This window comes from Pseudomonas sp. TH49 (genome assembly GCF_016650625.1).
GTDB classification, from domain to species: domain Bacteria; phylum Pseudomonadota; class Gammaproteobacteria; order Pseudomonadales; family Pseudomonadaceae; genus Aquipseudomonas; species Aquipseudomonas fluorescens_H.
Genome location: NZ_JAEKFL010000001.1, coordinates 2,543,930 through 2,600,297 on the forward strand (window position 1 = coordinate 2,543,930; position 56,368 = coordinate 2,600,297).

At 60.8% G+C, this 56,368-nt stretch carries 51 protein-coding genes, 4 tRNA genes and 1 pseudogene (2 of these 56 cut by a window edge); 26 read left to right on the top strand and 30 right to left on the bottom strand.

Annotation, left to right across the window (positions count from 1 at the left end):
* From ileS to ispH, 4 genes are all read left to right on the top strand, one after another.
* A protein-coding gene (ileS, locus tag JFU48_RS11590; RefSeq protein WP_201136553.1) for an isoleucine--tRNA ligase crosses the window boundary here: on the top strand, positions 1-2,574 show its 3' portion. The gene continues 258 nt to the left of window position 1, outside the view; 2,574 of the gene's 2,832 nt are visible here — the last part of the coding sequence; its start codon lies beyond the left edge, outside the window; the stop codon is at positions 2,572-2,574.
* On the top strand, positions 2,567-3,079 hold the full coding sequence (gene lspA, locus JFU48_RS11595) for a signal peptidase II (protein ID WP_003228341.1): 513 nt from the start codon (positions 2,567-2,569) through the stop codon (positions 3,077-3,079). Before ileS ends, lspA begins: the two co-directional genes overlap by 8 nt.
* Positions 3,080-3,086: 7 nt before the next feature.
* Positions 3,087-3,524 (top strand): FKBP-type peptidyl-prolyl cis-trans isomerase, encoded by a 438-nt coding sequence (gene fkpB / locus JFU48_RS11600; protein WP_201137073.1) that lies wholly within the window; start codon positions 3,087-3,089, stop codon positions 3,522-3,524.
* A gap of 187 nt (positions 3,525-3,711) precedes the next feature.
* Positions 3,712-4,656, top strand: a complete 945-nt coding sequence (gene ispH, locus JFU48_RS11605; RefSeq protein ID WP_003228337.1) for a 4-hydroxy-3-methylbut-2-enyl diphosphate reductase — start codon at positions 3,712-3,714, stop codon at positions 4,654-4,656.
* Here ispH and JFU48_RS11610 read toward each other — a convergent pair.
* A complete protein-coding gene (locus JFU48_RS11610; protein ID WP_201136554.1) occupies positions 4,613-5,182 on the bottom strand; it encodes a GspH/FimT family pseudopilin in 570 nt (189 codons plus the stop codon). The two genes, ispH and JFU48_RS11610, sit on opposite strands and share 44 nt — an antisense overlap.
* A gap of 131 nt (positions 5,183-5,313) precedes the next feature.
* Here JFU48_RS11610 and JFU48_RS11615 point away from each other — a divergent pair, with 131 nt between their 5' ends.
* The 7 genes from JFU48_RS11615 to thiO are packed head-to-tail and all read left to right on the top strand — an operon-like array spanning position 5,314 to position 12,085.
* A complete protein-coding gene (locus JFU48_RS11615; protein WP_103485409.1) occupies positions 5,314-5,787 on the top strand; it encodes a GspH/FimT family pseudopilin in 474 nt (157 codons plus the stop codon).
* A complete protein-coding gene (gene pilV, locus JFU48_RS11620; protein WP_003228332.1) occupies positions 5,784-6,233 on the top strand; it encodes a type IV pilus modification protein PilV in 450 nt (149 codons plus the stop codon). The genes JFU48_RS11615 and pilV overlap by 4 nt, the downstream gene beginning before the upstream one ends.
* Entirely contained in the window at positions 6,230-6,943 is a 714-nt protein-coding gene (locus tag JFU48_RS11625) for a PilW family protein (RefSeq protein WP_003228331.1), read from the top strand. Before pilV ends, JFU48_RS11625 begins: the two co-directional genes overlap by 4 nt.
* Positions 6,944-6,953: 10 nt before the next feature.
* Positions 6,954-7,433 (top strand): pilus assembly PilX family protein, encoded by a 480-nt coding sequence (locus JFU48_RS11630; protein WP_045122842.1) that lies wholly within the window; start codon positions 6,954-6,956, stop codon positions 7,431-7,433.
* On the top strand, positions 7,420-10,509 hold the full coding sequence (locus JFU48_RS11635) for a pilus assembly protein (RefSeq protein ID WP_201136555.1): 3,090 nt from the start codon (positions 7,420-7,422) through the stop codon (positions 10,507-10,509). Before JFU48_RS11630 ends, JFU48_RS11635 begins: the two co-directional genes overlap by 14 nt.
* Positions 10,510-10,524: 15 nt before the next feature.
* Entirely contained in the window at positions 10,525-10,926 is a 402-nt protein-coding gene (locus tag JFU48_RS11640) for a type IV pilin protein (protein ID WP_003228325.1), read from the top strand.
* A gap of 58 nt (positions 10,927-10,984) precedes the next feature.
* Entirely contained in the window at positions 10,985-12,085 is a 1,101-nt protein-coding gene (gene thiO, locus JFU48_RS11645; RefSeq protein ID WP_201136556.1) for a glycine oxidase ThiO, read from the top strand.
* A 114-nt stretch (positions 12,086-12,199) separates the two neighbouring features.
* Here the strand turns inward: thiO and JFU48_RS11650 are convergent, their stop codons facing one another.
* The 4 genes from JFU48_RS11650 to JFU48_RS11665 all read right to left on the bottom strand — a co-directional run bounded on the left by JFU48_RS11650 (position 12,200) and on the right by JFU48_RS11665 (position 16,501).
* On the bottom strand, positions 12,200-13,546 hold the full coding sequence (locus JFU48_RS11650) for a sigma-54-dependent transcriptional regulator (RefSeq protein ID WP_201136557.1): 1,347 nt from the start codon (positions 13,544-13,546) through the stop codon (positions 12,200-12,202).
* Positions 13,543-15,132, bottom strand: coding sequence for an ATP-binding protein (locus JFU48_RS11655; protein ID WP_201137074.1), 1,590 nt, complete (start codon positions 15,130-15,132; stop codon positions 13,543-13,545). Before JFU48_RS11655 ends, JFU48_RS11650 begins: the two co-directional genes overlap by 4 nt.
* Positions 15,122-15,355 (bottom strand): PP0621 family protein, encoded by a 234-nt coding sequence (locus tag JFU48_RS11660; protein ID WP_045122641.1) that lies wholly within the window; start codon positions 15,353-15,355, stop codon positions 15,122-15,124. Before JFU48_RS11660 ends, JFU48_RS11655 begins: the two co-directional genes overlap by 11 nt.
* A gap of 126 nt (positions 15,356-15,481) precedes the next feature.
* Entirely contained in the window at positions 15,482-16,501 is a 1,020-nt protein-coding gene (locus tag JFU48_RS11665) for an outer membrane protein assembly factor BamD (protein WP_003228317.1), read from the bottom strand.
* A 151-nt stretch (positions 16,502-16,652) separates the two neighbouring features.
* On the opposite strand from JFU48_RS11665, the gene rluD reads away from it, so the two are divergent.
* From rluD to JFU48_RS29935, 9 genes and pseudogenes are all read left to right on the top strand, one after another.
* A complete protein-coding gene (gene rluD, locus JFU48_RS11670; protein ID WP_003228314.1) occupies positions 16,653-17,615 on the top strand; it encodes a 23S rRNA pseudouridine(1911/1915/1917) synthase RluD in 963 nt (320 codons plus the stop codon).
* The gene (pgeF, locus tag JFU48_RS11675; protein ID WP_103521816.1) at positions 17,612-18,334 is read left to right on the top strand and encodes a peptidoglycan editing factor PgeF; all 723 of its coding nucleotides are present in this window, start codon (positions 17,612-17,614) and stop codon (positions 18,332-18,334) included. Before rluD ends, pgeF begins: the two co-directional genes overlap by 4 nt.
* 130 nt (positions 18,335-18,464) lie before the next feature.
* Positions 18,465-21,029 carry an ATP-dependent chaperone ClpB gene (gene clpB / locus JFU48_RS11680; protein WP_201136558.1) on the top strand — a complete coding sequence of 855 codons (2,565 nt, stop codon included), beginning with the start codon at positions 18,465-18,467 and terminating at the stop codon, positions 21,027-21,029.
* Positions 21,030-21,324: 295 nt separating this feature from the next.
* Positions 21,325-21,400, top strand: a tRNA-Asn gene (locus JFU48_RS11685).
* A gap of 9 nt (positions 21,401-21,409) precedes the next feature.
* Positions 21,410-21,486, top strand: a tRNA-Pro gene (locus JFU48_RS11690).
* Positions 21,487-21,491: 5 nt separating this feature from the next.
* Positions 21,492-21,567 (top strand) — tRNA-Lys (locus JFU48_RS11695).
* Between the two features lie 97 nt (positions 21,568-21,664).
* A tRNA-Pro gene (locus JFU48_RS11700) sits at positions 21,665-21,741 on the top strand.
* 161 nt (positions 21,742-21,902) lie between these two features.
* Positions 21,903-22,673, top strand: a pseudogene (locus tag JFU48_RS29930) (MCP four helix bundle domain-containing protein); the annotation flags it as partial.
* Positions 22,665-23,528 (top strand): methyl-accepting chemotaxis protein, encoded by an 864-nt coding sequence (locus JFU48_RS29935; protein ID WP_446739774.1) that lies wholly within the window; start codon positions 22,665-22,667, stop codon positions 23,526-23,528. The pseudogene JFU48_RS29930 and the gene JFU48_RS29935, both read left to right, overlap by 9 nt.
* Before the next feature lie 151 nt (positions 23,529-23,679).
* Here the strand turns inward: JFU48_RS29935 and JFU48_RS11710 are convergent, their stop codons facing one another.
* The 4 genes from JFU48_RS11710 to JFU48_RS11725 form a co-directional block, all read right to left on the bottom strand.
* Entirely contained in the window at positions 23,680-24,978 is a 1,299-nt protein-coding gene (locus JFU48_RS11710) for an NAD(P)/FAD-dependent oxidoreductase (RefSeq protein WP_003228306.1), read from the bottom strand.
* 63 nt (positions 24,979-25,041) lie between these two features.
* On the bottom strand, positions 25,042-25,215 hold the full coding sequence (locus tag JFU48_RS11715) for a DUF3094 family protein (RefSeq protein ID WP_003228304.1): 174 nt from the start codon (positions 25,213-25,215) through the stop codon (positions 25,042-25,044).
* Positions 25,216-25,266: 51 nt separating this feature from the next.
* On the bottom strand, positions 25,267-25,794 hold the full coding sequence (locus JFU48_RS11720; RefSeq protein WP_003228303.1) for an MOSC domain-containing protein: 528 nt from the start codon (positions 25,792-25,794) through the stop codon (positions 25,267-25,269).
* Complete coding sequence (locus JFU48_RS11725) at positions 25,791-26,417, bottom strand: DUF1780 domain-containing protein (protein WP_003228301.1); 627 nt, start codon at positions 26,415-26,417, stop codon at positions 25,791-25,793. Before JFU48_RS11725 ends, JFU48_RS11720 begins: the two co-directional genes overlap by 4 nt.
* Positions 26,418-26,535: 118 nt before the next feature.
* Here JFU48_RS11725 and JFU48_RS11730 point away from each other — a divergent pair, with 118 nt between their 5' ends.
* Together JFU48_RS11730 and JFU48_RS11735 are read left to right on the top strand one after the other, a co-directional pair.
* The gene (locus tag JFU48_RS11730; protein WP_103484970.1) at positions 26,536-27,225 is read left to right on the top strand and encodes an energy-coupling factor ABC transporter permease; all 690 of its coding nucleotides are present in this window, start codon (positions 26,536-26,538) and stop codon (positions 27,223-27,225) included.
* A 65-nt stretch (positions 27,226-27,290) separates the two neighbouring features.
* The gene (locus JFU48_RS11735; protein ID WP_003228298.1) at positions 27,291-27,506 is read left to right on the top strand and encodes a hypothetical protein; all 216 of its coding nucleotides are present in this window, start codon (positions 27,291-27,293) and stop codon (positions 27,504-27,506) included.
* Between the two features lie 2 nt (positions 27,507-27,508).
* On the opposite strand, the gene yacG is transcribed toward JFU48_RS11735, so the two are convergent.
* From yacG to pilB, 5 genes are read right to left on the bottom strand one after another with little or no spacing between them, the layout of a single operon-like run.
* The gene (gene yacG, locus JFU48_RS11740) at positions 27,509-27,706 is read right to left on the bottom strand and encodes a DNA gyrase inhibitor YacG (protein WP_003228296.1); all 198 of its coding nucleotides are present in this window, start codon (positions 27,704-27,706) and stop codon (positions 27,509-27,511) included.
* Positions 27,703-28,326 (bottom strand): dephospho-CoA kinase, encoded by a 624-nt coding sequence (gene coaE / locus JFU48_RS11745; protein WP_003228293.1) that lies wholly within the window; start codon positions 28,324-28,326, stop codon positions 27,703-27,705. The genes yacG and coaE overlap by 4 nt, the downstream gene beginning before the upstream one ends.
* Positions 28,323-29,195 (bottom strand): prepilin peptidase, encoded by an 873-nt coding sequence (locus tag JFU48_RS11750; protein ID WP_201136560.1) that lies wholly within the window; start codon positions 29,193-29,195, stop codon positions 28,323-28,325. The genes coaE and JFU48_RS11750 overlap by 4 nt, the downstream gene beginning before the upstream one ends.
* Position 29,196: 1 nt before the next feature.
* A complete protein-coding gene (locus JFU48_RS11755; protein ID WP_201136561.1) occupies positions 29,197-30,414 on the bottom strand; it encodes a type II secretion system F family protein in 1,218 nt (405 codons plus the stop codon).
* A 2-nt stretch (positions 30,415-30,416) separates the two neighbouring features.
* Positions 30,417-32,117 carry a type IV-A pilus assembly ATPase PilB gene (pilB, locus tag JFU48_RS11760; RefSeq protein ID WP_103521946.1) on the bottom strand — a complete coding sequence of 567 codons (1,701 nt, stop codon included), beginning with the start codon at positions 32,115-32,117 and terminating at the stop codon, positions 30,417-30,419.
* A 228-nt stretch (positions 32,118-32,345) separates the two neighbouring features.
* Between pilB and JFU48_RS11765 the strand changes: the two genes are divergently transcribed.
* Together JFU48_RS11765 and JFU48_RS11770 are read left to right on the top strand one after the other, a co-directional pair.
* Complete coding sequence (locus tag JFU48_RS11765; protein ID WP_003228285.1) at positions 32,346-32,786, top strand: pilin; 441 nt, start codon at positions 32,346-32,348, stop codon at positions 32,784-32,786.
* A gap of 300 nt (positions 32,787-33,086) precedes the next feature.
* Positions 33,087-33,443 carry a BON domain-containing protein gene (locus JFU48_RS11770; protein ID WP_103484968.1) on the top strand — a complete coding sequence of 119 codons (357 nt, stop codon included), beginning with the start codon at positions 33,087-33,089 and terminating at the stop codon, positions 33,441-33,443.
* Between the two features lie 269 nt (positions 33,444-33,712).
* Here JFU48_RS11770 and JFU48_RS11775 read toward each other — a convergent pair whose 3' ends face one another.
* From JFU48_RS11775 to dksA, 16 genes are all read right to left on the bottom strand, one after another.
* Positions 33,713-34,009 (bottom strand): DUF2845 domain-containing protein, encoded by a 297-nt coding sequence (locus JFU48_RS11775; RefSeq protein WP_201136562.1) that lies wholly within the window; start codon positions 34,007-34,009, stop codon positions 33,713-33,715.
* A complete protein-coding gene (locus tag JFU48_RS11780; protein WP_201136563.1) occupies positions 34,009-36,957 on the bottom strand; it encodes a DUF748 domain-containing protein in 2,949 nt (982 codons plus the stop codon). The genes JFU48_RS11775 and JFU48_RS11780 overlap by 1 nt, the downstream gene beginning before the upstream one ends.
* Positions 36,958-37,176: 219 nt before the next feature.
* Entirely contained in the window at positions 37,177-38,193 is a 1,017-nt protein-coding gene (locus JFU48_RS11785) for a class I SAM-dependent rRNA methyltransferase (RefSeq protein ID WP_103521370.1), read from the bottom strand.
* A 149-nt stretch (positions 38,194-38,342) separates the two neighbouring features.
* Positions 38,343-39,215 (bottom strand): oxygenase MpaB family protein, encoded by an 873-nt coding sequence (locus JFU48_RS11790; protein WP_103521369.1) that lies wholly within the window; start codon positions 39,213-39,215, stop codon positions 38,343-38,345.
* Between the two features lie 50 nt (positions 39,216-39,265).
* Complete coding sequence (gene acs, locus JFU48_RS11795) at positions 39,266-41,203, bottom strand: acetate--CoA ligase (protein ID WP_201136564.1); 1,938 nt, start codon at positions 41,201-41,203, stop codon at positions 39,266-39,268.
* Between the two features lie 213 nt (positions 41,204-41,416).
* Entirely contained in the window at positions 41,417-43,081 is a 1,665-nt protein-coding gene (pgi, locus tag JFU48_RS11800; protein WP_201136565.1) for a glucose-6-phosphate isomerase, read from the bottom strand.
* Positions 43,082-43,311: 230 nt separating this feature from the next.
* Entirely contained in the window at positions 43,312-43,692 is a 381-nt protein-coding gene (gene panD, locus JFU48_RS11805; protein WP_003228271.1) for an aspartate 1-decarboxylase, read from the bottom strand.
* A gap of 199 nt (positions 43,693-43,891) precedes the next feature.
* Positions 43,892-44,752, bottom strand: a complete 861-nt coding sequence (panC, locus tag JFU48_RS11810; protein ID WP_003228265.1) for a pantoate--beta-alanine ligase — start codon at positions 44,750-44,752, stop codon at positions 43,892-43,894.
* Positions 44,749-45,549, bottom strand: coding sequence for a 3-methyl-2-oxobutanoate hydroxymethyltransferase (panB, locus tag JFU48_RS11815; protein ID WP_003228263.1), 801 nt, complete (start codon positions 45,547-45,549; stop codon positions 44,749-44,751). Before panB ends, panC begins: the two co-directional genes overlap by 4 nt.
* A 400-nt stretch (positions 45,550-45,949) precedes the next feature.
* The gene (gene folK / locus JFU48_RS11820) at positions 45,950-46,435 is read right to left on the bottom strand and encodes a 2-amino-4-hydroxy-6-hydroxymethyldihydropteridine diphosphokinase (protein ID WP_201136566.1); all 486 of its coding nucleotides are present in this window, start codon (positions 46,433-46,435) and stop codon (positions 45,950-45,952) included.
* A 3-nt stretch (positions 46,436-46,438) separates the two neighbouring features.
* Positions 46,439-47,839, bottom strand: coding sequence for a polynucleotide adenylyltransferase PcnB (locus tag JFU48_RS11825; RefSeq protein ID WP_003228258.1), 1,401 nt, complete (start codon positions 47,837-47,839; stop codon positions 46,439-46,441).
* Between the two features lie 736 nt (positions 47,840-48,575).
* Positions 48,576-50,012: a sigma-54-dependent transcriptional regulator gene (locus JFU48_RS11830; protein ID WP_103484960.1), complete on the bottom strand. Its 1,437-nt coding sequence runs from the start codon at positions 50,010-50,012 to the stop codon at positions 48,576-48,578.
* A 22-nt stretch (positions 50,013-50,034) separates the two neighbouring features.
* Complete coding sequence (locus JFU48_RS11835; protein ID WP_003228254.1) at positions 50,035-52,989, bottom strand: sensor histidine kinase; 2,955 nt, start codon at positions 52,987-52,989, stop codon at positions 50,035-50,037.
* Positions 52,973-53,149, bottom strand: coding sequence for a hypothetical protein (locus tag JFU48_RS11840; RefSeq protein WP_003176118.1), 177 nt, complete (start codon positions 53,147-53,149; stop codon positions 52,973-52,975). Before JFU48_RS11840 ends, JFU48_RS11835 begins: the two co-directional genes overlap by 17 nt.
* A gap of 77 nt (positions 53,150-53,226) precedes the next feature.
* Positions 53,227-54,123 (bottom strand): tRNA glutamyl-Q(34) synthetase GluQRS, encoded by an 897-nt coding sequence (gene gluQRS / locus JFU48_RS11845; protein ID WP_201136567.1) that lies wholly within the window; start codon positions 54,121-54,123, stop codon positions 53,227-53,229.
* 211 nt (positions 54,124-54,334) lie between these two features.
* Complete coding sequence (gene dksA, locus JFU48_RS11850; RefSeq protein ID WP_003228250.1) at positions 54,335-54,778, bottom strand: RNA polymerase-binding protein DksA; 444 nt, start codon at positions 54,776-54,778, stop codon at positions 54,335-54,337.
* Positions 54,779-55,112: 334 nt separating this feature from the next.
* On the opposite strand from dksA, the gene JFU48_RS11855 reads away from it, so the two are divergent.
* Positions 55,113-56,285, top strand: a complete 1,173-nt coding sequence (locus JFU48_RS11855; protein WP_003228248.1) for a pyridoxal phosphate-dependent aminotransferase — start codon at positions 55,113-55,115, stop codon at positions 56,283-56,285.
* Positions 56,285-56,368, top strand: partial view of a DNA/RNA nuclease SfsA gene (gene sfsA / locus JFU48_RS11860; RefSeq protein ID WP_003228246.1) — the 5' portion only. 630 nt of this gene lie beyond the right edge of the window; the window shows 84 of its 714 coding nt (coding positions 1-84); it begins with the start codon at positions 56,285-56,287; the stop codon falls past the right edge of the window. Before JFU48_RS11855 ends, sfsA begins: the two co-directional genes overlap by 1 nt.

Consider the following 56,368-nt stretch of genomic DNA (forward strand, 5'->3'; position numbering starts at 1 on the left):
TTCGACGCGCCGTATGTTCCGGGTTGGGACTGCCACGGCCTGCCGATCGAGCACAAGGTTGAAGTGACCCACGGCAAGAACCTGGGCGCGGACAAGACCCGCGAGCTGTGCCGTGCCTACGCCACCGAGCAGATCGAAGGGCAGAAGACCGAGTTCATCCGCCTCGGCGTGCTGGGCGACTTCGCCAACCCGTACAAGACCATGAACTTCAAGAACGAGGCCGGTGAAATCCGCGCCCTCGCCGAAATCGTCAAGGGCGGTTTCGTGTTCAAGGGCCTCAAGCCGGTGAACTGGTGCTTCGATTGCGGTTCGGCGCTGGCCGAAGCCGAGGTCGAGTACGAGAACAAGAAGTCCTCGACCATCGACGTGGCCTTCCCGATCGCCGACGAAGCCAAACTGGCTGCCGCGTTCGGTCTGCCGTCGCTGAGCAAGCCTGCCTCGATCGTGATCTGGACCACCACCCCGTGGACCATCCCGGCCAACCAGGCACTGAACGTGCACCCGGAATTCAACTACGCCCTGGTCGATATCGGCGACAAGCTGCTGGTCCTGGCTGAAGAGCTGGTTGAATCCTGCCTGTCGCGTTACGGCGTTGAAGGCACCGTACTGGCCACCGCGCCGGGTTCGGCGCTGGAACTGATCAACTTCCGTCACCCGTTCTACGACCGTCTGTCGCCGGTGTACCTGGCCGACTACGTTGAGCTCGGCGCCGGCACCGGTGTGGTTCACTCCGCCCCGGCCTACGGCGTGGACGACTTCGTGACCTGCAAGAAATACGGCATGGTCAACGATGACATCCTCAATCCGGTACAGAGCAACGGCGTCTACGTGCCGTCGCTGGAGTTCTTTGGCGGCCAGTTCATCTGGAAGGCCAACCCGGCCATCGTCGAAAAACTGACCGAAGTCGGTGCGCTGATGCACACCACCGTCATCGAACACAGCTACATGCACTGCTGGCGCCACAAGACCCCGCTGATCTACCGCGCCACCGCACAGTGGTTCATCGGCATGGACAAGGAGCCGGTCAGCGGCGACACCCTGCGCGTGCGCTCGCTCAAAGCCATCGAAGAGACCAAGTTCGTTCCGGCCTGGGGCCAGGCGCGCCTGCACTCGATGATCGCCAACCGTCCGGACTGGTGCATCTCCCGGCAGCGTAACTGGGGCGTGCCGATCCCGTTCTTCCTCAACAAGGAAAGCGGCGAGTTGCACCCACGCACCGTCGAACTGATGGAAGAAGTCGCCAAGCGCGTTGAAGTCGAAGGCATCGAAGCCTGGTTCAAACTCGACGCCGCCGAACTGCTGGGCGACGAAGCGCCGCTGTACGACAAGATCAGTGACACCCTCGACGTCTGGTTCGACTCGGGCACCACCCACTGGCACGTATTGCGTGGTTCGCACCCGATGGGCCACGAGACCGGCCCACGCGCCGACCTGTACCTGGAAGGTTCCGACCAGCACCGTGGCTGGTTCCACTCGTCGCTGTTGACCGGTTGCGCCATCGACAACCACGCGCCGTACCGCGAACTGCTGACCCACGGCTTCACCGTCGACGAGTCCGGCCGCAAGATGTCCAAGTCGCTGGGCAACGTGATCGCGCCGCAGAAAGTCAACGACACTCTGGGCGCCGACATCATGCGTCTGTGGGTCGCGTCGACCGACTACTCCGGCGAAATGGCCGTGTCCGAGCAGATCCTGCAACGCAGCGCGGACGCCTATCGTCGCATCCGTAACACCGCGCGTTTCCTGCTTTCCAACCTGACCGGTTTCAACCCGGCCACCGACCTGCTGCCGGCTGAAGACATGCTCGCACTGGATCGCTGGGCGGTGGACCGTACTTTGCTGCTGCAACGCGAACTGCAAGAGCACTACGGCGAATACCGTTTCTGGAACGTTTACTCGAAGATCCACAACTTCTGCGTGCAGGAGCTGGGTGGTTTCTACCTCGACATCATCAAGGACCGCCAGTACACCACCGGCGCCGACAGCAAGGCCCGTCGCTCGTGCCAGACCGCGCTGTTCCACATCTCCGAAGCGCTGGTGCGCTGGATCGCACCGATCCTCGCGTTCACCGCCGACGAGCTGTGGCAGTACCTGCCGGGCGAGCGCAACGAATCGGTGATGCTCAACACCTGGTACGAAGGTCTGACCGAGCTGCCGGAAGGCTTCGAGCTGGGTCGCGCCTACTGGGATCGCATCATGGAAGTGAAGGTGGCGGTCAACAAAGAGATGGAAATCCAGCGCGCGGCCAAAGCCGTCGGTGGCAACCTGCAAGCCGAAGTGACGCTGTTCGCCGAAGACGCGCTGAGCGCCGACCTGGCCAAGCTGAGCAACGAGCTGCGCTTTGTCCTGATCACCTCGACCGCCAGCGTGGCGCCTTTCGTTCAGGCACCTGCGGACGCGGTAGCCACCGAAGTCAGCGGCCTGAAACTGAAGATCGTCAAATCGGCCTTCCCGAAGTGCGCCCGTTGCTGGCACTGCCGTGAAGACGTCGGCGTGAACCCGGAGCATCCGGAAATCTGCGGTCGTTGCGTCGACAACATCAGCGGCGCCGGCGAGGTTCGTCACTATGCCTAATGCCGTTGGCCGTTTCGGACGGTTGAGCTGGCTCTGGTTGAGTTTGCTGGTTCTGGTCATCGACCAGGCCAGCAAGTTCTACTTCGAAAACAAGCTCGAAATGTTCCAGCAGATCGTGATCATTCCCGATTACTTCAGCTGGACGCTGGCCTACAACACCGGCGCTGCCTTCAGCTTCCTGGCTGACAGCTCCGGCTGGCAGCGCTGGCTGTTCGCCCTGATCGCGATTGTGGTCAGTGCGGTGCTGGTGGTCTGGCTCAAACGCCTGGGTCGCAACGAAACCTGGCTCGCCGTCGCTTTGGCGCTGGTGCTGGGCGGCGCGCTGGGCAATCTGTATGACCGCATTGCCCTGGGCCATGTGATCGACTTCATTCTGGTGCACTGGCAGAACCGCTGGTACTTCCCGGCGTTCAACTTCGCCGACAGCGCCATCACCGTCGGTGCGGTGATGCTGGCACTGGACATGTTCAAAAGTAAGAAAACCGGAGAAGCCGTTCATGACTGAACAGGTATTGGCTGAGCAACGCATCGGCCAGAACACGGAAGTCACTTTGCACTTTGCATTGCGCCTGGAGAACGGCGATACGGTCGACAGCACGTTCGACAAGGCCCCGGCGACCTTCAAGGTCGGCGACGGCAACCTGCTGCCGGGTTTCGAAGCGGCATTGTTCGGCTTCAAGGCCGGCGACAAGCGTACGCTGACCGTCGAGCCGGAAAACGCTTTCGGCCAGCCGAACCCGCAAAACGTACAGATCATCCCGCGCGCGCAGTTTGCCGACATGGAACTGTCACCGGGTCTGCTGGTGATCTTCAACGATGCGGCCAATACTGAGCTGCCGGGTGTGGTGAAAGAATTCGACGACGCGCAAGTGACCGTCGACTTCAACCACCCGCTGGCGGGCAAAACGCTGACCTTTGACGTAGAGATCATCTCCGTCAAAGCGATCTGAGTTACACCTCAGAACATTGTGGGAGCGGGCTTGCTCGCGAATGCTGACTGACATTCAACATAGAAGTTGTCTGACACACTGCTTTCGCGAGCAAGCCCGCTCCCACATTGGATTTTTGCTGGATTTGAGCAATGTGCTCGATCAGCAGGACGTAAATTTATTTCGCGCGCAAGACACGAGGCACAGCATGCAAATCAAACTCGCCAACCCCCGTGGCTTCTGCGCCGGCGTGGACCGGGCGATCGAAATCGTCAACCGCGCCCTGGAAGTCTTCGGGCCGCCGATCTACGTGCGTCATGAAGTGGTGCACAACAAGTTCGTGGTCGAGGACCTGCGCAGTCGTGGCGCGATCTTCGTCGAGGAACTGGATCAGGTGCCGGACGACGTCATCGTGATCTTCAGTGCCCACGGCGTTTCTCAGGCCGTGCGCAGCGAAGCCGCCGGTCGTGGCCTGAAAGTATTCGACGCCACCTGTCCGCTGGTTACCAAGGTACACATCGAAGTCGCCAAATACAGCCGCGACGGCCGTGAGTGCATCCTGATCGGCCACGCCGGTCACCCTGAAGTCGAAGGCACCATGGGCCAGTACGACGGCAGCAATGGCGGCGCGATCTACCTCGTCGAAGACGAAAAAGACGTGGCCGAACTGCAGGTGCGTAATCCGGAAAAACTGGCGTTCGTGACCCAGACCACCCTGTCGATGGACGATACCAGCCGCGTGATCGATGCCCTGCGCACACGTTTCCCGGCCATCGGTGGCCCGCGCAAGGACGACATCTGCTACGCCACGCAAAACCGTCAGGATGCGGTCAAGCAACTGGCCGACGAGTGCGACGTAGTGTTGGTGGTGGGCAGCCCGAACAGCTCCAACTCCAACCGTCTGCGTGAACTGGCCGAACGCATGGCCACGCCGGCCTACCTGATCGACGGCGCCGAAGACCTGCAGAAGAGCTGGTTCGAGGGTGTCGAGCGCATCGGCATCACCGCTGGTGCCTCCGCACCGGAAGTGCTGGTTCGCGGCGTGATCCAGCAGTTGCAAGCCTGGGGCGCGACCGGTGCCGATGAACTGGCCGGCCGCGAAGAGAACATCACCTTCTCGATGCCGAAAGAGCTGCGCGTCCGTTCGATCTGACGCTCTTCGCCTTCAGGCACAGCGCCTGCTCAGCCTTTGTGCTGGTCAGGCGCACCCGACCGGTCGCCGCCAGCACCACCTGGAGCTGGCTGACCGGCTCCTGTGCCGAGCAGAGATGTAACGTCCCTGCCTGAAATGCCCGCCCGGGCATCAGCGGTTGTCCCAGACTGCTGAAGCGCACATAACGTCTGACCAGCCAATTGCCGACGATCGGTATTCGCCCGTCACTCGCGTGCTCCAGCAGCAGTGGATTGCTGCTGTCCAGCGGCCCCTTGCCGCTGATATCCAGAATGATCCGCCAGCCCTGACTCCAGTCGCCATTGATGCCATGGATCACCACGCTCTGATTGCGGGTGATGGCCTGTGTGCGGGCGTTGCGAATGCCCTCGAGCAGCGACCGGGCCGCCAGGTCGCGATGAGTCGATTCAGTGAAGGCCGCGAAGGCCGGACTGACCAGCGACAGAACAATTGCGCCAATCGCCAGTCCCATAAGCAATTCAATCAGACTGAAACCCTGCTGTGGCATGACGACTCCCTCCGTGGAGCATGAAGCCCGGCGCAATCCTTTTCGCCGGGCAGGGCAAATCAACCGACGCAGACCGGTTGAATGTTCTAGCTTGTAGAAGCAGGTATAGCCGACGGCAACGGAGGGCATCGATGGATCATCGTACAAAAGGTTTCACGCTGCCCGAACTGTTGGCTGCGGTCGCCGTGCTGGTGATCCTCATCACCCTGGCGGTGCCAGGCTTCACTCGCTCGATCCAGAGCAGCAAGGCCGACACCGAAATGGGTGATCTGCAGCGCGCCATCAACTATGCACGGCTGGAGGCGATTGATCGCGGCGTGACCACACGCTTGCGCCCGAGCGCCGGCGGCAGCGTGTGGACCGGCGAATTGTCGGTCTACGACAGTACTGGCACTCCGGCCAATGTATTACGGGTTGTTCCAGCGATGAGCAGCGGCGCGACTCTGACGCTACCCTCAGGAGTGACCGCACTGGATTTCAATAATCTGGGCGGCCTGGCGGCGCCGTCGACGGCGGTGGCCATCAGTTATGTGCTGGGAACACAAAGCAGGACGCTGAACGTGTGTCTGAACGGACGAATTCAACTGGGTGGAAGTTGCGGATGAGGGCAGGGAGCACACAGGCACAGGAGGGCATGTCGCTGATCGAGGTACTGGTCGCGTTGCTGATTCTGACCGTCGGCATATTGGGCGCGGCCGCCGTTCAAGTGAATGCGCTGAAGTACACCGACAGTTCCCGGATGACCAGTCAGGCGAGCTTCATCGCCTACGACATGATGGACCGCATCCGCGCCAATTCCGCTGCCGATTACACGGTCACGCCGCCGACCGCAGGCAACCTCAGCGTCGCCCGTGATCAGGATCTCTACGATTTCACCACCAACATCGTCAATTTCGGCGGGCCGACCGCCACCGGTACGATCACCCTCAATCAGCGGGTGTACACCATCACCATCAACTGGAATGACTCACGGGCCGCGAATGCCACCGGTACCACACGCAGTTTTGTCCTGACCAGCCGTGCCACGGTCGATCCGGTGGCCGGCCCATGAAGCACGCCAACCGGGGTTTCGGCCTGATCGAAATGCTCATCGCCCTGGCGCTCGGGCTGATCATCGTGCTGGGCGTGGTGCAGACGTTTCTCGCGGCCAAGAACACTTACGTCAGCCAGAACACCGCTGCCGCCATGCAGGAGGACGCACGTTTTGTATTGAGCAAGATGATTCAGGAACTGCGCATGGTCGGCATGTTCGGCTGCCTGGGCACGATTACTGACGCGAGCTCGGCGGGGGATTTCAACGCGGCGCAGATCATCCCGATCAGTTGGGACAACAGCAACCTCAAGCTGACCCTGGTCACTGCCGATGTCGGCGGCAATGGTGGTACGCCAACCTGGACGGTGGTCTCCGACTGCCGCAACAGCGCCACGGCCTATACCGGGTTGCGGGCGGCGGCGAGCGGGCAGATCGCCTTTCCGATCCGCCGCTTGATCTACAGCTTCAGCAACAACCAGATTCTCATGGGCACCGGCAGCGGCACTCCGACCCAGCAGGTGCTGGTGAACAATGTCAGTGCGTTCAGCGTCATGTTCGGTCTGGCGACGTCCGCCACCGATGTCGCGGCGTCCTCCTACAGCGCCAACCCCAGTGACCCGGCGCGCATCCGCAGTGTGCGCCTGAGCCTGACCCTCACCGACCCGAACAACCGGGTGGCCAATCAAACCTTCAATGTGGTTGCCGCTTTGCGCAACCGCTTGCAGTGAGGCCGGAATGATGAGGATCACGTTCAACCAGAGGCAAACCCAGCGCGGCATGGTGTTGCTGGTCAGTCTGGTGTTTCTGTTGCTGCTGACCTTGATCGGGCTGTCCTCGATGCAGAGTGCCAACCTGCAGGAGAAAATGGCCGGTAGCGTCAGCCTGCGTAATCAGTCGTTCCAGACCGCCGAGGCGGCGTTGCGCATCGGCGAGAGTGCGGTGCAACTCGACAGTTATTCGCTGGCGGTGTGTGCCAGCGCCACGCAATGTGCGCCGCCAGCGGAGTCCTCGGTGGTCAGCGCGGCGGGGCTCAACTCGACCTCGGGGGTGACGTGGGTCGCCGCAGGTAACGGCTTCTATGGTGTGCAGAACATCGGTACCACGCTGACGGCGGTGAACGTGCCTAGCAACACCTCGGCGACCTTGTACCGAGTGACCGCAGTCGGCATCGCCGGTACTTCGCGCAGTGTGGTGGAGAGCGTCTATGCGAAGTATTGAGCGCTGCCGGACGTTGTTGGCGGGGATGCTGCTGAGCTTTTATCTGGCAGCGCCGGCTTATGCGTTCACGCCTTCCGACTCGCCGCTGCTGAGCGCGGCTGCGGTACCGCCCAACGTGATGTTGCTGATCGACGATTCCGGCAGCATGAACAGCATCATTTATGCGGCGGGATTCGATCCGACCGTCACACGCACCCCGGCCCGGCAATGTAATGCCTTTCTTGGGCTGTGCTCGGCACTGAATGCGCCAGCGATTACCGGTGATCCGGTGTTTTTATCGAGTCTGCCGACCTCTGGCTGTTCCGGCGGCGCCTTTGCCTTCTACAACAACAGCATTGCGCCGCTGTGCCTGAAACTGCCTGACCCGGTGGGCGGTGGTAACACCCGCTACACGGGGGATTACATCGCCTACGTGGTCGGGCTGGCGATCAACAACGGCACGCGCGACTTCACCACCGGGGCGATTCCCAACGACTATCGGATCAACGTCGCGCGCAACGTGTCCACCGCGCTGGTCACCAGCAACCGTACCTTGCGCATGGGGCTGTCGACCTTCAATCCGATCACCAACAACAACCCCGGCAACGGTGGATACATCGCTCGTTCCATCAGTGATCTGTCGCCGGTCTCCGGCAGCGTAACCCAGGCGCAGGCCGACGCCAACTACAATGCGTTGATTTCGGCGATCGGTGGTTTGGGGGCCGTGGCCAACACGCCATTGGCGGAAACCTATTACGAAATCACCCGGTACATGCGCGGCATGACGCCGTACTACAACAGCACACCCACCACTTACACCAGTCCGATCCAGTACCGCTGCCAGAAGAACTATGGCGTAGTGATCACCGACGGCCTTCCGACGTATGACCGCACGTTTCCCACCAATGACCCGTTGGGCGGAAGTCGCTTGCCGAACTGGGACGGCATCAACAATGACGGCAACAACCTCAATGGCGACAATGAAGGCGACACGCTGTATCTGGATGACATCGCCAAGTTCGCCTACGACATCGACATGCGTTCGACCGGCGTCGATGCGGCGGGCAAGAGCTGGAGTTCGGCGGATTTTCCCAAGCAGAACATGAACACCTACACCGTGGGGTTCACCGCGACCAACACGATGCTGTCGGACGCCGCCAGTTACGGGCAGGGCAAGTATTACCTGGCGAACGACAGTACCGGCCTCAACGCCGCACTGTCGTCGGCGTTGAGTGAAATCACGTCCAAGGCCGGCTCCGGCGGCAGCGGTGTCACCAGCGGCACCACGCTGGCCAGTGGCACCAGTTATTTCCAGACCAGTTACGACCCCAAGGACTGGCGCGGCACGATCAAATCCTTTGGCTTCACTTCGGCTGGCGCGGTGAACACCTCGGCAGCGTTGTGGACCACCGATACCACCATCGTGCCGGGCGCGACCGCACCGACCTATCAATCGTGGAACACCAGCAGCAATGCCGCCGTGACTCTGGCCTACGGCAACTTTTCCGCGACCCAACAGACGACGCTCAGCCAGAGCCTGCCCACCGGCATCAGCGGCAGTGATCTGGTGGAGTGGAGCAAGGGCACCAACAAGACCGGGCTCAAGGTGCGCAGCGTGTTGCTTGGCGACATCATCAACTCGCCGCTGGTGCTGGCCTCGCCCAGCGACAAAACCGCCTCCGACCTGTCGGGCGACACCACCTACACCACTTACCTGACCACCAAAGCGGCGAACATGAATGCCAATCTGGTGGTGAACGCCAATGACGGTTTCGTCAACGTGATCAACTCGGCCAACGGCACTCGACGCTATGCCTACATGCCGTCCAGCGTGTTGCCGTCGCTGCGGCTGATTGCCGATCCGGCGTACATCAATGGCGTCAGCCACAAGTTTCTGGTGGACGGCCAGGTCGGGGTCTACGATCTTCAGTTCAACAGTGCCTGGAAAACCGTGGCCATCGGCGGCACCGGTGCCGGCGGCAAGACCTTCTACGCGCTGCAGCTGTTCGACGCGTCCGCGGGCAATGTGCTCAATGCCCTGTGGGAAGTCAGTGCACCTGCCACGGTGAACACTGCCAACGTATTCAATGATCTGGGTTACGCCTATGCCCGGCCGGAAGTGGCACGCTTGGCCGATGGTCGCTGGGCGGCGTTCATTGCCAATGGTTATGGCAGCAACTCCGGAGTGGCGGCTTTGTATGTGCTGGATGTGCGTGACGGTTCGTTGATCAAGAAGATCGTCATCGACAGTACCGAAACCACTAATGGCCTGTCGTCGGTGAAGCTCAAGGTCAATTCGTCGAACGTGGTGCAGGCCGCTTATGGCGGTGATCTGAAAGGGCGTCTGTGGAAATTCGATCTGAGCGCGACGTCGACCGACAGCTGGGGCGTGGCGTTTTCCGGCAAACCACTTTTCACTACGGCGGGCGGGGCGACTCAGCCGATCACCGCGCAGCCGCTGCTGGCGGACAATTCGCTGGGGGGCAAACAGATCTTCGTCGGCACCGGCAAATTCAACGAGACCGCCGACAAGACCAACAAGGATTTGCAGGCGTTCTACTCGGTGTGGGACGCCGATGGTGGTTCCGGTCAGTTGACCGTCAGCAGTTTGCAGGCGCAAGCAGTGACCGGGGTGTTCTCCGGCAGCGCCGGACAGTTCATCACCACCAGCCAGAACGACACGACCTATCCGGCGGAGAAGGGCTGGTATCTGCCGCTGGTGTACAACAACGTGCTGACCGGCGAGCGGGTGATCAATCAGGCCAGTCTGGTACTCGGGCGCATCGTGTTCACCACCGCCAGTGTCGATACCACCGACCCGTGTGCCAGTTTCGGCACCGGCAAACTGGTCGAACTGGATGCGTTCAGCGGTAAGATGCTCAACTACGCGGTGCTCGACACCAACGCCGATGGCGTGGTCGACAGCAACGACACGATTTCCAGCGGCGTGGTGTTCACCGGCGGGATTCCGACCCTGAACGCCATCGTCAATGGCGCGACGCGCAAGATCGTCAACGATTCCAGTGGCACCGTGACCACGCTGGTGGAAAAACCCGGTGGCGGCAGCCGTCGTATCATGTGGCGACAAATACAGTAAGTGAGAGTTTGAGGCATGCGCAGATTCAACCGGGGCTTCACCTTGATCGAAATCATGATCGTGATTGCGATCATCGGGATCATCATCACCATCGCCGCACCGAGCTACACCGAATACCTGAAAAAAGGTCGGCGCGCCGAAGTGGTGTCGCTGCTCTCGGAACAGGCGCAGATCCTCGAGCGCTTCTACACCAAGAACAATGTTTATACCGGCATCACCGGTCTGAGCACGGGCAATGATTTCTACACCATCACCCCGACGATCACTGACCAGACCTTCCTGCTGACGGCCACCCGTAATGCTGGCACGACCATGGCCACCGACAAGTGCGGGGATTTCACCCTGACCAACACTGGCGTCAGAAGTATGAACAACGCAACCACCGGGCTGACCACCAAGGATTGCTGGGGCCGCTGAGGTACCTTCTTAAGGGCGCCTTTTTGCGCCCACTGTCTTTTTTACGGTTGGATCAAACATGACCAGGCAACAGCAAGTGGTGATTGTCGGTGGCGGGGTGATTGGCCTGCTGACCGCCTACAACCTCGCCTCAGAAGTGCGCAGCGTGGTGCTGCTGGATCGTTCGAATGTCGGTCAGGAGTCGTCCTGGGCCGGCGGCGGTATCGTTTCGCCGCTGTACCCGTGGCGCTATAGCCCGGCAGTCACCGCGCTGGCGCATTGGTCGCAGGATTTTTATCCACAGCTCGGCGAGCGGCTGTTTGCCGATACCGGGGTTGATCCCGAAGTGCACACCACAGGCCTGTACTGGCTGGATCTGGATGATGAAGCCGAGGCACTGGCCTGGGCCGAGCGGGAAAACCGTCCGCTGCGGGCTGTGGATATTTCGGCGGCGCACGACGCGGTGCCGGTGCTGGGTGGCGGATTCTCCCGGGCGATCTACATGGCCGATGTGGCCAATGTGCGTAACCCGCGTCTGGTCAAATCGTTGAAAGCCGCTTTGCTGGCGCTGCCGAACGTGACCATCCACGAGCAATGCGAAGTCAGCGGGTTTGTTCGCGAAGGCGGGCGAGTGGTTGGCGTCGAGACGTCCAAAGGCCTGATCCGCGGTGAGCAGATCGTGCTGACGGCCGGGGCATGGAGCGGTGATCTGCTCAAGACATTGGATCTGACGTTGCCGGTCGAGCCGGTCAAGGGCCAGATGATTCTCTACAAATGTGCGGCGGATTTCCTGCCGAGCATGGTGCTGGCCAAGGGGCGTTATGCGATTCCGCGTCGCGACGGGCACATTCTGATCGGCAGTACGCTGGAGCACGAAGGCTACGACAAGACGCCGACCGATGTCGCGCTGGAGAGCCTCAAGGCTTCGGCGGTCGAGCTGCTGCCGGCGTTGGCGGATGCCGAAGTGGTGGGGCATTGGGCCGGTTTGCGTCCGGGCTCGCCTGAGGGGATTCCGTATATTGGCCGGGTGCCGGGGTTTGAGGGTTTGTGGCTGAACTGCGGGCATTACCGCAACGGGCTGGTGCTGGCGCCGGCGTCATGTCAGTTGTTTGCCGATGTGATGCTGGGGCATGCGCCGATTATTGATCCGGCGCCGTATGCGCCTGAAGGTCGCATTTAGTCGGATTTTTCTCTGCTGGCTGGCAGACCGCTTTCGCGGGCAAGCCCGCTCCCACAGTTGATTTTTGTCGTTCACAAAACCCAATGTGGGAGCGGGCTTGCTCGCGAAGGGGCCTCAATCCAGACCGAGTTTCTTCAGCCTGTAGCGCATCGAGCGAAACGACAGACTCAACCGCTGCGCCGCCGCCGTACGATTCCAGCGCGTTTCCTCCAGCGCCTGCAGGATCAGCTTGCGCTCGACGTTCTCCAGATAATCCTCAAGGTTATCGATCTGCGTCAGGTCGGCAATACCGCCCTCGACCGTGCAATTACCTTCGCTGAGACGCAGATCTGCGGCCTCGATCAACTGGTTTTCACACAGCGTGTGCGCCCGTTCAAGGACGTTTTCCAGCTCTCGAACATTTCCCGGAAAGCGGTAACTCTTCAGCGCCTCAAGCGCCTGCGTGTGCAAACGAGCCGCCGCGCGGCCGCTGCCTGCCGCCAGACGCTGGAGCATGTGCGCCGCCAGCACTTCGATGTCATCGCGCCGTTCGCGCAGGGATGGCACACGCAGTTCGATCACGTTCAAGCGGTAATACAGGTCCTGGCGAAAACGCCCGGCGGCGACCTCGGCGTCGAGATCCTTGTGGGTGGCGCAAAGAATGCGCACATCGACCACCGTTTCCTGCTGACCGCCGACGCTGCGCACGGCTTTCTCCTGAATCGCCCGCAGCAATTTCACCTGCATCGACAGCGGCAGGTCCGCCACTTCGTCGAGAAACAGGGTGCCGCCGTGTGCGGCCTGGAACAGCCCAGGTTTGTCCTCCACTGCGCCGGTGAAGCTGCCTTTGCGATGGCCGAAAAATTCGCTTTCCATCAGCTCCGACGGAATCGCCCCGCAATTGACCGGCACGAACGGCTTGCCGGCGCGTGGTCCCTGTTCGTGGATCAGCCGCGCGACCAGTTCTTTGCCGCTGCCCGATTCTCCACTGATGTAGACCGGTGCCTGACTGCGCGCCAGTTTGTCGATCTGTTTGCGCAGATTGCGCATCGGTGGTGAGTCACCGAGCAGGCGCCGGTCGATCGAGGTGACGCTGCCTCCGGCTGCCGGCATGCGCAACGCAGTGCTGACCAGTTCGCGCAGGCGCGTCAGATCAACCGGCTTGGTCAGGAAGTCGAAGGCCCCGGCCTTCAAGGCGTTGATCGCCGTTTCCAGACTGCCGTACGCGGTGATCATCGCCACCGGCAGTTGTGGATAACGTTGCTGGATGTGCTGCACCAAGTCCAGCCCCGTGCCGTCGGGCAGGCGCATGTCGGTCAGGCACAGGTCGAAGGTGTTGTTGTGCAACAGCGCCTGGGCTTCGCCGAGGTTGCGTGCACTTAGAGTGTCGAGTTTCATCCGACCCAGGGTGATTTCCAGGAGTTCGCGGATATCCGGCTCGTCATCGACGATAAGGATTTTTTGCCGTGGGCTCGTGTTCAACTTTGTTTCCGTCCGTGAGCAAAGGTGATGCGAAAGCAGCCGCCGCCTTGGCGTGGTTTGAAGTCTAGGCGCGCCTGGTTGCTTTCGCACAGCTCACGGGACAGATAAAGCCCAAGGCCGGTGCCCTGGCTACTGGTGGTGAAGAATGGCTCGAACAGATCGGCCTGCTGATCGGGTGGTACACCGGGGCCGTTGTCCTGCACTTCGAGCACCGCCAACTGGCTGTCGGGGTCGATGAACAGTGCCAGCCAGACCTCGGCCTGCTCGTGCAGCAGGGCGCTGTGCCGCCAGCCGTTGCGTAACAGATTGTCGAGAATTTGCGTGAGCTGGTCGGGGTCCATCAATGTGATGAAGTCCCCGGAGTTGATCCGTAAATGAATCGACTGGCGCTCAGTCGCCTGTTCGCGGCTCTCGCAGACGAAGCGTTCCAGCCACGGTTTCAGATCCAGGCGTTGCGGAGCGCTCTGCTGGCGGCGCGACAGTTGCAGGACGTTTTCGATGACTCGGTTCATGCGCTGGGAGTGGTCTTGGATGATCTGCGTCAGACGCCGATCCGCGCCATCGAGTTCCTCGGACTCACCCAATAGCTGCGCGGCGTGACTGATGGCGCCCAGCGGGTTACGGATTTCATGGGCAATGCCGGCGGTCAGGCGCCCGAGCGCGGCGAGCTTGAGTTGCTGGGCTTGCTGGGCGACTTGTGCAAGGTCTTCGAGAAACACCAGGGTTTGCTGGTTCGGACTCTGTGCGAGGGCGATGAAGTTCGGTTGCAGTTCCAGGCCGTTGCCGGGAATCTTCAGGCTCTGCGGGCGCAGGGTCGGGTTGCTCAGCCATAGTTGCAGGCGCTCGACCAGTGCCGGCGAGTAGTCATCGATCAAATGCCCCTCAAGGTGCGACTGCGCCAGCAGGCTTTTCGCGCTGTGATTGGCCAGTTGCACCCGGCGCTGGTCATCGAGCACCAGGATGCCGGTGCGCATGCGCTGCAGAATCAGGGCGTTGAGGGCTTCGAGGCCGACCACTTCGCTGGCGCGCTGTTCGGCGAGGTTTTCGCTGACTTCCAGGCGCCTGACCAGCCCCTGTACCAGCAGTGAAGCGGCAAAACACAAGGCGCCCAGGGTTCCGGCTTGCAGGTAATTGTTGGCGCTCAGGGGGTGGTTGAAACTCAGCAGGAAACTTGAACCAATGATACCGAGAGCGCTGATGGCGGCTATCAGCAAGCCGATGCGTCGGCGCAGCAGGGTGTTGGCGATCGCCACTGAGACAATCAGCAAGTTACCGATGGCGCTGGCCACGCCGCCCGCCGCGTAGAACAGGCCGCACAGCAAGAGCACATCGACCAGCGCCAGGGTGAACAGCTGCGCCGGGCGGCGGGTGTTCTCCAGGAACACCACCAGCAAAATGTTCAGCACCAGATACAACCAGCTGCCGCTGCGCAGCAGGTCGTCGTCGGCCGACGTCAGCAGGCGGTTGTCCATGTTGCTGGAGATCAGCAGCACCAGGGTGATGCCGACGCTTAAACGGTAGAGATGATAGAGGCGCAGCAGGCGCTGCGCCTGTTTACTGTCGGCGTTGGCGGCCTCAGCGATCACTGGTGCCTGGGCCTTGCTCAAGGTGAGCCTGGCTGCAATACCACTGTTGCTGAAGGTTCAGCGCGCGATCGCGCGGCAGGTGCACGCCGCAATGAGCGCAACGCACCATCGGCGCGGCGTCTTGCTCGCGGGGCGATTGGGCAGACGCGGAGGGCGCCTTGAATTTTCGCCACAGCCATACCGCAGCGAAAATCAGGACAATCCAGAACAGTAAACGAAGCATGATGGGCGGCTTTTCGGCTAATGATTCGGCAGTTTAGCCAAGGAGTCGCCAGGCGCACAGACTATTAACGCCCGGCAATGAAAAAGGGAGATCCGCAGATCTCCCTTTTTTGTGTACCCGGTGTGATCAGTCGAAGATGCCGAAAGTCATGTAGCTGAACCACGAGCGGTCGTCGTTGTTGCCGGCGGCTTCGTGAGTTTCTTCGATCACTTCGCCGTTTTCGTCTTTTGGCTTGAGCTCGTTCGGGATCGCGTCTTTTGCATCCTGGAACTGCTTCTGCACGTCCTGGTTGGCGCGGGTTTCTCCCGGCGGCAGCGGCGGACGCGACTCGATCAGGCCCAAAGTCGCCTTGCTCAGGAACGAACGGTTGTCGGCTTCGGCGACCGATGGCACGAACTGACCGTCCTTCAGGCTCGGGTGGTTCGGGTAGTTGAGCTTCAGGGTTTCCAGGCTGGTGGCGGCCAGCTCGTCCAGGTGCAGACGCTGGTAAGCCTCGGTCATCACCGCCAGGCCGTCGCCGACCGATGGGGTTTCCTGGAAGTTTTCCACTACATAACGACCACGGTTGGCGGCGGCGACGTAGGCCTGACGGGTCAGGTAGTAGTCGGCTACGTGGATTTCGTAGGCCGCCAGCAGGTTGCGCAGGTAGATCATGCGCTGCTTGGCGTCCGGCGCGTAGCGGCTGTTCGGGTAGCGGCTGGTCAGCTGCGCGAACTCGTTGTACGAGTCGCGGGCAGCGCCCGGGTCACGCTTGGTCATGTCCAGCGGCAGGAAGCGCGCCAGCAGGCCGACGTCCTGGTCGAAAGAGGTCAGACCCTTGAGGTAATACGCGTAATCCACGTTCGGATGCTGCGGATGCAAACGAATGAAACGCTCGGCGGCGGACTTTGCAGCTTCCGGCTCGGCGTTCTTGTAGTTGGCGTAGATCAACTCCAGCTGTGCCTGATCGGCGTAGCGACCGAACGGATAACGCGACTCCAGGGCCTTCAGCTTGGCTGTGGCGCTGGTGTAGCTGTTGTTGTCCAGGTCAGTCTGAGCCTGTTGATACAGCTCGGCTTCGCTGAGGTTTTCGTCTACGACTTCCTTCGATGAGCAAGCAGCGGTCAATGCGAGGATGGCGATCAGCAGCAGGTGTTTCACTTGCATGGCGGCTTGCGTCCCTATGACGGCCGCTGTCTTGGGCGGGGCCGTCCTGTTATGATGAGCGCCCCGTTGAAAAGCCTCGGGGCAAAAGACGCCGTATTTAACCACAAGCGCGCAGCCGAAACCAAAGGCTGTGCCGACGCCCAGTCAGAGCATGTCCGATAAAATTGAACTTCGCGCAGAGGTGCCGTCCGATTTGGGCGGCCAACGCCTCGATCAAGTCGCCGCCCAACTCTTCGCTGAGCACTCACGCTCGCGCCTTTCCGCCTGGATCAAAGAAGGTCGCCTGACTGTGGACGGGGCGGTCATCCGCCCGCGCGACATCGTTCATGGCGGAGCCATCCTTGAGCTGACTGCCGAGCAGGAAGCCCAGGGCGAGTGGATCGCCCAGGACATCGAACTCGACATCGTCTATGAAGACGACGACATCCTGGTGATCAACAAGCCTGCGGGCCTGGTGGTGCACCCGGCTGCCGGCCACGCCGATGGCACCTTGCTCAACGCCTTGCTGCACCACGTGCCGGACATCATCAATGTCCCGCGCGCCGGTATCGTGCATCGCCTGGACAAGGACACCACCGGTCTGATGGTGGTGGCCAAGACCATTCAGGCGCAGACCAAGCTCGTTGCCCAGCTGCAAAGCCGCAGCGTCAGCCGGATCTACGAGTGCATCGTGATCGGTGTCGTGACCGCCGGGGGCAAGATTAACGCCCCGATCGGCCGTCACGGCCAGCAGCGCCAACGCATGGCAGTGATGGAAGGCGGCAAGCCGGCCGTCAGTCACTACCGCGTGCTGGAGCGTTTCCGTTCGCACACGCACGTGCGGGTCAAACTGGAAACCGGCCGGACTCACCAGATCCGTGTGCACATGTCGCACATCAACTTCCCGTTGGTCGGCGACCCGGCGTACGGCGGGCGTTTCCGTATTCCGCCTGCCGCGAACCCGACCATGGTCGAATCGCTCAAGCACTTCCCGCGTCAGGCATTGCACGCGCGCTTCCTTGAACTGGATCATCCGACCAGCGGTGAGCGCATGAGCTGGGAATCGCCGCTGCCGGAAGATTTCGTCTGGCTGCTGACCCTGCTCAAGCAGGATCGCGAGGCATTCGTCGGATGAACTGGCTGACGCCGGACTGGCCAGCGCCGGCCAGCGTCAGGGCCTGTGTCACCACCCGCGAGGGGGGTGTCAGCGAGGCACCGTTCGACAGCCTCAATCTGGGCGATCACGTCGATGATCGCCCGGAAGCAGTAGCCGAGAATCGTCGGCGTCTGACCGAACACTTCTCGATCAAGCCTGCCTGGTTGCAGCAAGTGCACGGAATTGACGTGGCTCATGCTGATCCGGGCGTGGTCGCCACCGCCGACGCCAGTTGGACGGCAACTCCCGGGGTTGCCTGCACGGCGATGACCGCGGATTGCCTGCCGGCATTGTTCTGCAACCGTGCCGGCACTCGCGTTGCGGCGGCTCATGCCGGCTGGCGCGGGTTGGCGGCGGGCGTACTTGAAGCCACCCTCGATCATCTCGACACCGCTGCGGCGGACGTGCTGGTCTGGCTCGGCCCTGCCATCGGGCCGAAAGCCTTCGAAGTCGGCCCGGAAGTACGCGAGGTCTTCGTCAGTCAATTGCCCGAAGCGGCAGCCGCCTTCGTGCCCAGCCACAATGCAGGCAAGTTCATGGCTGACATCTATCTGCTGGCGCGCCTGCGTCTGGCTGAACGCGGTGTCACCGCGGTTTATGGCGGCGGTTTCTGCACCGTGACCGACCCGCGCTTCTTTTCTTACCGCCGTGCGTCGCGCACAGGTCGGTTCGCCTCCTTAATCTGGCTCACCCGCTAGACTGACTGATCTGCATCAACTGTCCGCCGCTTGAATCTCCCAGAATCGACCACATCTACAGTGGTATCTGGCAGGTTTCTTTATTCAGGATGGTTTTTAGGTCCGGCCTGCTCAAAAGGAAGGTGACCCCATGCGTATAGACCGTTTAACCAGCAAACTTCAGTTGGCGTTGTCCGACGCCCAATCCCTGGCTGTCGGCCACGATCATCCGGCCATCGAGCCGGCGCACTTGATGCAAGCCATGCTTGAACAGCAGGGTGGTTCGATCAAACCCCTGTTGATGCAAGTCGGCTTCGACGTCAACAGCTTGCGTAAAGAGCTGACCAAAGAGCTCGACCAATTACCGAAAATCCAGAACCCGACCGGCGACGTGAACATGTCGCAGGACTTGGCGCGTCTGCTCAATCAGGCGGATCGTCTGGCCCAGCAGAAGGGCGACCAGTTCATTTCCAGTGAGCTGGTGCTGCTCGCCGCGATGGACGAGAACAGCAAGCTCGGCAAGTTGCTGCTCGGCCAGGGCGTGAGCAAGAAAGCCCTGGAAAACGCGATCAACAACCTGCGCGGTGGTGAGGCGGTGAATGACGCCAACCACGAAGAGTCGCGTCAGGCGCTGGATAAATACACCGTCGACCTGACCAAGCGTGCCGAAGAAGGCAAGCTCGATCCGGTGATCGGCCGTGACGACGAAATTCGCCGCACCATTCAGGTTCTGCAGCGCCGCACCAAGAACAACCCGGTGCTGATCGGTGAACCTGGTGTGGGTAAAACCGCGATTGCCGAAGGTCTGGCCCAGCGCATCATCAACGGTGAAGTGCCGGACGGCCTCAAGGGCAAACGTCTGCTGTCGCTGGACATGGGCGCGCTGATTGCCGGTGCCAAGTATCGCGGTGAGTTCGAAGAGCGCCTGAAAGCCCTGCTCAACGAGCTGTCGAAGCAGGAAGGGCAGATCATTCTGTTCATCGACGAACTGCACACCATGGTCGGCGCTGGCAAGGGCGAAGGCTCGATGGATGCCGGCAACATGCTCAAACCGGCACTGGCGCGCGGTGAACTGCACTGCGTCGGCGCAACCACGCTCAACGAGTACCGCCAATATATAGAGAAGGATGCGGCGCTTGAGCGGCGTTTCCAGAAAGTGCTGGTGGACGAGCCGAGCGAAGAAGACACCATCGCCATCCTGCGTGGCCTCAAGGAGCGTTATGAGGTTCACCATAAAGTGGCGATCACCGACGGCGCGATTATCGCCGCGGCCAAGCTCAGCCATCGTTACATCACTGACCGGCAACTGCCGGACAAGGCCATCGACCTGATCGACGAGGCCGCCAGCCGTATCCGCATGGAGATCGACTCCAAGCCGGAAGTGCTGGATCGTCTGGAGCGTCGCCTGATTCAGTTGAAGGTGGAGTCCCAGGCATTGAAGAAAGAAAGCGATGAAGCGGCGATGAAACGCCTGGAAAAACTCCAGGAAGAAATCGTCCGTCTCGAGCGTGAGTACTCGGATCTGGAAGAAATCTGGAACTCGGAAAAAGCCGAGGTACAGGGTTCGGCGCAGATTCAGCAAAAGATCGAGCAGTCGCGTCAGGAGCTGGAAGCGGCGCGCCGTAAAGGCGACCTCAACCGCATGGCCGAATTGCAGTACGGGGTGATCCCGGATCTGGAGCGCAGCCTGCAAATGGTCGACCAGCACGGCAAGAGCGAAAACCAGTTGCTGCGCAGCAAGGTGACCGAAGAGGAAATCGCCGAAGTCGTTTCGAAGTGGACCGGTATTCCGGTGTCGAAAATGCTCGAAGGCGAGCGCGACAAGCTGATGAAGATGGAAAGCCTGTTGCACCAGCGCGTGATCGGTCAGGACGAAGCGGTGGTTGCGGTCTCCAACGCGGTGCGCCGTTCGCGTGCCGGGCTGGCGGATCCGAATCGTCCAAGCGGCTCGTTCATGTTCCTCGGCCCGACCGGTGTCGGTAAAACCGAGCTGTGCAAGGCGCTGGCCGAATTCCTCTTTGATACTGAAGAGGCGATGGTGCGGATCGATATGTCCGAGTTCATGGAGAAACATTCCGTGGCACGGCTGATCGGCGCACCACCAGGCTATGTTGGCTACGAGGAGGGTGGTTACCTGACCGAAGCGGTGCGTCGCAAGCCTTACTCGGTGATCCTGCTGGATGAGGTCGAGAAGGCGCACCCGGATGTGTTCAACATCCTGCTGCAAGTGCTGGAGGACGGCCGTCTGACCGACAGTCACGGGCGCACGGTGGATTTCCGCAATACCGTGATCGTCATGACGTCGAACCTCGGTTCGTCGCAGATCCAGGAACTGGTCGGTGACCGTGAGGCCCAGCGTGCAGCGGTGATGGACGCGCTGACGTCGCACTTCCGTCCGGAGTTCATCAACCGGGTCGACGAAGTGGTGATTTTCGAGCCGCTGGCGCGGGATCAGATCGCGGGCATTACCGAGATCCAGCTGGGCCGTCTGCGCAGTCGTCTGGCCGAGCGCGAGCTGAAGCTGGAACTGAGTCCGGAAGCCATGGACAAGTTGATTGCCGTGGGTTACGACCCGGTGTATGGCGCACGTCCGCTCAAACGTGCGATCCAGCGCTGGATCGAAAACCCGTTGGCGCAGTTGATCCTGTCAGGGCATTTCCTGCCGGGCGATACGGCGACCGGCAAGGTCGTGAACGACGAAATCGTTTTCGACTGAGCGGCAAAGCCAATGAAATAAGGAAGGCCTCGCTTTGCGAGGCCTTTTTTTCGTTAGGCTGTTGAACTCTAAGGAAAAGGCTTGTAAAGTGCGCCCCGCAGTCAGTCACCCGCAGCATCTCAGCTCACTGAGCTGAAATCTGAAATAAGTTGCAAATCATTAACTTGAAAGCGATTTAGGGGGTTGACAGAGGTGTTCTAGGTTGTAGAATAGCGCGCCTCAGACACACGAACGCAGCGATGCGAACGACGTCTAAGAGCTGTAAGATTCACCGTTGTAAATTGAAATATGTAGTTCCGTGATAGCTCAGTCGGTAGAGCAAATGACTGTTAATCATTGGGTCCCAGGTTCGAGTCCTGGTCACGGAGCCAATTTCAAACCGGGGTATAGCGCAGTCCGGTAGCGCGCCTGCTTTGGGAGCAGGATGTCAGGAGTTCGAATCCCCTTACCCCGACCATTTTTGGGTCGTTAGCTCAGTTGGTAGAGCAGTTGGCTTTTAACCAATTGGTCGTAGGTTCGAATCCCACACGACCCACCATTTTTGAAACCAGGTAACACTGGGATCGAATCTTAAGATCAGAGGCCAAAAGCGCTGATCGAAGAAGGCGATCTTTGAAAGGTCGCCTTTTTTTTACCGGGGTATAGCGCAGTCCGGTAGCGCGCCTGCTTTGGGAGCAGGATGTCAGGAGTTCGAATCCCCTTACCCCGACCATATTGAAAATCCTCGTATCGAAAGATACGGGGATTTTTTTTGTCCTCGCGAAAGACAATTCCCTTCAAGTCATCGTACAACTTGCCGATAGCCCGCTAACGAGAGGGGACTGCCGCTGTTCGCCCCTTCAATCTGGCCAATACAAGAATAAGGGCGTCCTCATGTTGCTTCGTCAATTGAATATTGCTCCACGTGCCGCGCTGGGTTTTGCCCTGATCGCGGTACTGGTGGCGTTGCTTGGGGTATTTGCCTTGGGGCAGATGTCGAGCATCCGTGACAGTGAGGTCGCGGTAGAGAGCCAGTGGCTGCCGAGCATTCGCGGCGGCGACGAGATTCGTGAGTTGATGCTGCGGATCCGCACGATTTCCCTGCGCATGGCACTTGATCAGGATCCGAAGAACATTGCGACTTACCGCAGCCAGATGGACACTCGCGACAAGGAGCTGAGCGAGAAGATCGCCGCCTACGACAAACTGGTCACCACGCCGGAAGGCCAGCAGCTCTATGACCAGTTCAAAAAAACCTTTGCCGAGTATCGCACCGGTATCGCGCAATCCTTCACCCTGGCCGATCAAGGCCAGCGTGACGCACTGACCAAACTGCTGCTGATTGATATGAAAACCGTGGTCGACGGCTCCGGCAAGCAACTCAATGACCTGGCGGATCTGTTCGCCAGACAGGTGGCCGCTGAAAGCCAGAAATCCGCTGACCACTATCAGACCTCGCGCACCATCGTCAGTCTGTTCATCGCGCTGGCGGCGCTGGCCACGGTGGCCCTGGCCATGTTGCTCACCCGCAGCATCGTCCGTCCGCTGAGCAGCGCTGTCAGCGCTGCCGAAAGCGTGGCCCGGGGCGATCTGACCCGACCGATCGAAACCCACGGCAACGATGAGGTCAGTCGTTTGCTCAAGGCGCTGGCGACCATGCAGCAGAACCTGCGGGAAACGCTGCAAGGCATCAGCGGTTCGGCCACGCAACTGGCCACCGCTGCTGATGAGCTGAATGCGGTGACGCTCGGCAGCACACAAGGTCTGCAGCAGCAGAACAACGAAATCGAACAGGCCGCCACGGCGGTCAATGAAATGACCACGGCCGTTGAAGAAGTCGCGCGCAATGCCGTGTCGACGTCCGATGCCACCCGTCAATCCAGTGAGTCGGCGCAACGGGGACAGGCGCGGGTCAGCGACACCGCATCGGCCATCAATGCGCTGGCCAGCGACGTGCAGCACACCGGCGAGTTGGTGCAATCGCTGGCCAACCAGTCACAGGACATCGGCAAAGTGCTGGATGTGATCCGTGCCATTGCCGAGCAGACCAACCTGCTTGCGCTCAACGCCGCCATCGAGGCGGCCCGCGCAGGGGAGAGCGGACGAGGTTTTGCGGTGGTCGCCGATGAAGTGCGGGCGCTGGCCTATCGCACTCAGCAATCGACGCAGGAGATCGAGCAGATGGTGCAGGGCATGCGCAGTGGCTCAAGCCTGGCGCTGGATTCGATGCAGGCCAGCGCTGCACGGGCCACGACCACGCTGGCGTTGGCCGAGCGCGCCGGGGAGGCGCTGGAAACCATCACCGCGTCAGTGCATGAGATTCATGAGCGCAATCTGGTGATCGCCAGTGCCGCCGAAGAGCAGGCGCAAGTTGCGCGGGAAGTGGATCGTAACCTGGTGAACATTCGCGACCTGTCGGTCCGTTCGGCAGCGGGCGCCGATCAGACCAGCGCGTCGAGTCACGAACTGTCGCAACTGGCCAACGCGCTGCAAGGCATGGTGCGGCGCTTCCAGCTCTGATGAACAGAGATCGATTGTAGGAGTGAGCTGGATTTGTGAGCTGCGCAAAACAATGTGGGAGCGGGCTTGCCCGCGAAAGCGGTGTATCAGTCGACAGGAATGTTGAATGACACGACCTCTTCGCGAGCAAGCCCGCTCCCACCGTTTTAAATCAATGCAGCTTCAAGCGTGGCTCGGTACCGCGACCGATCTTGCTGCCCAGCATCAGCATCGCCGTGCGAAACGGCCCGTACAGCGCCATCTGGTGCATGCGGTACAGCGACACGTAGAACATCCGCGCGAGCCAGCCCTCGAGCATCACACTGCCGGTCAGGTTGCCCATCAAGTTACCCACAGCCGAGAAGCGCGACAGCGAAATCAGCGAGCCGTAGTCGGTGTATTTGTACTCCGGCAGGGTTTTGCCTTCGATGCGCAGCTTGAGCGACTTGGCCAGCAACGAAGCTTGTTGGTGCGCGGCTTGCGCACGCGGTGGCACGTTGCGATCCGAACCCGGTTGCGGGCACGCGGCGCAGTCACCGAAGGCGAAAATGTTTTCGTCGCGGGTGGTCTGCAACGTCGGCAGCACTTGCAGCTGATTGATACGGTTGGTTTCCAGACCGTCGATGTCCTTGAGGAAACCCGGCGCGCGAATCCCGGCAGCCCAGACTTTCAGGCTGGCCTTGATGACGTTGCCATCGGCGGTGATCAGGCTGTCGGCGGTCACTTCGCTGACCGAAGCGTTGGTCATCACATTGACCCCGAGTTTCTCCAGAGTCTTGTGCACCGGGCCGCTGATGCGCTCCGGCAGGGCTGGCAGCACCCGAGGGCCGGCTTCGATCAGGGTGATGTGCATGTTCTCCGGTTTGATCCGGTCCAGGCCGTATGCAGCCAGCTCATGCGCCGCGTTGTGCAGTTCTGCCGCCAGCTCGACGCCCGTGGCGCCGGCTCCGACGATCGCTACGCTGATCTGCTCGATCACATCGGTCTGCCCGGCATGCGCGCGCAGATAGTGGTTGAGCAGTTGCTGGTGAAAACGCTCGGCCTGTTTACGAGTGTCGAGGAACAGACAGTGCTGCGCCGCGCCCTGGGTACCGAAGTCGTTGGTGGTGCTGCCGACACTGATCACCAGCGAGTCGTAGGCCACTTCACGAGCCGGTACCAGTTCCACGCCGTTCTCGTCGTAGGTGGCTGCCAGCTGGATTTTCTTCTGCGCGCGATCAAGCCCGCTCATGCGCCCCAGCTGGAACTCGAAGTGGTTCCATTTCGCCTGAGCAACATAGTTGAGTTCGTCTTCGGAAGAGTTCAGCGATCCGGCGGCCACTTCATGCAGCAGTGGTTTCCAGATGTGCGTGAGGTTCGCGTCGACCAGCATCACACTGGCCGTGCCGCGCTTGCCCAGAGTCTTACCCAGACGGGTAGCCAGCTCCAGACCGCCGGCGCCGCCGCCGACAATAACAATACGATGGGACATAGGGATAACTCGCAAGGTTTTTAAAGGAAATCGGTGCGGTTACCCGAGCGAGCGCGAGGCAGCTCATAGCGTCAGGTAACTGATTAATCGGCTCAGCAAGCCCAGACCAATGGTCACTGCCAGCACCAGCACCAGAAGCATCCACGGCCGGAAAGGCCGGCGCTCGACACGGTGTTGGGACAACTGCAGGTACTCTTCGACATGCTTCTGGTCTTCGGGGTTCAGGCGGCTGGTCATAAAGGCCTCGTCAGGTAGACGTTGCTGAAGGTGGGGAAGCTACAGCGGTTTTTAACCCGGGTTGAATGCAGCATAGCCACTGGCCGGAACCGGTTCGACAGAAACACCGTCGTCGAGGCGAATGATCCCGCTTTGTAACACCCGCGCGGTAATTCCGCCATGCCCGCGCACCGCTTGAAAGGTGCCGGGGCCAAGGTTGTTTTGCAGGCGCGCGCAGGGCTGACACCAGCCGGTGGTCTCGAATATTGCCTGACCGATGCGAAAGCGCCGACCCTTGAGACTAAACAGATTGATACCGCTGATGACCAGATTGCGCCGCAGGTCTTCAGGCCTCACGGGTTGATCTTCAGGCCGGCCCATCAACGCGCTGATGACCGCCAGGTGTTCGAACTGAATCAACGTCACTTGCCGCGCATTGCGCACGCCGGGGCGGGCGTGGTCACCGGTCAATCCGGCTTCGAGCCGTGCCTCGACGGCGTCGAGCTCGATCATCGGGCCGCGAGACTCGGGGCGCACGCCGATCCAGCGTACGCGGCCAGTCTGCGGGACGTCGGCAATCAACTGCTGCAGCGGCGTCACAGGCTGATCCCGACATCGAAGACGATGCTGCGACCGAGGTTGCTGCGCAGAAAGTCCGGCGCATCGGGATGGGCGAACAGCACCCGGGCGAAGGTCGGGCCGACCAGCGACAGCGAGCGCCAACCCTGACGCAGATACTCGGTCGGCGGTGGAAAATGGCTGTTCAGGTCCAGCACCTCGCGCTTGAGGCTGGCGAAGGCAATGATGTCCAGTTCACCCAGATCCATACCGCGTTCTTTGTAGTTGTGCGCTTTTTTGCGCAAGGTCGGCGCCAGTCGCAGCAAGAACTCATTGGCCGGGATCCGCCGTGGCTTGGCTTCACGGCGCACCAGTTGGCTGAGGGAAAACGCACTGCGGCGACGTTGCAGTTCATCGCGCCATTCGTCGTTGAGTCGGCGGCCTTCATCGAGAACGAAGAACACTTCGAAATTGGCATCGCGAAACAGCACGTCCGGCGGCTCGCCGGCGGGGGCGAACTCATCGGCGCGGTAAGGGATGTTCAAGCCTTGCAGCAGGCGCTGGCAGACCCAACGCTCACGCTCCCATTTGCGGGCATTGGACAGGAACGCGTTGGCTTGCTCGGCCGCAATGGTCAGCAGGCGTAAGTAATCTGAGTCATCCATAGGCCCAAGCTTAGCGTTCAAATGCGACAAGCAGAAAGCTTTGCATCGGCTGATGCCCGGAAGAGGGCGGTGTAGACTCCGATGAAGGAATCAAACCCATGGAGAAGGTAAGGGATTCATGATCGGTGCAGAACTGCTGTCGTCGACGAGCCTGACACTTGGCTGGCTGATTTACCTGCCGGTGCTGGTCTGGGCGATCTGTCGTGCGCCGTGGGTCGAGTTGTTCACTGACAGTCGCCGCCAGCATCTGCTGTTCGGCACGGTGTTCGCCTTGTTTCTGCTGTGGATGGTGCGCAGGGATTTCGACACCGGGGTTTCTTATCACTTTATCGGCATGACCGCCGTGACGTTGCTGCTCGACTGGCCGCTGGCGATCATCGGCGGGCTGGTGGCGCAGTTGGGGCTGGTGTTGCTCGGGCGCCAGGATCTGGCGGCGGTCGGGGTCAACGGTACGTTGCTGATCCTGTTGCCGGTGTTGATCACCGAGTGCGTGGCGATCATCGTCGAGCGTGCCCAGCCGCGTAATCCGTTTGTGTACATCTTCTGTTCCGGGTTCTTTGCGGCGGCGTTGTCGGCGTTGCTGTGCCTGACATTGAGCCTGGGCCTGCTGTGGTACGACGGTCTGTTCGCCATGCCGGAATGGCTGGAAGACTTCATCGGCTACCTGTGGCTGCTGATTTTCCCCGAAGCCTTTATCAACGGCATGGTGATCAGTGCGCTGGTGGTGTTCAGCCCCGAGTGGCTGGAAACCTTCAACCGCACCCGCTACCTTTCGGCGCCCTGGAAGGACGACGACCCCAAGTCTTGATCCACATCAAACCCGCCACCCGCACGGCATTTCATGCTCGGCCAAATTCCTTCAGGAGCAGCGGCATGAGTGTTTACGAGTGGGCGAGGCAGGAGACACGGCAGAGTCTGGATATGGCGCTGGAGGTGGGTTTCGATCCGGGCCTGAGTTTGCGCGCCTTGCTCAGCGCGGTGGTGCAACAGAGCAAGACGGTGCGCAACGCCGAAGACCTGGCCGACGAGTTGCGCTTTCTCGCGGAAAACCTCGACGACGATCAGGACTACGGCTTCATGCGGCCCTGATCTCAGTGACGCGGGTCGAAATCGCCGGAGAACATTTCGTCTTCGGCATCCGGGGCGACCGGAATCTTGTGCTCTTCGGACGCCCAGGCGCCGAGGTCGATCAGCTTGCAGCGATCGGAGCAGAACGGACGGAATTTGTTCTCGGGGGTGAATTCCACGGGGGCGCCGCAGGTTGGGCATTCGACGGTTGTAGGGCTCATGACTGGCCTCCGGATAAAGTCAGGTAAAAGTGATGCAGACGCTCGACTTCGCTGTGCAGCCAGGCGAGGTCGCGGTCGTTGACCACGACATCGTCGGCGTGGCTCACGCGATCTTCGCGGCTCGACTGGGCCTTGAGGATCGCCTGGACCTGCTGTTCGCTGGTCTGGTCGCGCTGCAAGGTGCGTTCGATCTGCAGTTGTTGCGGGGCGTCGATCACCAGAATCCGCTGGGTCATCGCGTGTTGCCCGGATTCGATCAACAGCGGCGACACCAGAATCGCGTACGGCGATTTTGCCAGCGCCAGATGATGGGCGATTTCCTCGGCGATCAACGGATGCAGCAGGGCTTCGAGCCAGCGGCGTTCCTCCGGCACTTCAAAGATCAGCTGGCGCAGGGCGGCGCGGTTCAGCGTGCCGTCAGCCTGCAACACATCCGCGCCGAAGTGCTCGGCAATCTTTGCCAGTGCCGGACGTCCCGGCTCGACCACCCAGCGCGCCGCATGGTCGGCGTCGACCACATGGATTCCGAGATCGATGAAGTGCTGGGCCGCGGCGCTTTTACCGCTGCCGATGCCGCCGGTCAGGCCGAGAATCCAGGGTTTTTCCACAGGGGTATTCATTTCAAACCGACAAACTGCCAATAGAAGTCGGTTATTTGACCACCCCAGAGCAAGGCAATCCAGCCGGCAATTGCCAGATACGGGCCGAAGGGGATCGGCGTCGAGGTTTTCTGCTCGCGCAGACGCAACAGAATCACCCCGACAATCGCCCCCACCAGCGATGACAGCAGGATCGTCAGCGGCAGAATCTGCCAGCCACCCCAGGCCCCGAGCAGCGCCAGCAGCTTGAAATCGCCGTGGCCGATGCCGTCCTTGCCGGTCAGCAGTTTGAACAGCCAGAACACCGACCACAGCGCCATGTAACCGGCCACCGCGCCCCATAGCGCCGCGTTTAGCGAGACGAACAGCCCGAAACTGTTGACGATCAGCCCCAGCCACAACAACGGCAACACCAGCACATCGGGCAGCAGTTGATGTTCGGTGTCGATCAGACTCATCGCCAGCAGCCCCCAGGTGAGGACGATCAACAGACCGGCCGGCCAGCCGAACCCCAGATGCCAGGCGACGAATGCCGAGAGCAGGCCGCAGGCCAGTTCGGTCAGGGGATAACGTTTGCTGATGGGGGCGGCACACGCCGAACAGCGTCCGCGCAACAGCAGGTAGCTGAGCAGTGGAATGTTTTCCCACGCCCGAATCCGGTGGCCGCAGTGCGGGCACTGGGAGTGCGGCAGCATCAGGTTGTAGGTCGGCAGCGGCGTTTCGCTCGGCAGGCCAAGGACGTCCTGCGCCTGCTGGCGCCAATCGCGCTCGAGCATTTTCGGCAAACGCCAGACCAGCACGTTGAGAAAACTGCCGACCACCAGCCCCAGCAGCAGGGCGGCGAGTACGAAGGCCAGCGGATACAGACTGAAGAGTTCGTCGATAGGCATGTCAGATCGCTGAGCCAAGCTGGAAGATCGGCAGGTACATGGCCACGACCAGCCCGCCGACGATGACCCCGAGCACCACCATGATGAACGGCTCCATCAGGCTGGTGAGGTTGTCGACCATGTTATCCACTTCGTCCTCATAAAAACCGGCGACCTTGTCGAGCATGTCATCCAGTGCGCCCGACTCCTCACCGATGGCGGTCATCTGCACCGCCATGTTGGGGAAGATCCCGGTGCTGCGCATGGAAAAATTCAGCTGCATGCCGGTGGCGACGTCCTGGCGGATACGCAGCACGGCACGTTTGAACACCACGTTGCCGGTGGCGCCGGCCACCGAATCCAGTGCTTCCACCAGCGGTACGCCAGCGGCGAAGGTGGTCGACAGGGTGCGGGCGAATCGCGCCACCGCCGATTTGTACATCAGCGTGCCCACCAGCGGCAGCTTCAGCAGCCAGGTGTCTTTGCGGTCGCGCAAGGCCTGGGATTTCTTCAGCGCATGACGGATGCCGAACACCGCCGCAATCAGGGCGCCGAGCACTATCCACCACCATTGCTGCATGAACTCCGAAATGCTGATCACCATCAGGGTAAAGGCCGGCAGTTCAGCACCGAAACCGGAGAATACCGCCTGGAATTGCGGCACCACTTTCACCAGCAAAATCCCCGTGACCACCATCGCCACCAGTACCACGGCGGCGGGATAGGTCATGGCTTTCTTGATCTTGGCCTTGAGCGCTTCGCTTTTTTCCTTATAGGTCGCGACCCGTTCGAGCAACGTATCGAGGGCGCCGGATTGCTCGCCGGCATCCACCAGGTTGCAATACAACTCATCGAAATACTGCGGCTTCTTGCGCAGGGCCGCAGCAAAGCTGTTGCCTGCGGCCACTTCCTGCTTAACCTCGTCCACCAGTTTGCGCATCGCCGGGTTGTCGAAGCCTTCGCCAATGATGTCGAACGACTGCAACAGCGGTACGCCGGCCTTCATCATGGTCGCCATCTGCCGCGTGAATAGGGCGATGTCCTGGGCCTTGATGCGTTTGCCGAGGCTGAGCAAGGAGGTGGATTTCTTGCGCACCTTGCCTGGATTGATCCCTTGTTTGCGCAGCTGGGCCTTGATCAGCGCGGGGTTCTGCCCGCTCAACTCGCCCGTGACCTTGCTGCCTTTGCGATCCGTGCCTTCCCAGGCGTAGATGCTGATTTTCGCTGCCTTGACCGCCATGTTCAGTCCTTGGTGACCCGGTTGATTTCTTCCAGGCTGGTGATGCCTTGCATGGCCTTGTGCAGGCCCGAGGTGCGCAGGTCGTCGAAGCCGTCGCGACGCATCTGGCTGTCGATTTCCAGCGAATTGCCTTCGGCCATGATCAGCCGTTGCAGGTCAGGGGTGTTTTTCACCACTTCGTAAATCCCCACGCGTCCCTTGTAGCCGCCGTTGCAGAGGTCGCAACCGACCGGCTCATAGATCGTGAAACTGCCGATCTGTTCCGGCGGGAAACCTTCCTTGATCAGCGTTTCGCGGGGGATCTCGATCGGTTTCTTGCAGTGGCTGCACAGCTTGCGCGCCAGACGCTGGGCGATGATCAGGCTCACCGAGGTGGCGATGTTGAACCCGGGAATGCCCATGTTGTGCAGGCGGGTCAGGGTTTCGGCGGCGCTGTTGGTGTGCAGCGTGGACAGCACCAGGTGGCCGGTCTGCGCGGCCTTGATCGCGATTTCGGCGGTTTCCAGATCGCGGATTTCCCCGACCATGATCACGTCCGGGTCCTGCCGCAGAAACGAACGCAGGGCCTGGGCAAAATCCAGCCCTTGTTTGGGATTGACGTTGACCTGGTTGATGCCTTCCATGTTGATTTCCACCGGGTCTTCGGCGGTCGAAATGTTGATGTCGACGGTGTTGAGGATATTGAGGCCGGTGTACAGCGATACGGTTTTCCCCGACCCGGTAGGCCCGGTCACCAGAATCATCCCTTGGGGCTGCTTGAGCGCTGCCATGTACAGGTCTTTCTGCGCCGGCTCGTAACCCAACGCATCGATGCCGATCTGCGCGCTGGAGGGATCGAGAATCCGGATCACCACTTTTTCGCCCCACAGGGTCGGCAGGGTGTTGACCCGGAAGTCGATCGACTTGGTCTTCGACAGGCGCATCTTGATCCGCCCGTCCTGGGGTTTGCGGCGCTCCGAGATATCCAGGCTGGCCATGACTTTCAGGCGTGCGGCGATTCGCCCGGCCAACTGGATCGGCGGTTTGGCCACCTCGCGCAGGATGCCGTCGGTACGCACCCGCACCCGGAAGTTTTTTTCGTAGGGTTCGAAGTGCAGGTCCGACGAGCCACTTTTGATCGCGTCGAGCAGCATCTTGTGCACGAAACGTACGACCGGCGCGTCATCGGCGTCGAGCCCGCCGATGGCGTCCTGGCGGCTGTCGTCGACGGACTCGACATCCACGCCGTCGAGATCGACGTCGGCCATGTCTTCGAGGCCGCTGGTATGGGTGTCGAAGAATTTCTCGATGGCCTCGGTGAGCTTGTCGTCCTCCACCAGAATGGCTTCGGTGCTCAGCCCGGTGCTGAACTGAATGTCATTGATCGCCTGATGATTGCTCGGGTCGGAAATGCCCACGAACAGTTTGTTGCCACGGCGCCACAAGGGCAGGGCGTGGTGCTGGCGCACCAGTTTTTCACTGACCAGGCCTTTGGGCTGGGTTTCCTTGTCCAGGCAATTGAGGTCCATGAAGGCCATGCCGAAATGCTCGGAAGCGATCTCGGCGACCTGTGAGCTCTTCACCAGTTTGTTCTGCACCAGGTAACTGACCAGCGACAGCCGATTGCGCTGCGCCTGTTGCCAGGCCTGCTGGGCGCTTTTTTCCGTAAGCAGTTCGGCCTGTACCAATTGCTTGGCCAGACCGCTCAGAGCGATGTCATTCATGGGGATTCCGGATGCTGACAGTTCATGACTTATAGCCTAGTCAAGTGACAGCGCCAAACACGCCCGGTACAGGTGACAAAAAGTGTCAGATAGTGCGGTTACGGGTTGTAGGAAAGCGCGACACGGCCCCTTTATGCCGAGCGCACGGGGTCTGCAAGCGGTTGGCACGGCCTATGCTGAGCCCTTTGCAGATCATGAGATTCCGACTCATGCATGGAGAGCCTGTCTATGAACAACCAAAAAGGTTTCACTCTGATCGAGCTGCTGATCGTGGTGGCGATCATCGGGATTCTGGCGACCATCGCCCTGCCGCAATACTCCAAGTATCAGGCGCGTTCGAAGGTGACGGCAGGTCTGGCCGAAATCAGCGCGCTGAAGGTGCCGTTCGAGGACACCATTAATCAAGGTACCGATCCAACCCTGTTACTTGTGGCCGGTAGTGCCACAGCTACTACCTCCAACTGCACACTGGCGGCTTCGGGAACAGCTGCGACAGGTGCCGGCACCATTACCTGCACACTGGTCAACGCCCCGGGCCCGGTGCTGGGTAAAACCATCACCCTTACCCGCACGGGGGCTGCAACCGGCAACACCTCCGGCGTCTGGAGCTGTGCGTCGACCGTCAACCCGGACTACGCGCCTAAAGGTTGCGCGGGTACCGGTGCCTGATCTAGTCAGCAAACGGCCTGAGATGCCCCGCCATGCGGGGCATTTTTTTTGCCTTTTTGCGCTGGAAAAAAGCTTCAATAATTTCAGCGTGTTAGGAACTTTCCGAAAAGCCGCAACTTGCATGTCGATAATGCATGCGTCATGCAAATTGCATGATTCCGAAAATTTGACTAATTCATAACTAATTGATTTATAACGATTTATTGTCTTTCGAAAAGTTGGCACAGCCTTCGCAATATACCCAGTAACCCTGCTGACAAGACAACCAGCAGACTTTCCAGAAAAACAGGAGTTACTCGTATGAAGAAGTTCGCTATCACTGCCGCTGCTGCTACCGCGCTGACCCTGACCATGGCTTCCGGTGCTTTCGCACAAACCACCCAGGCTACTCAGGCTCCAATGACTCTGGCTGCTGGTGAAATGACCAAGGCTAAAGAAGCTACTTCCGATACCTGGATCACTACCAAAGTCAAAAGCGACCTGGTAACCGAAAAAGGCATTCCAGGCACTGACATCAAAGTTGAAACCAACAAAGGTGTTGTATCGCTGTCGTCGACTGTAGCCATCACCGAGGCTCAGAAAACCACGGCAGTGGCTATCGCCAAGAAAATCAAAGGCGTTAAAGCGGTCTCCGCTGACGGCCTGAAAGCCGAGTAAGGCATGACTTCTCGCCTGGACCGGGAGAAGGCGCGACAGACGGGCCGAGCAATACGTCTGACGCAACTTTAGAGTTCATGCGAACGGTCACACGGACGTGACCATTACGGGCCCCGGCACTTGTGTCGGGGCCTGTTCTATTTCAGATCAGCAAAAGCTGAATGTGGGAGCGGGCTTGCTCGCGAATGCAGTGTGTCAGCTGATGAATATGCCTGCTGACACACCGCATTCGCGAGCAAGCCCGCTCCCACAGGGATATAGGTTGTGGTTCAGTTACCGCGCTTGCTGTTGATCTGCCGCAGGCGATTGCCTTCAAAGCGCAGGTACTGGTACATACCGTTGCTCGGGCCGTAGGTCCATTCCTCGACCTGAAACTCTTCGCGGCGATTGGTGCTGCGCTTGTAGCCGAGGACATCGCGGCTGACCGGTTCGCCACACTTTTGCAGCACTTCGCTGGTGCGGTCGCCGAGACTGACCAACTGACTGCCACAGCGCAGCGTGTCGGAGGCCAGCGCCGGGCTGGCGGCGAGCATCAGCGCTATTGCAACCAGCCAGTTGTGGTTCATCACTCGGCGTCCAGGTGCATTTGCGTCACGACCCGACCATCGCTTTCGGCTTCGCCAAGGTTGGCGTCGATGAAGTACACCCGGTCATCCGCCAGTTGGCCCTTGTCGACCAGGTAGTCCTTGATGCTGCTGGCGCGTTCCTGACCCAACTGCCGCAGCAGCACATCGCTGGAACTCCAGAACTTGATCACGCCGTCACGCATTTTCGCCGTGCGTTCTTCCTTGCCCAGATCCTTCCATTCGGCCGGTGGCTGGGTTTTCAGTCGGGTGCGGTAGATGCCTTCGAGCAGCGGGCCTTTTTCGCTGTCCGGCACCTGCAGCAGGGAAGCCTGAGCCGGGACTTTGTCGCCTCGGCGCTGGAGCATCTTGTAGTAGTTGTACTGGTATTCACGTTCCAGACGCTGCTCGGCGATCAACGGACCGTCGCTGCTCTGAGCGGCGGTGCCTTCGATTTCCAGGCGCAGGGCCGGACGTTCCTTGAGGGCTTGGGACAGTTTGTCCAGCGCCGACTGGGCGTCCTTGCTCAGGTCGCTGGACCCCGGGGCAAAGGATACGGTGCCGAGGTCTTCGGAGCCGCCGCCGTTGATCAGCCCGCCAATCAGCTTGAACGGTGCCGCGGCAGCTTTGACGATGAGATTACGCAGGGTCTGCCAGACAATCGGCATCACGCTGAACTGTGGGTTATTCAGATCGCCAGTCACCGGCAGCTCGATGGAAATCTTGCCATCGACGTCCTTGAGCAGGGCAATCGCCAGTTTCAGCGGCAGGCTCACGGCATCCGGGCTGTCGACTTTCTCGCCGAGTTGCAGTTGCTCGACCACCACTTTGTTTTCAGCCTTCAACTGGCCCTTGGTGATCAGGTAGTGCAGGTCGAGGTTGAGCCGGCCCTTGCGGATGCGGTAACCGGCGAACTTGCCGGAGTACGGCGTCAGTGTCGTCAGTTCGACACGTTTGAAGCTGGTGGCGATGTCGAGGCTGGCCATCGGATCGAACGGGTTGACCGCACCTTTGATGGTCACCGGTGCATAGCGATCGACCTTGCCCTTGACGTCGACGCTGGCCGGTTTCGCCTGACGGCTGTCGATGGTACCGATCTGGCCGTTGAGCTGTTGCACCGCCGTAGCGAAATTCGGCGTCAGGCTGAAGTCGGCGAAGTTGGCCGAGCCGTCGTTGATCGCAATCGCGCCGATGTGAATGCCCAGTGGTTTATCTTTGCTGGGCGGTTTCGCCGCGGCAGGTTTCGCACCGCTGTTGGCGGGCTGCGGGATCAGCAGGTCGTCAATGTTGGTGGTGCGGTCATCGTTGATCATGAACCGCACATACGGCTGGAACAGGTTGACCTTGTCGATCGACAGGCTGTCACCGTGTTGATAGTTGATGCCTTCAACCACCACTTGCTGCCACTTGAGGAAGTCGCGGGTTTTCAGGGTGTCGAGGGTGTGCAATTGATCGATCTGCGCACGCCCGGTCACGCCGAGTGCCAGGGGGGCGGTGCTCTTGAGGTTGACCTTGAGGTCGCTGCCGAGCATGCCGCTGCGCAGCTCCAGGCGAATGAACGGATTGATGTAGGACTGCGCGACACGCAGGTCGATGTCCTGGGTTTTCACGTTGAGCTGGGCGGTGACCGGCGCGAGGTTGACCACGCCGTCGGCGTTGATCTTGCCTTGTTTGCCCAAGCCGCTGTCGAGTCTGACCTTGAAAGGCGAGCCGTTGAGGCTGTCGAAATCCTGCAGGTCGATGTTCAGCGGGGTGATGTCCAGCGCCACCGGCGGGTTGGCCGAACGGTCGGCGAGATGCACGGTGTAGTTGCGTAGCTGTACGTCTTTGAGCAGCACTTGCCAAGGCTTGCTCGGCGCGGCCGGCGCTTTCGGCGAGTCGGCGGCGGCCGGAGTGGACTTGGGTTCGGCGGCGGCCTTGGCGGCCGGTTTCGAAGGCTGGCTGGCGAACAGTTTCTGCCAGTCGAGCTGGCCGTCGGCTTCGAGCGCGGCCCAGGTTTCCAGTTTGTTGCTGCGGATCTTGCCGACCACCACTTGCTGTTTGGCCAGGTCGACCGAGGTCTCGCTGACATCCAGGCGTTCGAGATTCGCCAGCGGGCGGCCGTCCGGCGCCTTGATCGCGAACGGCGCAATGCTCACCGCGACGTTGTTCAACAGCAGTTCGGTTTCTTTCGACAGATTCAGTTTGTATTCGGTGCTGAGGTTGATCACGCCGTCTTCGAGCACCAAGGGCAGCGCATCGCGCACGTAGGGCCAGAAGGATTTCATCTTGCCGTCGGTGACTTTCAAAGTGCCTTCGGAGGTGAACGGGATCAGGCTGAAGTTGCCTTTCCAGTCGATCTGCCCACCGGCCGGGCCGGCAGCCACCAGGGTCATGTCGGCATTGTCTTCGGGCAGGGTGCTGAGGTTTTTCAGTTCGAAGTCGAGTTTGTCGTAGAGAAACTCGATCGGCTCGCTCGGCCGGGCGTCCTGGAAATGCACGTTGCCCCCGGCCAGTTGAATGCGGTCGATGCGCAGCGGGAACGGCTTGGCATTCGGGTCGGCCGGGGTCGGCTCGCTGGCGGGAATTTTGAACAGGCCCAGCAGATTGAGCTGGCCGTCCTTGGCGAAGAGGACTTCGGTCTTGGGCTTGTCCAGCTCGATATCGGCCAGATGCAGCGCCTTGGTCCACAGGCTGTCGAGTTGCAGGTTGGCGTACAGCCGCTCGAAACCGACCTGCTCCTTGCCCGGCTCACCGATGACCAGCCCCCACAGGGTGACTTCAAGGCTGAACGGATTGAGTTCGATGCGCTGGATATGCGCCGGCACCGTGGCGTAGTTGGCCAACTGCTGGTTGGCGATGCGCAGGGCGATGCCCGGTAAAATCAGAAACCCCAGCAGGCTGTAGAGGGCCAGAGCAGTCAACAAGGCGCCAATCGCGCGAATCAATCCTTTGGGCATGTGCGGCTTCATCTCTGAATCGGAGTGCCTTGGAGTATGGCACGCGATTCTGGTTCCGAAGTACATCGTGGGGTGCAGGATTGTTCAGATTGTTCTGTAGGATCGCAAAACCCTGTGGGAGCGGGCTTGCTCGCGAAGGCGTTCTATCAGTCACCTTATCTGGTGGCTGATACACCGCTTTCGCGAGCAAGCCCGCTCCCACTTTGGACAGTTGTCAGCCGCAGAGGAGGGCTACAGCTGCAGGATCAGGGTTTTCAGCGGTGGCTGTTGATCACGCGACGGGAAGTCCGCGCCCGGGGTCATCACGCTCCATTCGCGCACCGGGCGCCCGGCCTTTTCGGCGCAGCGCAGGACCTGTTCACGCCAGTCATCCATGCTGACTTTTGCCAGGTTGTTGCAGCAGATCAGTACGCCGTTGTCGGCGGTGGTCAGCAGTGCCGGTTTGAGCAGGCTCTGATAGTCGCGCAGCAGGTCGACGGTGCCGAACGCGCTCTTGGCCCAGGCCGGTGGATCAAGCAGCACCAGGTCGTATTGACGCTGGTCGAGACGCTGATAGCTCGGCAGTTTCTGCCCGCGCCGCTGGCTGATCGGCAGCCCGGCAAGTTGACGGATCGCCGGAAAGTAATCGGACTGGATAAATTGCATCTCGGGCAACTGCGGATTGAGCAGACCGTTTTCGCGGCCGACTGCCAGATTGCCTTCGGCGAAATCCAGGTTGCACACTTCGCGCGCGCCACCGGCAGCGGCACTGAGGCCGACGCCGCAGGTGTAGGCGAACAGGTTGAGCACGCTTTTGCCTTTGGCGTGATCCTTGACCCAGCCGCGGGTGTTGCGCAGGTCGAGGAACAGCAGCGGGTCCTGCCCGGCATGGCGCCCACGCACGCGATAGTTCAGGCCCCATTCGTGCCCGACCAGATCCGCCAGGGCGGCCTCGTCGGCGCGGTAGACGCTGTCTTCGCGATCGATCCGCGAGTTGCCGCGGGAGCGGTCGTTGTAGACCAGCAGCGTTTCAAAGCCCAGGGTCTGGTTGACCATGGCGTGCAGTTGCAGCAGGTCGTCACGCTCCAGCGTCTGATGAAAACTTTGCACCAGCAATTGCGGGCCGTAGCGGTCGACGGTCAGGCCTCCGGCGCCTTCCTGGCTGCCGTGGAACAGGCGATAGCAATCGGTGCCCTGGCTGTGCAGCTCAGCGAGCAGATCCTGGCGTTGATCGAGGGCGGCGCGCAGCGCCTGATTCAAGGAAGACATGCGTGCGCCTTGCTGGTGAGGATTGGGGCGCGGGAGTTTAGCAGTTTGGCGGGCAATCGAGTTGCGCCCTTCGCGAGCAGGCTCGCTCCCACACAGGATCTATGCTGCAAATCAAATCTCCTGTGGGAGCGAGCCTGCTCGCGAAGCTTTTAGGTGAGCAGTCCCATTCGGCGTTTGGCCCGCTGCACCGAACCGTTGCGCATCGCCCAGCGCAGCATCGGCGCACTGCGCTTGACGCTGGCGCGGATCAGCTGGCGTTGCAGCGGGTTCTGCCGTATGCCGAACAGATCACTGGCCCAGTCCGGCAGCAGATCGATGCCGGCCTTCATCATCAGGTCACCAAACGGTCGAGCGAGCACGCTCGGGGCTGGCGCGTCGAGCAGCAGGCGCAGGACTTCGCGGCTGCGCTCATCACAGAGCAATTGCGGGCGCATGCGTTGCAGATAGTCGGCCACGGCTTGCCGCGATTTCGGCACATCCCGCGCACCCAGGCGCTCGGCGACCACGGCGATTTCCGCGTAATAACGATCCTGATCCGCCCCCGACAATTGCGGATTGCGGTAACGCAAATGTGCCGCAAGAAAATGGCTGACCTCGGCCACATGCACCCAGGTCAACAGGTCCGGATCGCTGGCCGCATACGGCCGGCCATCCGGCGCAGTGCCGACCACTTGCAGGTGTATGGTGCGCACCTTGTCGATCAGCCATTCGGCATCCCGGCGCGAGCCGAACGTGGTGCCGGAGACAAACTGACTGGTGCGGCGCAGGCGTCCGAGCATGTCCTGACGAAAGTTCGAATGATCCCAGACCCCGGCCAGCGCCAGCGGATGCAGGGCTTGCAGCAACAACGCGCTGATGCCGCCGATCAGCATGCTGCTGAAGTCGCCATGCACTTGCCAACTGACCGAGTCCGGCCCGAACAGCCCGGGATCGCCCTTGGGATTTTCCAGATCGAGCTGACCGAGGGACAGACCGGTCAGGCTCATGAGTTGGTTTTCGATACGGCTGCGGATGAATTCCATGACAACTCATTGGTGGTGGAGGGCGCGGGCAGTTGGCCGCGCCGGAGATGTTACTGATTCAGGCGCTTGTCGATCAGGCCCTGGACCACGCTCGGATCGGCCAGGGTCGACGTGTCGCCGAGGCTGTCGAGTTCGTTGCAGGCGATCTTGCGCAGGATCCGCCGCATGATCTTGCCTGAGCGGGTTTTCGGCAAGGCCGGCGCCCACTGGATCAGGTCCGGTTTGGCGAAGCTGCCGATTTCCTTGCTGACGTGGGCGAGCAGTTCTTTCTTCAGCTCATCGCTCGGCTCGAAGCCGTTCATGGGCGTGACGAAGGCGTAGATGCCCTGGCCTTTGACGTCGTGCGGGTAACCGACCACGGCGGCCTCGGCGATGCTGTCGTGCAGGACCAGCGCGCTTTCCACTTCGGCGGTGCCGATGCGGTGGCCGGAGACGTTGATCACGTCATCGATGCGCCCGGTGATCCAGTAATCGCCGTCTTCGTCGCGGCGTGCGCCATCACCAGTGAAGTAGTAGCCGGGGTAGGGCTTGAAGTAGGTGTCGACCATGCGTTGCGGGTCGCCGTAGACGCTGCGGATCTGCGCCGGCCAACTCGACTTGATCGCCAGCACGCCGCTGCCGGCGCCTTTGATTTCCTTGCCGTGCTCGTCGAGCAGCACTGGTTGCACACCGAACATCGGCTGCGTGGCGCAACCCGGCTTGATGCGTTGCGCACTGACCAGCGGGCTGAGCATGATCCCGCCGGTTTCGGTCTGCCACCAGGTATCGACAATCGGGCAGCGCTGTTCGCCGACCACGTTGAAATACCATTCCCACGCTTCCGGGTTGATTGGCTCACCGACACTGCCGAGCAATCTGAGGCTTTGGCGCGACGTTTCCTGCAACGGCCCGACACCTTCGCGCATCAACGCGCGCAGGGCGGTCGGCGCGGTGTAGAAGATGTTGACGTGGTGTTTGTCGATCACCTGCCAGAAGCGCGAAGTGCTCGGATAACTTGGCACGCCTTCGAAGATCAGCGTGGTCGCACCGTTGGCCAGCGGGCCGTAGACGATGTAACTGTGGCCGGTCACCCAGCCGACGTCGGCGGTGCACCAGAACACTTCGCCGTCGCGGTAATCGAGCACGTACTTGAAGGTCATCGCCGCTTGCAGCAGGTAGCCGCCGGTGGTGTGCAGCACGCCTTTGGGTTTGCCGGTGCTGCCGGAGGTGTAGAGGATGAACAGCGGATCTTCGGCGTCCATCGGTTCTGGCGGGCAATCGTCGCTGACGTCACGCACGGCCTGGTGATACCAGAGATCACGGCCCTCGACCCAATCGACCTGGCCTTGGCTGCGTTCGACTACGACGACGGTGCTGACGTCCGGGCAACTTTGCAGGGCCTTGTCGACGTTGTGTTTGAGCGGCACGAACTTGCCGCCGCGTACGCCTTCATCGGCGGTGATCACGGTGCGGCAGTCGGCGTCGAGGATGCGGTCACGCAATGAGTCCGGGGAGAAGCCGCCGAACACCACCGAATGAATCGCGCCGATCCGCGCGCAGGCGAGCATGGCATAGGCCGCCTCGGGGATCATCGGCATGTAGATGCACACCCGGTCACCTTTTTTCACCCCACGGCTTTTCAGCACATTGGCCAGACGGCAGACGTGATGGTGGAGTTTTTTGTAGGTGATCTGCGCCGATTCGGCAGGGTCGTCGCCTTCCCAGAGAATCGCGGTCTGCTCGCCGCGCTGGGCGAGGTGACGGTCGATGCAGTTGTAGCTGACGTTCAGTTGGCCGCCGGCAAACCAGGATGCTTCACCGGTTTTCAGGTCGTAGCGCTGCACGGTCTGCCACGGTGTGCTCCAGTCGAGGAAGCGGGTGGCCTGTTCGGCCCAGAAGGCGCTGGGGTATTCAATGGATTCGCGGTACAGACGCTTATAGTCGTCCTGACTCAACTGCGCAGCCCGGCGGACGGCATCGGCTTTGGGGAACGTGCTGATATCGAACATGACGGTTCCTTATTCTTGTTGTGCGACAGGAATAAAGATGCGCCGAGCGGCCCGGAGGTTCAAGTCATCCCTAAAACAACTGTGGGAGCGAGCCTGCTCGCGAATGTGGTGTATCAGTCACAAAGATGCTGAATGACACACCGCATTCGCGAGCAGGCTCGCTCCCACATTGGAAATGGGTTGCCCACAGGGTTTGTGGGCAACCCATTCACATCACCCGCGGTGACGACCGCGGAAGTAGTTGATCAGGCCCTGGGTAGAAGCATCGTCAGCGGTGGTTTCATCGCTGCCGACCAGACGGTTGTAAACGCCTTTGCCCAATTCCTTGCCCAGTTCCACGCCCCACTGGTCGAAGGCGTTGATGCCCCAGACCACGCTCTGCACGAACACTTTGTGTTCATACATGGCGACCAGCGCACCCAGTCGACGCGGGCTGATGCGCTCGACCACGATGGTGTTGCTCGGACGGTTGCCCGGGATCACCTTGTGCGGTGCGAGTTTGTGCACCTGTTCTTCGCTCATGCCTTTGTCGCGCAGTTCGGCCTCGGCTTCCGGCAGGGTCTTGCCGAGCATCAGCGCCTGGCTTTGCGACAGGCAGTTGGCGTACAGCCACTGATGGTGATCGGAGACCGGGTTGAAGCTGACGATCGGCACGATGAAATCGGCCGGAATCAGTTGGGTGCCCTGGTGCAGCAACTGGTGGTAAGCGTGCTGACCGTTGCAGCCGACGCCACCCCAGATCACCGGGCCGGTATCGGTCGACACCGGGGTGCCGTCCTGACGCACGCTCTTGCCGTTGGATTCCATGTCCAGCTGTTGCAAGTGCTTGGTGATGTTACGCAGGTAGTGGTCGTACGGCAGGATCGCGTGGCTTTGCGCGCCCCAGAAGTTGCCGTACCACACGCCGAGCAGGGCCAGCAGCACTGGCATGTTCTGTTCGAACGGGGCGCTCTGGAAATGCTGGTCCATGGTGTAGGCACCGGACAGCAGTTCCTTGAAGTTGGACATGCCGATGGCCAGGGCAATCGGCAGACCGATGGCCGACCACAGCGAGTACCGACCGCCGACCCAGTCCCACATCGGGAAGATGTTTTCTTCACGGATACCGAATGCTACTGCAGCAGCGTTGTTGCTCGACACCGCGATGAAGTGGCGATACAGCTCGGCTTCCGAACCACCCTGAGCCAGATACCAGGCGCGTGCGGCCTGAGCGTTCTTCAGGGTTTCGAGGGTGTTGAAGGACTTCGACGAAACGATGAACAGCGTGGTTTCGGCGCGCAGTTTTTGCGTCAGCTCGTGGAACTCACTGCCGTCGATGTTCGCCAGATAGTGGCAACGCACGCCTTTCTGCGCGTAGGACAGCAGCGCTTCGGAGACCAGCTCCGGGCCGAGGAACGAACCACCGATGCCGATGTTGACCACGTCCGTGATCGGCTTCTCGGTGTAACCACGCCACAGGCCGTCGTGGATGCGGCCGACCAGATCCGTGATCTGGTTCAGCACCTTGTGCACTTCCGGCATCACGTTGACGCCGTTGACCGACAGCTTGTCGCCGACCGGACGGCGCAGGGCGGTGTGCAGCGCCGGGCGGCCTTCGGAGGCGTTGACGATTTCGCCGTCGAACAGCGCTTTGATCGCGCCTTTCAGATCGACTTCATTGGCCAGACCCACCAGCAGATTGCGGGTCTCGGCGTTGATCAGGTTCTTCGAATAATCGAGAAACAGTCCGCAGCTGCTGAGCGTGAATTGATTGAAGCGCTGCGGATCGGCGTTGAAGGCTTCGCGCATGCTGAAATCCTGCATGGCTTGGCGGTGATCTTTCAACGCTTGCCAGGCAGGCAGAGCGGTAACGTCATGAGGAGTGCGGTAGTACGCCATCGCTGCGGTTTTCCTTTTTACTTGAACGGCCTTTTGAACACAGAACAGACCGATACGCCATGTTTGGGCGAGGGTCAAATGCGTCGACACGATTTTTCAACGCAGGGCGAATACAGTAAACCTCGCGCTGCGATCTGTCTTGACTTCTTCTGACCTGTTCCCTGTACTTTTTTAACATCAATACCGGGAACAAGCCGACCAACGGAAGGGGAGTGGCGCGTCGAAGCGGCTCAGGCCACCTGAACCGGAATGGCGTTGCTGGTGTGGCTGAGCTCATTGCCCGGCGCCATGTACAGCATGCGCGGCTTGAAATTGAGCAGTTCCGCTTCGCTGTAATGGGCGTAGGCGCAAATGATCACGCGGTCGCCGACCTTGGCTTTATGCGCGGCTGCGCCATTGACCGAAATCATCCGCGAACCTTCTTCGCCACGAATCGCGTAGGTGGTGAAACGCTCGCCATTGTCGACGTTATAGATCTGGATCTGCTCGTACTCACGGATGCCGGACAAGTCCAGCCACTCGCCATCAATGGCGCAGGAACCTTCGTAATCGAGTACCGCATGAGTGACTTCGGCGCGGTGCAACTTGGCCTTGAGCATGATGGCGTGCATGAGGGATTTCCCGGGTTGGAAGCGAACGGCGGGCAGTGTGCCCGAAGGCTTTGGGGGCGGCAATATGGTCTGTGTGGACACCAGAAACCAATGTGGGAGCGGGCTTGCTCGCGAAGGCGGTGTGTCAGTCAACCTATCTGCTGAATGATGCACCGCATTCGCGAGCAGGCTCGCTCCCACAGGGGTATTGCGCTGTTTTTTAAGTCGGGCTATCGAGGTTCAGGTGCAGGTTGTCGATCAACCGCGTGGTGCCGAGGAACGCGGCCACCAGAATCACCAGATCGCGGTCCTCTGCCGTTGCCGGACGCAAGGTCAGGGCGTGGCGGATTTCCAGGTAATCCGGACGCAGGCCGGCGGCTTCCAGCTGTTGCACCTGCGTAGCGATCAGCGCCGGGTAGTCACGCTCACCGTGCTTGATCGACTCGGCAATCGCGTTCAGGGTGCGATAGACCACCGGAGCCACGGCACGTTGATCTTCGCTGAGGAAACCGTTGCGCGACGACAGCGCCAGGCCATCGGCCGCACGCACGGTCGGTTCACCGATGATCTGGATCGGCATGTTCAGGTCATGCACCAGCGCGCGGATCACCGCCAGTTGCTGGAAGTCCTTCTGACCGAAGATCGCCAGATCCGGCTGGACCATGTTGAACAGCTTGCTGACCACCGTCGCCACACCTTCGAAGTGCCCCGGACGGCTGGCGCCGCACAGGCCTTCGGACAGTTGCGGCACGCTGACCCGGGTCTGCCCGGCCATGCCGTCGGGGTACATCTCCTCGACGGTCGGGGCGAACAGCAAATGGCAGCCGGCTTGCAGCAGCTTTTCCTGATCCGCCGCCAGGGTGCGCGGGTATTTGTCGAGGTCTTCGCCGGCGCCGAACTGCAGCGGGTTGACGAAAATGCTCGCAACCACGAAGTCCACACGCTGGGTGGCTTTGGTGATCAGCGCGACATGGCCGCTGTGCAGGTTGCCCATGGTCGGCACGAAGCCGATGCGCTTGCCTTCACTGCGGGCGCGGGCCACGGCGGCGCGCAGTTCGCGTACGGTTTTAACGGTGTTCATGCAGAGAATCCGTGTTCGATGCCAGGGAACGTGACGGCTTTGACTTCATTGACATAAGCCTTCAATGCTGACTGGATGCTGTCTTGGCCGTTCATGAAGTTCTTCACGAATTTCGGCACGCGACCGGTGATCGACAGGCCGAGCATGTCGTGCAGCACCAGTACCTGGCCGTCGGTATCGCTACCGGCGCCGATGCCGATGACCGGAATCTTCACGGCCTGGCTGATTTCCGCAGCCAGTTCGCTCGGCACGCATTCGAGCAGCAGCATGGCTGCGCCAGCCTGCTCCAGCGAGATCGCGTCGGCACGCATCTGCCGCGCCTGGTTCTCGTTGCGGCCCTGCACTTTATAGCCGCCAAGAATGTTCACGGCCTGTGGGGTCAGGCCCATGTGCGCGCAGACCGGCACACCGCGTTCGGCCAGCAGGCGGATCGACTCCGCCAGCCACAGCGCACCTTCGACCTTGATCATGTGCGCGCCGGCCTGCATCAGCATGGCGCTGTTGGTCAGGGTTTGCTCAATAGTGGCGTTGGCCATGAACGGCAGGTCGGCCAGGATCAGGGCGTCGGTGTTGCCGCGTTTGACGCAGGCGGTGTGGTAGGCCATTTCTGCGATGGTCACCGGCAGGGTGCTGTCGTGACCTTGCAGAACCATGCCGAGGGAGTCGCCCACCAGCAGCACTTCGACACCGGCCTCGTTGCAGGCGTGGGCGAAGGTCGCGTCATAGCAGGTCAGCATGGTGATCTTTTCACCTTTCTGCTTGAGGCTCTGGAGCGTGGTCAGGGTGATGGCTGGCATGTAAAAAATCCTCGTTCAGGCGCTCTGGAAACTACTGCGAGTAACGCGCGTGATTCTTCATCTACTCAGGCGCACGGTCTTTTGTCGTGCTTATAAGGCCTGGATTGCGCCCGTATGTGCCGGGTTGGCGGCAGCGGGACGCCTATAGTCGTGAGGAGCCAAGCGGAAGTCAATTGCGTGTGTTACCGCATTGTTACGAGGGGAGTGTTACCGGCGTTACTGATGCGATTCAGCGGTGCGGCAGGGTTGATGGACGGGGTTTTTGTCCGACAAAAAATCAGATTTGGAATACTCAATGTGGGAGCGGGCTTGCTCGCGAAAGCGGTGGGTCAGTTGACTGATTGAGTGACTGACACAGCGCTTTCGCGAGCAAGCCCGCTCCCACAGAGGGGGAATATTTTCAGGCGTGGGAGAGGCGTTCAAGGCCGACGAACGGGCAGGCGGCGAGCAGATCGGCGAGGGTGCGGCCATCGGCCAGGCGCAGATCTGCGGGGGCCAGTTCGGCCAAGGGATACAGAACGAACGCTCGTTCCTGAATCTGATAGTGCGGGACTTTCAGCCGTGGCTCGTCGATCAGGTGATCGCCGAACAACAGGATATCCAGATCCAGCGTGCGCGGCCCCCAGCGTTCCAGTCGCTTGCGGCCCTGATCATTCTCGATGGCTTGCAGCGCATCAAGCAGGTCCAGCGGCGCGAGGTCACTGTCGAGGGCGGCGACCGCGTTGGTGTAACGCGGTTGCCCCGGCAGCAGTGAATCGCTCTGATAGAACGCCGAAACACCGGCGAGGGCGGTCTGCGGCAATTGGCCCAGCGCGTTGAGCGCGCTGCGCAATTGTTCGGCCGGGTCAGCGAGATTGCTGCCCAGGCCGATATAGATGCGTTCCATGCCTTATTCGCCCGATGCGCTCGGGGCCCCGGCGCGCTTGCGCTTGGAACCGCTGCTGCGACGACGTTTGCGCGGCGCGCCGCTGGCGTCATCACCCTTGCCGCTGAGGTCGCGGATCATGTCGCGACGTTCGCTGTCGTTGGCGTCCTGATAATCCGTCCACCATTCGCCCAGGCCATCGGTCTGCTCGCCAGCGCTTTCACGCAGCAGCAGGAAGTCGTAACCGGCGCGGAAGCGTGGATTGTCCAGCAGCAGGTCGGCGCGTTTGCCGCTGCGGCGTGGCAGGCGTTCCTGCATGTCCCAGATCTCGCGGATCGGCATGGTGAAACGCTTTGGAATGGCGATGCGCTGGCACTGTTCGGCGATCAGCTCGTGCGCACCCTCCTGCATCGCTGGAATCGGTGGCATGCCACGTTCCTGCAGACGCAACACGCGGGCCGGCAGGGCAGGCCACAGCAGGGCGGCAAACAGGAACGCCGGGGTAACCGGTTTGTTCTGCTTGATGCGCAGGTCGGTGTTGGTCAGCGCTTCGCTGATCAGCGTGTGGGTGTATTCCGGGTTGTGCTCGAGTGCGTCGGCACTGGCCGGGAACAGCGGGGCGAACAGTTGCAGATCGACCAGCATCTCGAAAGTGATCGCGCCATGGCCGGAGAGGAACAGCTTGAGTACTTCCTCGAACAGACGGGCCGACGGGATCTCGCGCAGCATGGGCGCCAGTTCGCGGATCGGCTGCACGGTGTGCTTCTCGATGCCGAAATTGAGCTTGGCGGCGAAACGTACGGCTCGCAGCATGCGCACCGGGTCTTCCTGGTAACGCTGCTTCGGATCGCCGATCAGTCGGATCAGGTGATTGCGGATGTCGTGTACGCCGTTGGCGTAATCGAGAATGCGCTCGCTGACCGGATCGTAATACAGGGCGTTGATGGTGAAGTCGCGGCGTTGCGCGTCTTCTTCCAGGGTGCCGTAGACGTTGTCGCGCAGAATCCGCCCGCTCTCGTTGCGCGAAGACTGGTTGCTGTCTTCGTCATCTTCATTGACCGGGTGATTGGCGCGGAAGGTCGCGACTTCGATGATTTCGCGACCGAAATGGATATGCACCAGTTTGAAGCGGCGACCGATGATCCGCGCATTGCGGAATTCGGCACGGACTTGCTCGGGGGTGGCGCTGGTGGCGACGTCGAAGTCCTTGGGCGTGATGCCCAACAGCATGTCACGCACGCAACCACCGACCAGATAGGCCTGGTAGCCGGCGCCCTGCAAGCGTTCGACGATATTGACCGCATAGCGGCTGAATTGCCCTTTTTGCAGCGAGTGTTGGCCGCTGTTAAGCACTTCAGGGGTGCTGCGGATGTGTTGCGTACGACGCACGGGAGACCGGAATGACTGGAACAGCTTCTTCAGCATGGGATGCACTGTTTGAAGGAATGTTCGGCCATACCAAAGAATGACCGCATGATGGGCGCAGATTCTAGCATTTAGTCGGGGGATGGTGTAGGACGCAGAAGATTTGCGCTGCAAGCCGCAGGCTACAGGCATCGAGCAGGGTAGAAACGGAGGGAATTTGCCGAAACACAGAAACTACAAGGGGAGCCGAAGCTCCCCCAGAAGTAGTTGCGTGCTCTTTTTTATTATTGATTCGGGCTTCTTGTTTTTGTTGAGTGCCCTCGCCATGAAGCTGTTCCTTCATGACCCTCCCAATCGGGAGCCAAGAGCAAACGGATTGCTTTGGTCGCTGTGTTGCAGTGATCTTGCGATCCAACCAGTACAGGCTCTGTCTTAGGACAGTTTTTGTTGTTCTCGGCCTGGTCGTGGGGCTAGCCCCAAATACAACGCCTCTCCAAAAGAATCAGTTAGCTGCGCCTCTCGCCGTCTTGTTTTTATTGTGCGTGAGTCGATTCGTCTTATTTTTATTGTCTTGTGCATTGCTTGTTATTGTTCTTGTACCAAACATATAGCAGGTGCCGTGCCAACTTTTGCGAAGCCCAATAAAACAAGGGGTTAGGTCGATATAACGGTTTTCTCGGGGCGAAAAAAAGCCGGGGTTTCGTTACCGATAACCCCGGCTTCTGTTACGTGAAAGGACTGAGGTAACAGTTTTTTCACATCCTCAAGCGTTACCCGCACACTCGACAGGTAACGTTCAGCTCTCGCTGGTGACCCCGGTCTTGCGCCGTGGAATACCCAGGCGCTGGCGGCGTTCCCACAGGCACTTGCGGCTGACGCCCAGTTTGCGCGCCAGTTCGGTCTCGGTCATATGATCCTGATGCTCGAGAACGAAGTGCTGGAAGTAGTCTTCCAGTGACAGGTCTTCCGTCGGCTCATGGCTGCTGTTGCTGGTGTTACCCGCGGTTTGTGCGGGCAAGCCGATGAATTCGTCGTCTTCCAGGTCGCTCAGCTCGATGTCGATGCCCAGCAGGTCGGCAGAGATTTCCGGGCTTTCGCTCAGAATCACCGCGCGCTCGACCGCGTTTTCCAGCTCGCGCACGTTACCTGGCCAGGAATAATGCCGGATGGCCTGTTCGGCATCGGCGGCAAATTTCAGGTCGGTACGGTTGATGCGCGCACTCTGGCGAGCGAGGAACGCCGTGGCGATTTCGTTGACGTCGGCGCCGCGTTCACGCAGAGCCGGCAATTTCAGGGCAATCACGTGCAGGCGGTAATACAGGTCTTCACGGAACTGGCCGATTTTCGCCAGGCTCTTGAGGTCGCGGTGGGTCGCGGCGATCAAGCGCACATCGACTTTTTGCGACTGCACCGAACCCACACGGCGAATCTCGCCTTCCTGCAGCACGCGCAGCAGGCGGGCCTGGGCTTCCAGCGGCAGTTCGCCGATCTCGTCGAGGAACAGCGTGCCGCCGTCCGCCGCTTCCACCAGACCGGCGCGACCGGCGCTGGCGCCAGTGAACGCGCCTTTTTCGTGGCCGAACAGTTCGGACTCGATCAGGCTTTCCGGGATGGCTGCGCAGTTCACCGAAATCATCGGTGCCTTGGCACGCTTGGACAGGTTGTGTAGGGCCCGGGCCACCAGTTCCTTACCGGTACCGGACTCGCCCTGAATCAATACATTGGAATCAGTTGGCGCGACCTTGCGGATCTTGCTGTACAGATCCTGCATCGGCGGGCACGAACCGATGATGCCGATTTCACCGTTGCTGTTATCGACGGCGGACTTGCTGCTGCCATTGGCCGGTTTGCCGACAACGGCTTCGCCAGCTGCAGGCGCCGACTGGTGATCACGCAGGATCCGCGCGACGGCCTGAAGCATTTCATCGTGATCGAAAGGCTTGGCGATGTAGTCCACCGCGCCCATCTTCATCGAGTCGACCGCCGAGCGCAGGCTGGCGTAGCTGGTCATGATCAGCACCGGTTTGCCCTGGCCAAGCTTGATCAGCTCGGTACCGGGGGCGCCAGGCAGGCGCAGGTCGCTGACGATCAGATCGAATGTGGGAATACTGAAGCGTTCTTGTGCTTCCTGCACAGAACCGGCTTCGCTGACCTGATACTGGTTGCGTTCCAGCAGGCGGCGCAAGGCGGAGCGGATAATGGTTTCGTCTTCGACGATCAAAATGTGCGGCATTGATTCGATACTCTCGACGGTCTCAGTTCACAGCGGACGTCGCTTCGACATGACGCGGTAAGGTCACCCGGATACGGGTGCCGCGCTGGCTTTGTACATCAGCCGGGCTGTCGATGGTGATTTGTCCATAATGCTCTTCAACGATGGAATAGACCAGTGCAAGGCCCAGACCGGTGCCTTCGCCAGGATCCTTGGTGGTGAAGAAAGGTTCGAACAATCGATCCATGATGTTCTGCGGAATACCACTGCCTTCGTCCTCGACGATCAGATCGACCGTGTGTTCGCCGGCTTCACTCTTGACCCGCACCGCGCTGCCCGCAGGCGAAGCGTCACGGGCGTTGGAGAGCAGATTGATCAGCACCTGGGCGAGCCGCTGCGGATCGCCTTCGACCCAGTGATCGGGGTCGCACAGGTTGTAGAACTGCACTTCGAAGTTGCGCCGGTTCAGCGCCAGCAGGCCAATCGCATCCTGCGCGACTTCGGCCAGACACACCGGTTCGTCGCTGTGCTGGTGGCTGCCAGCGTGGGCGAAGCTCATCAGCGACTGCACGATGCGCGACACACGCTTGGTCTGTTCGAGGATCTGCCCGCTGATTTCCGTCAACTCGCCGTCTTCTTCACGCTCTTCGCGCAGGTTCTGCGCCAGACAGGCGATGCCGGTGATCGGGTTGCCGATTTCATGGGCCACACCCGCCGCCAGTCGGCCAATGCTCGCCAGGCGTTCGGAGTGCACCAGTTTGTCTTCGAGCATCTGCGTTTCGGTCAGGTCTTCCACCAGCAGCACCAGGCCGCTGTTGCCCGGGGCCAACGGTTCATCGATCGCGGCTTTGTGCAGATTGAGCCAGCGGGTCTGGCCGTCGAGGGCCAGGTGCTGTTTGTGCAAGTGTTCGTCGGGCAGGTTGATGAAGCCTTGCAGCAGTTGCTTCCACGGATCGGCGATGGTGCTCAGGCGCGAGCCGACCACCCGTTGCGCGGCGATGCCGGTGAGTTCTTCCATGGCCTTGTTCCACATCAGGATCTCTTGATCCTTGGCCAGCGAGCAGACGCCCATCGGCAGCTCCTGCAGGGTCTGGCGATGGTAGCGGCGCAGGGCGTCGAGTTCGGCGGCCAGCCCGGTGAGGCGCGAGTGGTAGTCCTCGAGGCGGCTTTCGATGAAGTGGATGTCTTCGGTTACATAGTTCTCGCCGCCAGCCTTGTACGGCAGGAAGGTTTCGACCATGTCCTGCGCCACGCTCGGCCCCATCAGGCCGGAGAGGTTGGCTTCGATGCGGTCGCGCAGGCGGCGCAAGGCATAAGGACGGCGTTCGTCGAACGGCAGATAGAGGTCGCGCAGGGCTTGCTCGACTTCTTTCTGCGCCGCCTTGGCGCCCAGCGGTTTCGCCAGTTGCGTGGCGAACTCCTGGGGCGAGGCGGCGTGCAGTTCGCGACGCTGCGGACGACGCACGTTATCCACCGCGCAGGCTTCGGCGGCGCTGGCTTCTTCCGGGCTGGCGTTGGTGAACAGCGAGATCAGCGTGAACATCAGAACGTTGGCCGCCAGCGAGGCGATGGCCGCCATGTGCCAACTGGTGTCGTCCAGCACGTAGATCATGTTCAGCAGGGGAATGTAGAAACCCTGCAGATTGCCGACCAGCGGCAACAGCATGGTCACCACCCACACCAGAATCCCCGCCATCAGACCGGCGATAAAGCCGCGCCGGTTGGCGGTCGGCCAGTACAGCACCGAGAGCACGCCGGGCAGGAATTGCAGGGTCGCGACGAACGCGACGATGCCGAGGTTGGCCAGGTCCTGCCCGGCGCCGAGCATCAGATAAAAGCAGAAACCGGCCATGATGATCGCCACGATCAGCGCCCGGCGGGTCCACTTCAGCCAGCGGTAGATATTGCCTTCGGCCGGCGGCTGGTACAGCGGCAGCACCAGGTGGTTCAGCGCCATCCCCGACAGCGCCAGCGTGGTGACGATGATCAGGCCACTGGCCGCCGACAATCCGCCGACGTACGCCAGCAGGGCCAGTGGTTTGCTGTTGGCGGCAATGCCGATGCCGAGGGTGAAATATTCCGGATCGGTGGTGGCGCCGAGCTTCAGGCCGGCCCAGAGAATCAACGGCACCGCCAGACTCATCAGCAACAGGAACAGCGGCAGGCCCCAGCTGGCACTGACCAGCGAGCGCGGATTGAGGTTTTCGGTGAAGGTCATGTGATACATGTGCGGCATCACGATCGCCGAGGCGAAGAACACCAGCAACAGCGTGCGCCACGGCCCTTCCTGCAGCGGCGTGTGCAACGCGGCGAGGGCGGTCTGGTTTTGCAGCAGCCACAGCTCAAGCTGTTGCGGGCCGTCGAACACACCGTACAACGCATAGAGGCCGACGCCGCCGAGGGCGATCAGTTTGATCACCGATTCGAAGGCAATCGCGAACACCAGTCCTTCGTGTTTCTCGCGGGTGGCGATATGCCGGGAGCCGAAGAAAATCGTGAACAGAATGATCAGCGCACAGAACGCCAGCGCGACGCGGCTCTGGATCGGTTCGCCCGTCAGGATGCCAATGGAATCGGCCACCGCCTGAATCTGCAACGCCAGCAGCGGCAGTACGCCGATCAGCATGAAGATCGTGGTCAGCGCGCCGGCCCAGGTGCTGCGAAAGCGGAAGGCGAACAGGTCCGCCAGCGACGACAGTTGATAGGTACGGGTGATTTTCAGGATCGGATACAGCAGCACCGGCGCCAGCAGAAACGCGCCGGAGACCCCGAGATAACTGGAGAGAAAGCCGTAGCCGTACTGATAGGCCAGCCCCACCGTGCCATAAAACGCCCAGGCACTGGCATAGACCCCCAGCGACAGGGTGTAGGTCAACGGGTGGCGAATGATCGCCCGCGGGATCATGCCCCGTTCACTGATCCAGGCAACGCCGAACAGCACCGCCAGGTACGCGGCACTGATCAGGATCATCTGGGTCAGGCTAAAGCTCATCGGCATCTTTTTGGCTCTGCAGGATGAAGGTCACGACAATCAGGATCAACCAGAGCAGATACGGCCGATACCAGGCGCCCGTGGCGTCGATCCACCAATCCATGATGGCTGGCGAAAACAGATAGATTCCCACGACCAGAAGCAGGACCAAGCGATAGATGTACATCCCGGCCTCTCTTTTTTATGCGCGTGCCCGAAAACGTGCGGCGATGGTAACGGATGGCGGCGCGACTGCAAGTGTCGTCATTGCAGTTGCGCTTCGGGCAGGGTCAGTGTGCGCGGGATCTTCGATGCATCCCAGTGGGCTGCTCCCCAGTTGAGCAATTCCTGCGGTGAGGCGTATTCAAGCTCGGCACCTGGGTTTTGCCCCAGCGCACGCAGGGCCCGCAGCAACAGCGGGGTGGCTTGATCGGCCTCAAGCGGCGGCGAACGGTAGGATTTGCCGAGCTTGTTGCCGTCCGGCTGCGTGATCAATGGCAGGTGCAGATAGCGCGGCTGGCGCAGGCCCAGCAGTTCTTGCAGGTAGAGCTGGCGCGGCGTGGAGTCGAGCAGGTCGGCGCCGCGCACGATGTCGGTGATGCCTTGCCAGGCGTCATCCAGCACCACGGCCAGTTGATAGGCGTAGAGGCCATCGCGGCGGCGAATCACGAAATCGCCGACTTCGCGCCCCAGATGCTGGCGAAACTCGCCCTGCACGCGGTCGATGAAGTGGTATTCCAGCTCCGGCACGCGCAGGCGGATCGCCGCCTCTTGCTGGTCATGGCCGGCATTGCGGCACAAGCCCGGGTAAATGCCGTGGTACGGCTCCAGCTGTTTGCGCGAACAGGTGCAGGCGTAAGCCAGGCCGTGGTTGAACAGACTGTTGAGAACTTCGGCGTAGGCGTCGTGCCGATCACTCTGGCGCACCATCTCGCCGTCCCATTCGAAACCGTAGCTTTCCAGCGCCTTGAGAATCGCCGCCTGCGCGCCGGGTTCCTCCCGGGGCGGATCGAGATCTTCCATGCGCACCAGCCAGCGCCCGCCGACCGCGCGCGCGTCGAGGTAAGAGGCGAGGGCAGCGACCAGCGAGCCGAAGTGCAGGTGGCCACTGGGGGTCGGGGCGAAGCGGCCGATGTAGGCGGGGGCGGTTTTGGCAGTCATGTGGACAATATAACTTTTCAGGATTCGCGCAGATTACCCCTGTGGGAGCGGGCTTGCTCGCGAAAGCGTCAGTTCAGACAACCTGGATGTTGAATGGCCGGCCGCATTCGGGAGCAAGCCCCCTCCCACAAAAGCAAGGCCAAAGGGCAAAGGCAAAAGGCAGAAACAAAAACGGAGCGTTCGCACGCTCCGTTTTTCGTTCAGGTCGAGATTACTTGCCGACCTGCTTTTCCTTGATTTCCGCCAGGGTCTTGCAGTCGATGCACAGATCGGCGGTAGGACGGGCTTCGAGGCGCTTGACGCCGATCTCGATGCCGCAGGATTCGCACCAGCCGTACTCTTCGTCCTGGATCAGTTCGAGGGTCTTGTCGATCTTCTTGATCAACTTGCGCTCGCGGTCGCGGGCGCGCAGCTCGAGGGCGAATTCTTCTTCCTGGCTGGCACGGTCGGCCGGGTCAGGGAAGTTGGCCGCTTCGTCTTTCATGTGATCAACAGTACGGTCGACTTCCTGCATCAAGTCCTGTTTCCACTTGTTCAGGATCTTGGTGAAGTGCGCGCGCATGGGGGCGCCCATGTACTCTTCGCCGGCCTTCGGAACGTAAGGTTCGAAGCCGCTGATCGTCGCTTGCTGCTGTTGCTTTGCTTGGGTGGGCATGAAATGGACCGCCTCTACTCTTGTAATCCATTGCGCAGGATTGCTCCATCACCGACACCTGCCGGCCCTGCGGCTGCAAGCGGGCGAACTTACCAGATCAATTCGGCCCGCGCTACTCCCGGATGTCGAGGCCCCGGCGGGTGGCGCTTGCAGATGTTTGGCAAGCCGTGTCTGGCGCTGTTGAAAGCCTGTTCAATCACTGATTTTAGTCAATCCTGGAGCGTACGCTCATATCGTTACAGTCCAGCGTTCTTGAGGCTGTGACCGCGATGGGTTCTCGCTCGTTCCGGCAGATGGGTAGAATCGTTTCTTTTTCCCCGTCGAAGGAAGGCCAATGGCTCAGCCCTACAGTGCGCGCAGTCGTGCGATCGAACCGTTCCATGTGATGGCGCTGCTGGCGCGGGCCAACGAACTGCAGGCCGAAGGTCACGACGTGATCCACCTGGAAATCGGCGAGCCGGACTTCACCACGGCCGAGCCGATCATCCGTGCCGGGCAAGCGGCGCTGACGGCGGGCAAGACGCGCTACACCGCCGCGCGCGGCATTCCCGAGCTGCGCGAGGCAATTTCCGGGTTCTATCAATCGCGTTACGGCCTGAACATTGATCCGCGGCGGATCCTGATCACCCCGGGTGGCTCCGGTGCGCTGTTGCTGGCCAGTGCCTTGCTGGTCGATCCGGGCAAACACTGGCTGCTGGCGGATCCGGGCTACCCGTGCAACCGGCACTTCCTGCGTCTGGTCGAAGGCGCGGCGCAACTGGTTCCGGTCGGACCGGAGGTGCGTTACCAACTGACCCCGGATCTGGTGGCGCGGCATTGGGATCACGACAGCGTCGGTGCGTTGGTGGCGTCGCCGGCCAACCCGACCGGTACCATTCTGACCCGCGATGAACTGGCCGGGTTATCCACAGCGATCAAGGCGCGCCACGGGCATCTGGTGGTGGACGAGATCTACCACGGCCTGACTTACGGCACCGATGCCGCCAGCGTGCTGGAAGTCGATGACAGCGCCTTTGTCCTCAACAGTTTTTCCAAGTATTTCGGCATGACCGGCTGGCGTCTCGGCTGGCTGGTGGCGCCGGACGCGGCGGTCAGTGAGCTGGAAAAACTCGCACAGAACCTCTACATCAGTGCCCCGAGCATGGCGCAGTACGCCGCACTGGCCTGTTTCGAGCCGGACACTATCGCCATCCTCGAAGAGCGCCGCGCGGAATTTGGCCGCCGCCGCGACTTCCTGCTGCCGGCGTTGCGCGAGTTAGGGTTCAACATCGCCGTCGAGCCTGAAGGTGCGTTCTACTTGTACGCCGATATCAGCCAGTTCGGCGGTGATGCCTTCGCGTTCTGCCGACATTTCCTCGAAACCGAGCACGTTGCCTTCACCCCGGGGCTGGATTTCGGCCGTTATCAGGCCAGCCACCATGTGCGTTTTGCTTACACGCAAAACCTCCCTCGCTTACAGGAAGCGGTGGAACGCATCGCTCGCGGCCTGAAGAGCTGGCAAGGCTGATGCGCTTTTATCCGGCTCTGGAAGAGGCGCGGTTGATTCGCCGCTACAAACGTTTTCTGGCGGATGTTGAAACGGTCAATGGC

What these genes read in the sequence shown, in the direction of transcription:
- lspA (WP_003228341.1), top strand. Translation starts at nt 2,567, where the DNA reads ATGCCTAATGCCGTTGGCCGTTTCGGACGGTTGAGCTGGCTCTGGTTG.
- ispH (WP_003228337.1), top strand. Translation starts at nt 3,712, where the DNA reads ATGCAAATCAAACTCGCCAACCCCCGTGGCTTCTGCGCCGGCGTGGAC.
- JFU48_RS11610 (WP_201136554.1), bottom strand. Translation starts at nt 5,182, where the DNA reads ATGCCACAGCAGGGTTTCAGTCTGATTGAATTGCTTATGGGACTGGCG.
- JFU48_RS11615 (WP_103485409.1), top strand. Translation starts at nt 5,314, where the DNA reads ATGGATCATCGTACAAAAGGTTTCACGCTGCCCGAACTGTTGGCTGCG.
- pilV (WP_003228332.1), top strand. Translation starts at nt 5,784, where the DNA reads ATGAGGGCAGGGAGCACACAGGCACAGGAGGGCATGTCGCTGATCGAG.
- JFU48_RS11625 (WP_003228331.1), top strand. Translation starts at nt 6,230, where the DNA reads ATGAAGCACGCCAACCGGGGTTTCGGCCTGATCGAAATGCTCATCGCC.
- JFU48_RS11630 (WP_045122842.1), top strand. Translation starts at nt 6,954, where the DNA reads ATGAGGATCACGTTCAACCAGAGGCAAACCCAGCGCGGCATGGTGTTG.
- JFU48_RS11635 (WP_201136555.1), top strand. Translation starts at nt 7,420, where the DNA reads ATGCGAAGTATTGAGCGCTGCCGGACGTTGTTGGCGGGGATGCTGCTG.
- JFU48_RS11640 (WP_003228325.1), top strand. Translation starts at nt 10,525, where the DNA reads ATGCGCAGATTCAACCGGGGCTTCACCTTGATCGAAATCATGATCGTG.
- thiO (WP_201136556.1), top strand. Translation starts at nt 10,985, where the DNA reads ATGACCAGGCAACAGCAAGTGGTGATTGTCGGTGGCGGGGTGATTGGC.
- JFU48_RS11660 (WP_045122641.1), bottom strand. Translation starts at nt 15,355, where the DNA reads ATGCTTCGTTTACTGTTCTGGATTGTCCTGATTTTCGCTGCGGTATGG.
- JFU48_RS11665 (WP_003228317.1), bottom strand. Translation starts at nt 16,501, where the DNA reads ATGCAAGTGAAACACCTGCTGCTGATCGCCATCCTCGCATTGACCGCT.
- rluD (WP_003228314.1), top strand. Translation starts at nt 16,653, where the DNA reads ATGTCCGATAAAATTGAACTTCGCGCAGAGGTGCCGTCCGATTTGGGC.
- pgeF (WP_103521816.1), top strand. Translation starts at nt 17,612, where the DNA reads ATGAACTGGCTGACGCCGGACTGGCCAGCGCCGGCCAGCGTCAGGGCC.
- clpB (WP_201136558.1), top strand. Translation starts at nt 18,465, where the DNA reads ATGCGTATAGACCGTTTAACCAGCAAACTTCAGTTGGCGTTGTCCGAC.
- JFU48_RS29935 (WP_446739774.1), top strand. Translation starts at nt 22,665, where the DNA reads ATGCAGCAGAACCTGCGGGAAACGCTGCAAGGCATCAGCGGTTCGGCC.
- JFU48_RS11710 (WP_003228306.1), bottom strand. Translation starts at nt 24,978, where the DNA reads ATGTCCCATCGTATTGTTATTGTCGGCGGCGGCGCCGGCGGTCTGGAG.
- JFU48_RS11715 (WP_003228304.1), bottom strand. Translation starts at nt 25,215, where the DNA reads ATGACCAGCCGCCTGAACCCCGAAGACCAGAAGCATGTCGAAGAGTAC.
- JFU48_RS11725 (WP_003228301.1), bottom strand. Translation starts at nt 26,417, where the DNA reads ATGGATGACTCAGATTACTTACGCCTGCTGACCATTGCGGCCGAGCAA.
- JFU48_RS11730 (WP_103484970.1), top strand. Translation starts at nt 26,536, where the DNA reads ATGATCGGTGCAGAACTGCTGTCGTCGACGAGCCTGACACTTGGCTGG.
- JFU48_RS11735 (WP_003228298.1), top strand. Translation starts at nt 27,291, where the DNA reads ATGAGTGTTTACGAGTGGGCGAGGCAGGAGACACGGCAGAGTCTGGAT.
- yacG (WP_003228296.1), bottom strand. Translation starts at nt 27,706, where the DNA reads ATGAGCCCTACAACCGTCGAATGCCCAACCTGCGGCGCCCCCGTGGAA.
- coaE (WP_003228293.1), bottom strand. Translation starts at nt 28,326, where the DNA reads ATGAATACCCCTGTGGAAAAACCCTGGATTCTCGGCCTGACCGGCGGC.
- JFU48_RS11750 (WP_201136560.1), bottom strand. Translation starts at nt 29,195, where the DNA reads ATGCCTATCGACGAACTCTTCAGTCTGTATCCGCTGGCCTTCGTACTC.
- JFU48_RS11755 (WP_201136561.1), bottom strand. Translation starts at nt 30,414, where the DNA reads ATGGCGGTCAAGGCAGCGAAAATCAGCATCTACGCCTGGGAAGGCACG.
- pilB (WP_103521946.1), bottom strand. Translation starts at nt 32,117, where the DNA reads ATGAATGACATCGCTCTGAGCGGTCTGGCCAAGCAATTGGTACAGGCC.
- JFU48_RS11765 (WP_003228285.1), top strand. Translation starts at nt 32,346, where the DNA reads ATGAACAACCAAAAAGGTTTCACTCTGATCGAGCTGCTGATCGTGGTG.
- JFU48_RS11770 (WP_103484968.1), top strand. Translation starts at nt 33,087, where the DNA reads ATGAAGAAGTTCGCTATCACTGCCGCTGCTGCTACCGCGCTGACCCTG.
- JFU48_RS11775 (WP_201136562.1), bottom strand. Translation starts at nt 34,009, where the DNA reads ATGAACCACAACTGGCTGGTTGCAATAGCGCTGATGCTCGCCGCCAGC.
- JFU48_RS11780 (WP_201136563.1), bottom strand. Translation starts at nt 36,957, where the DNA reads ATGAAGCCGCACATGCCCAAAGGATTGATTCGCGCGATTGGCGCCTTG.
- JFU48_RS11785 (WP_103521370.1), bottom strand. Translation starts at nt 38,193, where the DNA reads ATGTCTTCCTTGAATCAGGCGCTGCGCGCCGCCCTCGATCAACGCCAG.
- JFU48_RS11790 (WP_103521369.1), bottom strand. Translation starts at nt 39,215, where the DNA reads ATGGAATTCATCCGCAGCCGTATCGAAAACCAACTCATGAGCCTGACC.
- acs (WP_201136564.1), bottom strand. Translation starts at nt 41,203, where the DNA reads ATGTTCGATATCAGCACGTTCCCCAAAGCCGATGCCGTCCGCCGGGCT.
- pgi (WP_201136565.1), bottom strand. Translation starts at nt 43,081, where the DNA reads ATGGCGTACTACCGCACTCCTCATGACGTTACCGCTCTGCCTGCCTGG.
- panD (WP_003228271.1), bottom strand. Translation starts at nt 43,692, where the DNA reads ATGCACGCCATCATGCTCAAGGCCAAGTTGCACCGCGCCGAAGTCACT.
- panC (WP_003228265.1), bottom strand. Translation starts at nt 44,752, where the DNA reads ATGAACACCGTTAAAACCGTACGCGAACTGCGCGCCGCCGTGGCCCGC.
- panB (WP_003228263.1), bottom strand. Translation starts at nt 45,549, where the DNA reads ATGCCAGCCATCACCCTGACCACGCTCCAGAGCCTCAAGCAGAAAGGT.
- folK (WP_201136566.1), bottom strand. Translation starts at nt 46,435, where the DNA reads ATGGAACGCATCTATATCGGCCTGGGCAGCAATCTCGCTGACCCGGCC.
- JFU48_RS11825 (WP_003228258.1), bottom strand. Translation starts at nt 47,839, where the DNA reads ATGCTGAAGAAGCTGTTCCAGTCATTCCGGTCTCCCGTGCGTCGTACG.
- JFU48_RS11830 (WP_103484960.1), bottom strand. Translation starts at nt 50,012, where the DNA reads ATGCCGCACATTTTGATCGTCGAAGACGAAACCATTATCCGCTCCGCC.
- JFU48_RS11835 (WP_003228254.1), bottom strand. Translation starts at nt 52,989, where the DNA reads ATGCCGATGAGCTTTAGCCTGACCCAGATGATCCTGATCAGTGCCGCG.
- JFU48_RS11840 (WP_003176118.1), bottom strand. Translation starts at nt 53,149, where the DNA reads ATGTACATCTATCGCTTGGTCCTGCTTCTGGTCGTGGGAATCTATCTG.
- gluQRS (WP_201136567.1), bottom strand. Translation starts at nt 54,123, where the DNA reads ATGACTGCCAAAACCGCCCCCGCCTACATCGGCCGCTTCGCCCCGACC.
- dksA (WP_003228250.1), bottom strand. Translation starts at nt 54,778, where the DNA reads ATGCCCACCCAAGCAAAGCAACAGCAGCAAGCGACGATCAGCGGCTTC.
- JFU48_RS11855 (WP_003228248.1), top strand. Translation starts at nt 55,113, where the DNA reads ATGGCTCAGCCCTACAGTGCGCGCAGTCGTGCGATCGAACCGTTCCAT.